The 57,671-nt window shown below is 41.9% G+C and carries 36 protein-coding genes (2 of these 36 cut by a window edge); 9 read left to right on the forward strand and 27 right to left on the reverse strand.

Features of this window, described 5'->3' with window-relative positions:
• From BMX50_RS31185 to BMX50_RS31215, 7 genes are all read right to left on the reverse strand, one after another.
• Nucleotides 1-899 carry the 5' portion of an alpha-L-fucosidase gene (locus tag BMX50_RS31185; RefSeq protein ID WP_091220606.1) on the reverse strand. The gene continues 550 nt to the left of window position 1, outside the view, so 899 of the gene's 1,449 nt are visible here — the first part of the coding sequence; the start codon lies at nucleotides 897-899; its stop codon lies beyond the left edge, outside the window.
• 86 nt (nucleotides 900-985) lie between these two features.
• Entirely contained in the window at nucleotides 986-2,554 is a 1,569-nt protein-coding gene (locus tag BMX50_RS31190) for a RagB/SusD family nutrient uptake outer membrane protein (RefSeq protein ID WP_091220607.1), read from the reverse strand.
• Between the two features lie 14 nt (nucleotides 2,555-2,568).
• Nucleotides 2,569-4,146, reverse strand: coding sequence for a SusC/RagA family TonB-linked outer membrane protein (locus tag BMX50_RS35095; RefSeq protein ID WP_091220609.1), 1,578 nt, complete (start codon nucleotides 4,144-4,146; stop codon nucleotides 2,569-2,571).
• Nucleotides 4,143-5,852: a SusC/RagA family TonB-linked outer membrane protein gene (locus tag BMX50_RS35100; RefSeq protein ID WP_091220613.1), complete on the reverse strand. Its 1,710-nt coding sequence runs from the start codon at nucleotides 5,850-5,852 to the stop codon at nucleotides 4,143-4,145. The genes BMX50_RS35095 and BMX50_RS35100 overlap by 4 nt, the downstream gene beginning before the upstream one ends.
• A 171-nt stretch (nucleotides 5,853-6,023) precedes the next feature.
• Complete coding sequence (locus BMX50_RS31205; protein ID WP_167668158.1) at nucleotides 6,024-7,157, reverse strand: FecR family protein; 1,134 nt, start codon at nucleotides 7,155-7,157, stop codon at nucleotides 6,024-6,026.
• A 96-nt stretch (nucleotides 7,158-7,253) separates the two neighbouring features.
• Entirely contained in the window at nucleotides 7,254-7,832 is a 579-nt protein-coding gene (locus BMX50_RS31210) for an RNA polymerase sigma factor (RefSeq protein ID WP_091220619.1), read from the reverse strand.
• A 572-nt stretch (nucleotides 7,833-8,404) separates the two neighbouring features.
• Nucleotides 8,405-9,589 carry a GAF domain-containing sensor histidine kinase gene (locus BMX50_RS31215; RefSeq protein ID WP_091220622.1) on the reverse strand — a complete coding sequence of 395 codons (1,185 nt, stop codon included), beginning with the start codon at nucleotides 9,587-9,589 and terminating at the stop codon, nucleotides 8,405-8,407.
• 347 nt (nucleotides 9,590-9,936) lie between these two features.
• Here BMX50_RS31215 and BMX50_RS31220 point away from each other — a divergent pair, with 347 nt between their 5' ends.
• The 4 genes from BMX50_RS31220 to BMX50_RS31235 all read left to right on the forward strand — a co-directional run bounded on the left by BMX50_RS31220 (nucleotide 9,937) and on the right by BMX50_RS31235 (nucleotide 16,106).
• Entirely contained in the window at nucleotides 9,937-10,275 is a 339-nt protein-coding gene (locus BMX50_RS31220; RefSeq protein WP_143065306.1) for a hypothetical protein, read from the forward strand.
• Nucleotides 10,276-10,380: 105 nt separating this feature from the next.
• Nucleotides 10,381-11,535 carry an efflux RND transporter periplasmic adaptor subunit gene (locus tag BMX50_RS31225; protein ID WP_091220629.1) on the forward strand — a complete coding sequence of 385 codons (1,155 nt, stop codon included), beginning with the start codon at nucleotides 10,381-10,383 and terminating at the stop codon, nucleotides 11,533-11,535.
• 26 nt (nucleotides 11,536-11,561) lie between these two features.
• Nucleotides 11,562-14,699 (forward strand): efflux RND transporter permease subunit, encoded by a 3,138-nt coding sequence (locus BMX50_RS31230; protein WP_091220632.1) that lies wholly within the window; start codon nucleotides 11,562-11,564, stop codon nucleotides 14,697-14,699.
• A 27-nt stretch (nucleotides 14,700-14,726) separates the two neighbouring features.
• Nucleotides 14,727-16,106, forward strand: a complete 1,380-nt coding sequence (locus tag BMX50_RS31235) for an efflux transporter outer membrane subunit (RefSeq protein ID WP_091220636.1) — start codon at nucleotides 14,727-14,729, stop codon at nucleotides 16,104-16,106.
• A gap of 154 nt (nucleotides 16,107-16,260) precedes the next feature.
• Here BMX50_RS31235 and BMX50_RS31240 read toward each other — a convergent pair whose 3' ends face one another.
• The 5 genes from BMX50_RS31240 to BMX50_RS31260 all read right to left on the reverse strand — a co-directional run bounded on the left by BMX50_RS31240 (nucleotide 16,261) and on the right by BMX50_RS31260 (nucleotide 24,076).
• Nucleotides 16,261-17,217, reverse strand: a complete 957-nt coding sequence (locus BMX50_RS31240; protein WP_091220855.1) for an AraC family transcriptional regulator — start codon at nucleotides 17,215-17,217, stop codon at nucleotides 16,261-16,263.
• A 413-nt stretch (nucleotides 17,218-17,630) separates the two neighbouring features.
• On the reverse strand, nucleotides 17,631-18,611 hold the full coding sequence (locus BMX50_RS31245; protein ID WP_091220639.1) for a hypothetical protein: 981 nt from the start codon (nucleotides 18,609-18,611) through the stop codon (nucleotides 17,631-17,633).
• Between the two features lie 27 nt (nucleotides 18,612-18,638).
• Entirely contained in the window at nucleotides 18,639-19,295 is a 657-nt protein-coding gene (locus tag BMX50_RS31250; protein WP_091220642.1) for a hypothetical protein, read from the reverse strand.
• A 22-nt stretch (nucleotides 19,296-19,317) separates the two neighbouring features.
• On the reverse strand, nucleotides 19,318-20,820 hold the full coding sequence (locus BMX50_RS31255) for a RagB/SusD family nutrient uptake outer membrane protein (protein WP_091220646.1): 1,503 nt from the start codon (nucleotides 20,818-20,820) through the stop codon (nucleotides 19,318-19,320).
• 70 nt (nucleotides 20,821-20,890) lie between these two features.
• On the reverse strand, nucleotides 20,891-24,076 hold the full coding sequence (locus BMX50_RS31260; protein WP_091220653.1) for a SusC/RagA family TonB-linked outer membrane protein: 3,186 nt from the start codon (nucleotides 24,074-24,076) through the stop codon (nucleotides 20,891-20,893).
• Nucleotides 24,077-25,146: 1,070 nt separating this feature from the next.
• Here BMX50_RS31260 and BMX50_RS31265 point away from each other — a divergent pair.
• Nucleotides 25,147-27,150, forward strand: a complete 2,004-nt coding sequence (locus BMX50_RS31265) for an alpha-L-arabinofuranosidase C-terminal domain-containing protein (RefSeq protein WP_244281155.1) — start codon at nucleotides 25,147-25,149, stop codon at nucleotides 27,148-27,150.
• 123 nt (nucleotides 27,151-27,273) lie between these two features.
• On the opposite strand, the gene BMX50_RS31270 is transcribed toward BMX50_RS31265, so the two are convergent.
• The 4 genes from BMX50_RS31270 to BMX50_RS31285 all read right to left on the reverse strand — a co-directional run bounded on the left by BMX50_RS31270 (nucleotide 27,274) and on the right by BMX50_RS31285 (nucleotide 36,457).
• Nucleotides 27,274-28,788 (reverse strand): alpha/beta hydrolase-fold protein, encoded by a 1,515-nt coding sequence (locus tag BMX50_RS31270; protein WP_167668159.1) that lies wholly within the window; start codon nucleotides 28,786-28,788, stop codon nucleotides 27,274-27,276.
• A 133-nt stretch (nucleotides 28,789-28,921) separates the two neighbouring features.
• The gene (locus tag BMX50_RS31275) at nucleotides 28,922-30,211 is read right to left on the reverse strand and encodes a glycoside hydrolase family 43 protein (RefSeq protein WP_091220660.1); all 1,290 of its coding nucleotides are present in this window, start codon (nucleotides 30,209-30,211) and stop codon (nucleotides 28,922-28,924) included.
• A gap of 24 nt (nucleotides 30,212-30,235) precedes the next feature.
• The gene (locus tag BMX50_RS31280) at nucleotides 30,236-32,059 is read right to left on the reverse strand and encodes a glycoside hydrolase family 35 protein (protein ID WP_091220667.1); all 1,824 of its coding nucleotides are present in this window, start codon (nucleotides 32,057-32,059) and stop codon (nucleotides 30,236-30,238) included.
• Between the two features lie 291 nt (nucleotides 32,060-32,350).
• Nucleotides 32,351-36,457, reverse strand: a complete 4,107-nt coding sequence (locus tag BMX50_RS31285; RefSeq protein ID WP_091220673.1) for a two-component regulator propeller domain-containing protein — start codon at nucleotides 36,455-36,457, stop codon at nucleotides 32,351-32,353.
• A gap of 867 nt (nucleotides 36,458-37,324) precedes the next feature.
• Between BMX50_RS31285 and BMX50_RS31290 the strand changes: the two genes are divergently transcribed.
• On the forward strand, nucleotides 37,325-38,797 hold the full coding sequence (locus tag BMX50_RS31290; RefSeq protein WP_091220676.1) for an RICIN domain-containing protein: 1,473 nt from the start codon (nucleotides 37,325-37,327) through the stop codon (nucleotides 38,795-38,797).
• Nucleotides 38,798-39,362: 565 nt separating this feature from the next.
• Here BMX50_RS31290 and BMX50_RS31295 read toward each other — a convergent pair.
• The 5 genes from BMX50_RS31295 to fbaA all read right to left on the reverse strand — a co-directional run bounded on the left by BMX50_RS31295 (nucleotide 39,363) and on the right by fbaA (nucleotide 46,733).
• On the reverse strand, nucleotides 39,363-40,916 hold the full coding sequence (locus tag BMX50_RS31295; protein ID WP_091220682.1) for a RagB/SusD family nutrient uptake outer membrane protein: 1,554 nt from the start codon (nucleotides 40,914-40,916) through the stop codon (nucleotides 39,363-39,365).
• Nucleotides 40,917-40,927: 11 nt separating this feature from the next.
• The gene (locus BMX50_RS31300) at nucleotides 40,928-44,080 is read right to left on the reverse strand and encodes a SusC/RagA family TonB-linked outer membrane protein (protein WP_091220689.1); all 3,153 of its coding nucleotides are present in this window, start codon (nucleotides 44,078-44,080) and stop codon (nucleotides 40,928-40,930) included.
• Nucleotides 44,081-44,647: 567 nt separating this feature from the next.
• A complete protein-coding gene (locus BMX50_RS31305; protein ID WP_091220693.1) occupies nucleotides 44,648-45,073 on the reverse strand; it encodes a GNAT family N-acetyltransferase in 426 nt (141 codons plus the stop codon).
• Complete coding sequence (locus BMX50_RS31310) at nucleotides 45,030-45,548, reverse strand: low affinity iron permease family protein (protein WP_091220698.1); 519 nt, start codon at nucleotides 45,546-45,548, stop codon at nucleotides 45,030-45,032. The genes BMX50_RS31305 and BMX50_RS31310 overlap by 44 nt, the downstream gene beginning before the upstream one ends.
• Before the next feature lie 105 nt (nucleotides 45,549-45,653).
• Nucleotides 45,654-46,733 carry a class II fructose-bisphosphate aldolase gene (gene fbaA, locus BMX50_RS31315; protein WP_091220701.1) on the reverse strand — a complete coding sequence of 360 codons (1,080 nt, stop codon included), beginning with the start codon at nucleotides 46,731-46,733 and terminating at the stop codon, nucleotides 45,654-45,656.
• A 268-nt stretch (nucleotides 46,734-47,001) separates the two neighbouring features.
• Between fbaA and accD the strand changes: the two genes are divergently transcribed.
• Together accD and htpG are read left to right on the forward strand one after the other, a co-directional pair.
• Nucleotides 47,002-47,847, forward strand: coding sequence for an acetyl-CoA carboxylase, carboxyltransferase subunit beta (gene accD / locus BMX50_RS31320; RefSeq protein WP_091220706.1), 846 nt, complete (start codon nucleotides 47,002-47,004; stop codon nucleotides 47,845-47,847).
• 393 nt (nucleotides 47,848-48,240) lie between these two features.
• On the forward strand, nucleotides 48,241-50,124 hold the full coding sequence (gene htpG, locus BMX50_RS31330) for a molecular chaperone HtpG (RefSeq protein WP_091220715.1): 1,884 nt from the start codon (nucleotides 48,241-48,243) through the stop codon (nucleotides 50,122-50,124).
• 66 nt (nucleotides 50,125-50,190) lie between these two features.
• Here htpG and BMX50_RS31335 read toward each other — a convergent pair whose 3' ends face one another.
• On the reverse strand, nucleotides 50,191-50,487 hold the full coding sequence (locus tag BMX50_RS31335; protein WP_091220718.1) for a hypothetical protein: 297 nt from the start codon (nucleotides 50,485-50,487) through the stop codon (nucleotides 50,191-50,193).
• A 485-nt stretch (nucleotides 50,488-50,972) separates the two neighbouring features.
• On the opposite strand from BMX50_RS31335, the gene BMX50_RS31340 reads away from it, so the two are divergent.
• Entirely contained in the window at nucleotides 50,973-51,488 is a 516-nt protein-coding gene (locus BMX50_RS31340; RefSeq protein ID WP_091220723.1) for a DUF4251 domain-containing protein, read from the forward strand.
• A 66-nt stretch (nucleotides 51,489-51,554) separates the two neighbouring features.
• Here the strand turns inward: BMX50_RS31340 and eutC are convergent, their stop codons facing one another.
• From eutC to BMX50_RS31365, 5 genes are all read right to left on the reverse strand, one after another.
• Nucleotides 51,555-52,313 carry an ethanolamine ammonia-lyase subunit EutC gene (eutC, locus tag BMX50_RS31345; RefSeq protein ID WP_091220727.1) on the reverse strand — a complete coding sequence of 253 codons (759 nt, stop codon included), beginning with the start codon at nucleotides 52,311-52,313 and terminating at the stop codon, nucleotides 51,555-51,557.
• A gap of 202 nt (nucleotides 52,314-52,515) precedes the next feature.
• Complete coding sequence (locus tag BMX50_RS31350) at nucleotides 52,516-53,883, reverse strand: ethanolamine ammonia-lyase subunit EutB (RefSeq protein WP_091220731.1); 1,368 nt, start codon at nucleotides 53,881-53,883, stop codon at nucleotides 52,516-52,518.
• Between the two features lie 121 nt (nucleotides 53,884-54,004).
• A complete protein-coding gene (eat, locus tag BMX50_RS31355) occupies nucleotides 54,005-55,354 on the reverse strand; it encodes an ethanolamine permease (RefSeq protein ID WP_091220735.1) in 1,350 nt (449 codons plus the stop codon).
• 265 nt (nucleotides 55,355-55,619) lie between these two features.
• Entirely contained in the window at nucleotides 55,620-56,549 is a 930-nt protein-coding gene (locus BMX50_RS31360) for a sugar phosphate isomerase/epimerase family protein (RefSeq protein ID WP_091220739.1), read from the reverse strand.
• A gap of 588 nt (nucleotides 56,550-57,137) precedes the next feature.
• A protein-coding gene (locus BMX50_RS31365; protein ID WP_143065307.1) for a Pycsar system effector family protein crosses the window boundary here: on the reverse strand, nucleotides 57,138-57,671 show its 3' portion. The gene runs 66 nt beyond the window's last position; 534 of the gene's 600 nt are visible here — the last part of the coding sequence; the start codon falls outside the window, past its right edge — the gene reads right to left on this strand; the stop codon is at nucleotides 57,138-57,140.

A 57,671-nucleotide genomic window follows, 5' to 3' on the forward strand; every position in this document is an offset into this window, starting at 1 on the left:
CAATCATTGCCGTGAACGTCCGTTATTTTTTCCGGAATTTTGCGTTCCCAGCCTTGCTCGTAATCACCCATCAGGTTGCCGTTCGAGTCGAAATGGCGTTTACCGTATTCATCGGCCCGAAAACGGCTACCTATGATCAGGCCCGGGTGTAGTTTTCGCATTTCTGTTTCCAAAGAGTCGGCAAAAGCGGCTTGTTTAACCCATGATTTATCCCAGGTACCATCAAACCAAAGCCCTTTAGCCGATGGATACTGCGTTAACAGTTCAAGCAGCTGGTTACGGGTAAATTGTTTAAAACGATTAAAGGCAATGCTATCATCACGGGTTTTGATATCATACCGCCAATCGGGATTGTGCCAGTCCATAACAGAAAAGTATAATATCACATCTATCCCCTGTTTATCGTAAGCCTTTACCAGCGGGCCGATAATATCTTTTTTATAAGGCGAATTAGCTACCGTAAAATCGGTGAATTTACTCGGCCATAAACAAAATCCATCGTGATGTTTGGTAGTAATAGTAACATACTTCACCCCCATTTGCTTAGCCACGGCGGCCCATGAATCCGGGTTGAATTTTGTTGGGTTAAAGCGGTAAATTAACGAGTCATAAGCCTGCGGCGATACTTCTTTCCAGGTCCTGATCCATTCGGCCGCGCCGTTATACATTTTGCCGTTCCATTCACCCGCAGGTATTGAATATAAGCCCCAATGAATAAATTGTCCCAAACCATAAGCCCTCCACCGGGCCATGTCTGCATCATTTCTGCGCCCCAGCCTATGGGCGCCATGTTGCAGTTGGATTATCTTTTTTTCCGGAGATGTTACCTCCTGGGCATATACACTTCCGCCCAAAAGAGAACAACATTCGGTAATTATAATCAATAATATCTTTTTCATCGTACCAGATCTCCTCGCTTCATCAATAATATCTCTTATGTTTAATTGAACAGGCGGTCTTAACTTCTGTTAAGACCGCCTGAATTTTAATATCCCGGGTTTTGTGTTAACGCTGCTCCTTTATTTACATCAATTTCTGATTGCGGGATAGGCAGCAGCATATTATAATCTTTGATAGAACCGGCGGAGGTTGGGTTGTATTTTTTCACCCTTTCCACCAAAGTCCCTGTCCGCATCAGCGTTATACGCCTGTCTTCCTCTCCTATAAGTTCGCGGGCGCGTTCGTCCAAAATAAAATCCATATCAATATCCGATGCCTGTACCTGCGGCGCATTAGCCCTTGTACGGAGCATATTAATAGCTGCAGCGGCACCGGCTGTGTTACCTTGCTTAAACTGAGCTTCGGCCAGTAAAAGGTAGGTTTCGCCAAGGCGCATATAAATACGGTCTTTATAGGTGATAGTGCCAAACGGATCGGCGCTGGTGTATGAGTTCCATTTTGTGGTATGTGCGTATATATTTTGAATGGTATCGGTGTTGGAAGTAACCACAACCGGCTTTCCGTAATTGGCTGATGCCGGGTCATTATAGTAATACTTACGCTGAATGTTGTAGCGGGAATTCCGCATATCGTTATTCAAATTCAAGCTATATGTCCACCAGTTGGTAGGCCTGATACGGCCAATGCCACGCCCTCCCAATGAATCGGCAACCAGCATACCCGGAATGTTTACGTAAAACGGCACCCAAACCCTTCGGTGCTGATCTGTCGGGCTGTAACCGCCGGGGATATTAGCTTCTTCAACTACCCAAATTGCTTCGCTATTTCCCTGGCTGCGGCGCATGTTACCATAAATAAACATATCAGAAAAAGCATCGCCTGGCAATAGCGAATTAATGCCATAACGATTGCTTACCAATTTGTAAGCACCGCCGGTAATTATTTTGCTTAACTGGGTTTCTGCAAGGGCCGGTTTATTTGCCCGCAGATAAGTGATAGCCAACAATTGTGCGGCTGCGGCGCTGTTAATGCGGCCTTCGGCAGTAACATGAGCGACATCGGGTAAATTTGCAGTAGCAAAATTGAGGTCATTGATCTGTAAATTGATGATGGTATCTAAAGGAGCCCTTACGTAATCTGTTTTAGGCGCAGTTATTGGCGCAGTTATTAAAGGCACGCCTCCAAATAATGTCGACAAAAAATTATAAGCATAAGCCCTAAAAAACTTTGCCTCGGCTACATAACCATTAGCCTGTGCCGTAGTTAAACTTGTATTGCCAGACTGTGCCGCCTGGATAATTACGTTTGAGGCATTGATAACCTGGTAGCCCCAACGCCAGAAGCTAAGCGAGGCCGCATCCTGCGAATTTAGCTGTGAATAAGTTTCGTACGGGGCCATGGCCGATGTTGTTTGACCGTTACGGGCAACATCCGTACCGGTTTGGAGCAGGGCTATAATGCCCTGATCGCCCTCGTACTGATCCCTCACTATTTTTTGCAGCCCGGTTACCGCTGCTTCAAAGCTTAAAACATCTTTTAGCGTTGATGGTGTGTACTGTGTCCGGATGTCTTCGTCCAAAAAACTTTTTTTACAGGAATTAAATGCAAGCATTCCTGTTATACCTATGAGAAGCAATGAAAATAATCTTTTCATGATTTAGTTTTTAATTATTGTAAAGTAATGTTGATACCTAAAACCGCCGTAGCTACCAGTGGATAGAACGAGCTGCCTTGATTGGCGGCGTAGCTATAAAAATCGGTTTCGGGATCCCAGCCTAACCATTTGGAGAAAGTGGCTATATTACGCCCGCTGGCATACACCTGAAGGTTCGCAATTTTTAATCCCTCAAGCATCTGTTTCGGAAAATTATAGCTTAAGGTAACATCCTTAATACGGGTATAAGAGCCCGAAACCGGGTAAGTATATTGCCTTGAATTGCTATAGCTTAATGACGGGCGGGTATTACTTTGGTTAGCCGCAGTCCAGTAACCTATACCTGCCGGAAGATTAATACGCCCTGCCTGATCCCTGTAATCATAAATAGGATTAGGCTTAAGTGCCCCCTGAAAAGTTTGTATAAATGCACTTAAAGTAAAGTTTTTATACCTGAATGTATTGGTCATACCGGCAATATATTTAGGCAGCCTCGAGCCCAGATAAGTACGATCAGCAGTATTGATCTTGCCGTCGCCATTTAAATCGGCAAACTTCAGGTCGCCGGGCTTGGCGCTGGGGTCAACAGTAAAATCGTCTCCTTTTTGCCATATACCTATCAATTTGTAATCATAAACCGCGTACAGTTGCTTGCCAAGGAAAAGATTATTAGTGATATCGTCCTTATTATCCCCGTATAACTGTACCAATTTGTTACGGTTGGCCGAAAAGTTGACATTGGTTTCCCATGAAAAATTAGTTCCTCTGATGTTCCTGCTGGTGATGGAAAGCTCGATACCCTTGTTAGCTGTTTTACCAATATTATCCAATATGGTAGTATAGCCGGTAATATAAGGGATTTTGCGGGATAGCAGCAGGTTATATGTTTTAGTATCATAAGCATCGATGGAACCAGTGATACGATCTCTGAGAATAGAAAAATCAAGGCCGATGTTGAGGCCCTTGGTGCTTTCCCATTTTAAATTACCGTTGCCTATAGCGCTTGGGACTAAGCCAACTGTGGTAGTACTGCCGTAAATATATTGAGTTGAGCCCAATGTGGTTAAGGTATTATAGGATGATACCCCCTGGTTGCCCGATATACCGTACGAAGCACGTAGCTTTAATTGTGATATAGATGATATTCCCTTCAGGAATGATTCTTCGTTTACGTTCCAGGCTAAGGCAACAGAGGGGAAAGTGCCATATTTATGGGCAGCGCTAAACCCCGAAAAACCATCACGACGGGCAGTAGCGGTCAATAAATATTTACCGGCGTAGCTGTAGTTGATACGCACCATTTGCGATAGTAAAGTGCTTTGTGTATAACTTGATGCAGTTTGCTGAATTTGCGCCGACCCAACATTATAAAAATTGGTTAAATCATTAATGAAGGTATTGGCATTTAACGTATTGGTAAAAGTATAGTCCTTTTGCGAACTGTACAGGCCGGTAAAGTCAATAGTGTGCTTGCCAAAACTCCGGTTATAACTAAAAATATTTTCAATGAGCCAGTGGTTTACTTCTGAATTAGATATGGTAGCATGGCCAATGGCATCGCCGGTGTTTCTACCTGTATAATCGCCGCTCATACCTGGGTTGAGGCATAACCCGTATTTAATCTGTATTTAAAGCCCTTAATAAAAGTCGGTTTAACCTCCGCATAAAAGTTACCGTTCCAGGTTCTGTTTCTGTTAATAGTGGGCTGATAAAGCCCCAATAACGGATTGGTATATAATGCCTCCGGATACATAGGGTAGATCTGGTAACCGCCTTGTGCATTATACTCCTGCCCGTACGGGCTCATGGTAGTAGCCATGTACAGGTTGGATTTACCACCATCGTAGTTGTTGTTATTGAAGAACATGTTGGCCCCCGCACTAAGCCATGATGTTATATTGGCATCAAGATTTGAGCGGATGTTGAAGCGATGAAACTGATAGCCCTTTAAAATGCCCTTTTCCTGGGTATAATCACCAGAAACATAATATTTAACATCGGCAGTACCACCGGATACGTTGAGGGAATGATTTTGAATAAACCCCTGCTGCGAAATTGCCTTAATCCAGTCGGTTTCCTTTCCATTCTTGTAATTATCCTGCTCATACAAATTAGGTACAGGTGCCGGGGTTTTGCCAGCCTGAGCGTCATAATCCAGGTTTTTCTGTACGTATTCGGCGCCTCCCATAGGCTTCACTTCATGAGCCATATACTCGGGCCCGGCCCATGCACTGTATTGCACAGCCGGTTTACCTGTTTTGCCTTTTTTAGTGGTTACTATGATCACACCATTTGAGCCCCTGGTACCGTAAATAGCTGTAGCCGAAGCATCCTTTAATACCTGCACCGATTCTACATCATTGGTATTGATATCGTTATACGAACCATTGTAAGGCACTCCATCCAAAACAACGAGCGGCGAATTACTTGCTGTAATAGAATGCAATCCACGTACATAAATAGAGCTTACAGAACCCGGCGCGGATGAACCTGAAGTTATGTTCATTCCGGGAACTGAGCCTTCAATAGATTGCAGGATATTGGTAACCGGTAAATTCTCCAGTCGTTGTTTTGATATAGAGGTGATTGAACCTGTAACATCACTTCTTTTTTGACTGCCATAACCTACCACAACCACCTGCGATAGCTCCTTTGAACTTTCCTTTAACGTGATGGTTAATGTATTTTGATTAGCAACAGGCACCTGCTGATCCTCATATCCTATTGATGAAATAACCAGCACACTGGTTGGCAGGATATTTTTCAGTTCAAACTTTCCTTCGGCATCAGTAACCGTGCCCCTGTTTCCGCCCTGTACCCTGATGGTAACACCCGGAAGTACCTGCCCCGCTGCATTAACCACAGTACCTTTTATATTGATATTGGCTACAACACTAATAACAGGAAAAGGCTGAACGCCCACGTTCTCATCCTGCTTTTCGGCGGCTTTGATCACTATCGTTTTTTCGAAGAATGTATAATCAAGCGCTGTGCCCAGCAAGCATTGTTTGATAACTTCATCCAAAGATGCGTTAACAAATCTGGCATCAATTTTTGACGAAGCGTTCAACTTACCTGCCTGATACAGTACGTCATAGCCGGTTTGTTTTTTTATTTGTTTAAAAACCTGTTTTAATGTCACATCTTTTTGTGTGAGATTAAGTTTTTGGCCAAAAGATGAAGCACTTACCTGCATCATCGTGACAAATAATAAAAGAATGGTAAGTTTCATCATCAACAGTAATTTGGGTACACGGCATTGCAGCCAACGTAAAAATTCAGGGTAAAATTTATACATTTGGGTATCTGTTTAAGTTAGAAATAGTATTCGACACACTTGTTCGGTTTAATCAGATGACTTTTCAGGGGTGCTTCCAACACCCCTGTTTTCATGACTGATCTCCCGTTTTTTTTTTACGTTTTTTATGGAGATTTCTGGTTCGTCTTCATTTGGTTATTGGTTTATATGTTAATTAGTTATAACTATCAGGTTATCCTGAACCTTGAAATGGGCCACATTAGTTAGCTCAAGCGTTTTAATAACCTGCGATACATTTTTATACTTTGATACTGTACCGCTAAAATTCAAAGCCCGCAGGGATCTGTCTTTAAATTCAACCTTAACATTATACCAGCGGGATACTTTTTTCATGATGCCTTCCAAATTTTCATCACTAAATTGGAAGTATCCGTTTTTCCAGGCAACGGCATCGTCGGTATCTACTTCCTCAACATTCAAAATACGGGTACTAACCGTCGACTGCTGCCCTGGTTTAATAACTATGTTTTGATGGTTTGCTGCTGCAGTAACCTTCACCGATCCTTCTATTAATGTGGTAGCGGTAGCTTTTTCGTCGGTGTAAGCGTTAACATTAAAGTGCGTGCCCAGTACTTCTACCAGTTGTTGCCGGGTTTTTACCCTAAACGGAACCGCTTTATTATGAAACACCTCAAAATAAGCCTCGCCAATTAGCTCCACCAGGCGTTCATTACCAGCAAATGTTACGGGATATTTAAGCGAAGAACCTGCATTTAGCCAAACGTGGGTACCATCGGGCAATACAACCTGGTATTGTTCGCCCATAGCAGTGCTTAGGGTGTTAAATTGCATTGTTGAGCCGGCGGGGTTAGCACTATGGCTTGTGGTATAAATAAGCTCGCCCTTGCTGTTTTTACTGATGGTAACCCCGGTTTCATTAGCAAGCTGACCATTAAGCGTTTGACTTAATATTATTTTTTTGCCATTTGCCAGCGTGAGGGTAGCTTGATTTTTTCCGGGTGCTACGTCATTATTGGCTAAGCGGCCAGGTGTTTCCGACCCTTTTTTATACGATAAAAGATAACCACCGACCAAAACAAATATGGCTAACGAGGCAGCAACAGCCATACCATACCATAAATATGACCGCTTATTAGATTCCGGATACTTTTTTATGAGCTTCCAAACCTCATCAACATCATTTTCACGTTCATGATCATCCATTAAAAATGGAGATTCGCCGTTATGTTCCAGGTACCAGCTTTCCAAAAACGCCTTGTCTTCAGGAGTTGCATTACCAGCTCTGTAGCGTGCTAACAATTTATTTAATTCACGTTCTTCCATCCTCATTAAAGGTTTTTAATACCTTAATTATTGGTAAGGAAATATTGCGGGATGGAACAGGTAGAAGAAATTGAGAAATATTTTTTTTGAAGAGAATTAACGGTATAACAACATAAGCAGGCAGGTCAGGATACCCAATTTCACTTTCAGGATCCGCAGAGCGTTGGTGATCTGTTTACTTACCGTTTGCTCTGATATATGCAGTTTCCAGGCAATTTCTTTATGGCTCAGATATTCTTTTCGGCTCAGTTCAAATACCTCTTTCATTTTAGGCGGCAGCATCGCTATCTCTCTTTCAATATGCGCCTTCAACTGATTTTCCCGCACCCTGTGATCGGTTACTACACTTTCATGCATTGAAAACGATTTCATAGAATTAAGATATTTCTCCTGTACCAGGCCGCGGGTTATTTTATTTAACACAGCATTGCGAACAGCACCATACAGGTAGCCCGATAAATTCCCTGTAAATTCAATATGCTGCCGCTTTGCCCATAAATAGGTAAAAACCTCCTGAATAATATCCATGGCTTCTTCCTTATCACGAAGTTTGTTTACTGCATGTGCGTGAAGGATATATTTATAACGGTCATAGATCTGCGCATAGGCCAGGTGATCGTCCTCTTTTAGCAGAACGATCAGATCATTGTCTGTTAAATTATGATAACCTGTCATTGCCCAATATTTTAAAAGACGATCCGTCTTTAACAAAAGTTCCTTCAATCAGCATTGACCGACGTAACGCCATACATGATCAAATCATTAACGGTTTATTATTAAATCTTAAAGAATATTGGAAGTTAGGTTATCGTATTTCCTTTCTGAAAACTAAAGGGGCACAAACACTTCGCAAACGTTTGTGTTCAGATGCGCTCTCACGCTTACGCTTACGGTAAAATCACTACAAATACTGCCATAATATATCAAGCAGGCATTTTAATAACATTATCACCCGCATTTAGCGAATATTATTTCAAAAAATAAAGCCAATAAGCTTATTCATGATACCAGATTGGATTTTTACTTCAAACAAACGTTTGCGTACATAAAAAAATGGCAGTCATGACGCTTTATCCTGGTACATTGGGTGAGGAATCGGCATTAGGGATTAACCTTGGGGAGATATTCATCTTCTGGGCTGTTCTGTATTAACTACGAAAACAATTAAGACCTATTATTACTTATTTATAATTATATTATAACACGAGGAATGGTAAATAGGGATTCCAATCAGACACTGCATTAGTTCAGGCTGTCATTGGTATTGTAAACCAGAAAGTGCTGCCCAGGCCCTGTTCACTTTCGACACCAATTTCACCGCCATGTTGTTTAACAATCTCAGCGCAGATATATAGCCCCAGCCCCAAACCAGCCTGCGGTGTGCCATTTTCAGAACGGAAATATCGCTTGAATATATGTGGTAATTGATCAGACCCAATGCCCGGGCCTTTATCTGTAACATAAATGCGTAAAACCTCTGCCAACCGGTGTACCCGGACCAAAATGACCAGAGAATCCGGAGCGTATTTCATGGCATTCTCTACCAGGTTAACCAATACCTGTTCTATTTTTTCCTTATCAGCGAATACCTGAACGGATAAATCGCCTTCAATATCCAGCTCATGTTTGCCGGAGACTTTTACAAAATCACAGCAGTTACTAATGAGCTCACCTATATCAAAAAACGTTTTTTCAAGATTATATTTTCGCGCAGCAAGCCTGCTTGTATCAAACAGGTCGTTCACCAGATATGTGAGTTTGTTCACACTCCTGTTGGCCTGTTCAATCATTGCTTTTTGCAAATCAGCGGGGCCATCCTGATAGGTATGTAAAACCTGAATTGCAGCCTTTAAAGCGGTAACGGGAGTGCGCATTTCGTGGCTGGCTATAGCAATAAATTCGTCCCGCTGCTGTAGCAGCGAAAGATTATCGAACCTTAACTGTGTTTGTTCCATTGCCACATCTGCAAGTTTTCTTAACAGCTTTTTTTCCTTTTCGGTAAGCGAGCGGGGCTCGGTATCAATAAGGCACAATGTACCGATAATATAACCGTCGGGCGAAATAATCGGTGCTCCGGCATAAAACCGGATACGCAATTTATCCGTGACATAGGGGTGATTAACAAAAAGTTCATGTTTATGTGTATCCTCAACCAGGAGCAGGTCTGGCTGAAGGATGGCCACCGAGCAAAAACCCACACTCCGGCTCACATATTGAAGCCCGTTCAGACCAACCTCCGCTTTAATAAATTCAGTATCAGCATTCAAAAAAGAAATATGGCTAATCGGGCATGAGAATAACTCACATGCAAGCTCGCATATGCTGTCGAAGGCTTTCTCCCGGTGTGAATTAAATATCTGATAACGTTCCAACGCCGCAATTCGCTCGGTATCGTTATCCGGTATCAGGTTAATTCCGTAAACGTTATTCATAAGGTGGTTATAGGTTTCACAAAAGCTAATATATAATATTTATTAATTAATTTTTATAAGCAATGCGCAAATACATTATTGCCGTCTAATAAGATTCGTTTCAATGTATAATTGTTTCCAAATTCGTTAATTATAAATACTACCTACCCGGTAAAATTCAACCTGCTGCTCAAATTGCAAAACTGTGTAAACAGCCCAAAGCATGCGTTTTGTAATTTTAATGAAATAATCCTGTAACATAACGGTGATAGTTGATGCAGAGGCATATAACTCATAAAAAATTCAGAATTGATAAACAGTTTTGTCAAAGAAACCATTTTCAAAGAGTTTTCACAAAACAGGCAAAATTGACCAGGTTGTTTAAACATATCGTCCGGCTAAGCTTAGTAGCCATCATTTTCTTCTCTTTACAAGGGGAAGTGATTGTGCGCTACGTACAAATATTCCGTACCGGAACTGAGCATGCAACGGATCTGATAAAAAAGAATAACGAACACCAGCGCCTGGTGAAACTGCAATGTTATACGCAAAAATTCCATGTAGTTGGGCTTCCACCGCAGTTAACTTTTGCATTTAGCCCATCAATACAATATCTGCCGGCAAAAATACATCCCGTTTCCGGAACCTTTATCTTCCCGGCAACTAAGTTTGCCACCAATACCTTACGAGGCCCTCCACGCAGTTAAAACACCCCTTTATTAGTATCGGGCCATCTGGCCTTTTTATCAATCGAAATGAATTGTAAATGCATTAGCGTGCTTTTACGGGCTATTTCCTAACTGCGTTTTTTTATGAAATCATATCAAAAAATCTTATCCATTTTTTTGCCGTTGCTTATTGTTTCAGCACTGTATTCATGCAGCAATTCGGGATCGGCAGCTTCAAATACAGCTCCAAAAGTATTCACTACAATAAAACTTGCTCCGCGCCAGGCGGAGGTCAATGACGACTACCCCGCATCGATATTAGGGATCCAAAATATCGAGATCAGACCTAAAATTGATGGCTATGTTGAAGACATTTATGTTGATGAGGGAGCGAGCGTGAAACGCGGTCAGCTTCTTTTCCGCATCAACGCCCCTCAGTACGAACAAAATGTAGCAACTGCAGAAGCCAATATCAAAATAGCTATTGCCGATGTAAACGCCGCAAAAATGCAGGTTGACAAAGTGCGGCCTATTGTTGAACAGGATATTGTAAGCCCCTATGAATTAAAAGCAGCCCAGTATACCTTAGACTCAAAACTGGCCGCCTTGGCCCAGGCCAAAGCGGCGCTTAATAACGCTAAAACCAACCTGAGCTATACTACCATTTATAGCCCCGCCGATGGGGTGATTGGGATACTTCCCTATAAAATAGGGAGCCTGGTTAGCAGTACCACCACAAATCCGCTTACTACCGTATCAAATATTGAAAGTGTGTACGCGTACTTCTCCATCAACGAAAAGCAAGGGCTTGATTTTTTTCAGGCAGCTAAAGGCGGAACAATGCAGCAGAAATTGAACACACTGCCGCCGGTTACGCTGGTACTTGCTAATGGCACACAACTGGCAGGCAAAGGCAAAATTGAAACTGCAAGCGGCCTTATCAATTCCAACACTGGCTCTATCAATATACGCGCAACTTTCAGCAATCCCGGAGGCCTGGTGCGAAGCGGTAGTAGCGCCATTGTCCGCATTCCTAAAACAATTCCTGATGCAATTATGATACCTCAAAAATCAACGTATCAAATCCAGGGAAAAATATTCGCTTATGTAGTGGATACAGATGGCAAAGTAAAATCGCAGGAACTGGAGATCAGCGCAAGCCCCGGTCAGCTTTACGTAGTTGATAAAGGATTGAAAGCCGGCCAGCAAATAGTAGTTGATGGCATTGCGTCCCTGAGGGAAGGATTGCAGATTAAGCCTCAGGTGCTTAACGCCGACGCAGTTTATAGCAACCCCTAACCTTTTAGTTCACTAAAGTTCAGATCATGTTAAAAAAATTCATCGAACGGCCGGTTTTGTCAACCGTCGTTTCCATCATAATCGTAACCATAGGTGTCGTAGGCTTGCTTACACTGCCTATATCTCAATATCCTGACATTGCCCCTCCTACGGTGCAGGTACAGGCCACCTATAATGGCGCCAACGCCGATGTAGTACTAAAAACCGTCATCATCCCGCTCGAACAGCAGATCAATGGCGTCGAAAACATGGACTACATTACATCAACCGCCGGTAACGACGGTTCGGCAAATATCACTGTAAGCTTTAAAGTTGGCAGTGATCCCAATCTGGCTGCGGTAAACGTCCAAAATGCAGTTTCACGGGCATCGGCCTTATTGCCGCAGGAGGTTACCAAAGCAGGTGTAACGGTACAGAAAAAACAAACCAGCAGCCTGCTTACCTATTCTGTTTACAGTGAAAGCCCAGCCTACGATCAAACGTTTTTGCAAAACTACGTTGATATCAACATTGTACCGGTTATTAAAAGGATCCAGGGTGTAGGCGACGCCTCATTGCCAAGCCAAATGGATTATTCCATGCGGATCTGGCTCAATACGCAAAAAATGGCCTCCTACGGCCTGGTGCCTGCCGATATTAACGCAGCCCTCGCCGATCAGAATATACAAGCCGCACCCGGACAGTTTGGGGAGCGCGGCGGGCAGGCGTTTCAATATGTTATCACTTATCCCGGTACGCTAACTGATACCACACAATTTGGCAATATCGTTGTCCGTGCCAACTCCAGGAGCAGAATATTACATTTGCGCGATGTGGCCAGGATAGAACTGGGTGCCCAAAACTATTTTACCACAACACGCATGAACGGGCATCCTGCCGTTTCTATAGATGTATCGCAGATAGCAGGCTCAAATGCACACCAGGTGATACAGGAAACCGTTAAAGCAATGGCCGATGCGGCAAAAAACTTCCCTCCCGGCATCAAATACGTTACGCTTCAAAACACGGATGATTTCCTCAACGCTTCTATAGATAAAGTGCTGCATACACTGTTTGAAGCATTTATATTGGTGTTTGTTGTGGTATTTATCTTTCTGCAGGATTTCCGGTCAACACTTATCCCGGCCATTTCTGTACCGGTTGCTATCATAGGCACTTTCTTCTTTTTAAAGCTATTCGGCTTTACGATCAACCTGCTTACTTTATTTGCCATCATTTTGGCGATAGGCATCGTAGTGGATGACGCGATTGTAGTGGTAGAGGCCGTTCACGCTAAGCTGGATTCCGGTTATCATTCGGCCCGCGAAGCCAGCATTGACGCCATCAGCGAAATATCCGGGGCGATAGTTTCCATAACGCTGGTCATGTCGGCAGTATTTATCCCGGTAAGCTTCATTGGCGGCTCCTCGGGTGTGTTTTATAAGCAATTCGGGCTCACGCTCGCTATCGCCATCGTTTTATCGGCCATAAATGCACTTACGTTAAGTCCGGCCTTGTGTGCGCTGTTTTTGAAAGGGCATGACGAAGAGGGCAAAAAAACAAGTTTTATCCAGCGATTTTACACCGCCTTTAATACAGGTTTCGATAATATCAGTAAAAAATACATCAGGGCGGTGAGTTTTTTCAGCAAAAAAACATGGATCCCCGTTTCTATCCTCGCCTTATTTGTTGTATTGCTTTATTTCGCCGCAAAGGCCACTCCTACAGGCTTTGTTCCTGCAGAGGATCTTGGCGCTATCAGCTGCAACATTTCTCTTCCACCAGGATCCTCGTTGGACCGTACCGACAAAGTTACCCGCAAAATTGAAGCCCTGGCCCGCTCTATCCCCGAGGTTAACAATATATTAGGGATAAACGGCCGGAACCAACTGGCCGGAAACGGCAATAACTATGGCCTCGTGATCATGCGCTTGATCCCCTGGACTCAACGAAAACGGGACATCCAGGTCATTATTAAAGAGCTGATTGCCAAATCATCAAATATAACAGAAGCCGAAGTAAAGTTTACTTCGCCGCCAACTATCCAGGGTTTTGGCGCTACAAGCGGGTTCGCGTTTCAATTACAGGATAAAACAGGCGGCGATATTGCCAAGTTTTACAAAGTAAGTAAGGATTTCTTATCCGCACTTTCTGAAAGGCCCGAAATACAGTTCGCAACCACCGCATTTAACCCTAACTTTCCGCAGTATTTAATGAATGTTAACGTGCCTAAAGTTAAAGAGGCAGGTTTAAACGTTACCGATATTACGGGTGCAATGCAAAGCTATTATGGTGGCCTGTATGCATCAAACATTACACAATTCGGGCAGCAATACCGCGTAATAGTACAGGCATCGCCTGAATACCGGATGACCCCGGAAAGCCTGAACTCCGTTTTTGTACGTAACACCACAGGCGATATGGTGCCGATTACCGAATTTGTAACCCTTACGCAGAATTACGGCCCGCAATCAATTACCCGCTTTAACCTTTTTACTTCCATCAGTATTAATGGCACGCCTAATCCGGGGTTCAGTTCAGGACAGGCGGTTGCTGCTGTTCAGCAAGCGGCGGCACAACAGCTACCACAAGGTTACAGCTACGAGTATTCGGGTATTACGCGTGAGGAACTTTCGGGCAACAGCCAAACCATATATATCTTTTTATTGTGCCTTGTATTCGTTTACCTGATATTGAGTGCCCAATATGAAAGCTATATACTTCCGTTATCCATCCTGCTCACTATCCCTATAGGTATAGCAGGAGCTTTCATATTTGCTTATCTTTTTGGGATTGCCAACAATATTTATCTGCAAATAACGCTGATCATGCTTATCGGCCTGCTTTCCAAAAACGCCATCCTGATTGTTGAATTTGCCATTGAGCGCAGGCGTGCAGGGATGAGCATAACAGAAGCTGCCGTGAGCGGGGCCCAGGCAAGGTTACGGCCAATCCTCATGACTTCATTTGCCTTTATTCTCGGCCTTATACCACTAATGGTAGCTACCGGAGCCGGTGCCAACGGCAACCGATCTATCGGTACTGGGGCCGTAGGCGGCATGCTCATAGGTACTGTATTTGGCGTATTCATTACACCAACACTGTTTGTAATTTTTCAAACACTACAGGAACGGCTCAGGAAAAAAGCCGCTATCAGCAGCCTGCCGGTTGAAGCGACTCACTAACCATCACTATTTTTATTTGTTAATGACATGAAACCAATCATCAAAAATATATTAATCGTCGGCGTATTATCTGCGCTTACAGCCTGCAAGGTTACCCAACCATATCAGGCTCCTCGCTTAAACAGTGCCGGCCTGTTCAGGGGGGATACATCGGCAGATACAAACTCCATTGCTAAACTGCACTGGGAGCAGGTTTTTACCGATACTATTTTACAGGGGCTTATTAAGCAGGGCATTCAGCATAACATCGACCTGCAGAAAGCCTATTCGGTAACCAGGCAAGCCCAGGCTTATCTTGATCAAAGCAAACTGGCTTTTTACCCTTCTGTAAATGCAGATGCCGGTTTATCCCTGGCAGGTGTAGCAAATCCGCGTAACCTGGCTACACAAACCAAGAGCCATGTTTATACCAGCGAGCTAACTGCAAGCTGGGAGGCGGACATATGGGGTAAATTAAAAAGTGCTAAAAAGGCTCAGCTCGCCTCAATGCTGCAGTCAACCGCTAACGCAAGGGCCGTTCAAACGGTATTAATAGCCGATATAGCCAATAACTACTACAACCTGATGGCGCTGGACCGGCAATTAGCCATCACCGAACAAAGCGTTAAAAACTGGCAAACTACCGTTAACACTATGAAATCGTTAAAAGCATCAGATGTGGTTACCGGCGCAGCCGTGGTACAAAGCGAAGCCAGTAAATATGCCGTTCAGGGAACCATTCCGGATCTGAAGCAATCGATCTGGCAAACGGAAAATACCATTAACCTGCTTTTAGGCCTGCCGCCGGGCCCTGTAAAGCGTTCAAGGCTTGATGTGCAGCAACCGCTAACCATGCTCAACACAGGTGTTCCGGCCCAAATGCTGGCCAACCGGCCTGATGTAATGGCTGCTGAGTACAGTTTCCGAAATACGTTTGAATTAACCAACGTAGCCCGCACCTACTTTTATCCGTCATTAACCCTTACCGGCTCGGGAGGTTATTCAAGCTACAGCTCGTTCTTTGGCGTAGGCTCACTGATAGGCAACCTGACGGCCGGTCTGGCACAGCCAATCTTCAATCAAGGAGTTAATAAAACCAGGTTAAGGGTAGCCAAAGAACAGCAGCAACAGGCACTTTTAAATTTCCAATACACTGTTTTAAGTGCGGGTCAGGATGTTTCAAACGCCATGATGTCGTACCAAACAGCAGGCGAAAAGGCTGTTAGCAGGGTAAGCGAGTTGGAAAACCTTGAAAAATCGGTAAACTATACACAGCAGTTAGTCAGATACGGATCTGCGAACTATACAGAAGTGTTAACTGCGGAGCAAAGTTACCTGACCGCGCAATTAAACAGTGTTAATGACCACTTGCAACAGCTACAGGCCGTAGTTTACTTATACAGATCTCTTGGTGGCGGTTGGGAATAAGCACCATAAAAAAGGCTCCGTTCTTTCATGAGGTTATATACAACAAAGCGCTTGCCCTGAGCAGGCAAGCGCTTATCATATCTTCAATAGGGAACACTTAATATCCATAATTGCCGTCGCAGGCTTTTACCATGTACTGCATAATAGTCTGTTTTCAAGATACTAATACACGGGATTTGCGTACATCTGTAAAATCGGGCAATCTTCTGAAGCTTGATTTCATGTTGACATTGAAAATATTGTTGTTATAGCTGTCAACATAATGTTTTGGGGTAATTCCCATTAAGCTTTTAAACACCCTGTTAAAATTAGTGATACTCAGAAAGCCACATTTATAAGCGATATTGTTGATACTCTCAAATTTATGCGCTATGAGTTTTTTACAGGCTTCATTGATCCTCACCTCGTTTAAAAACTCGACAAAAGTATGCCCGGTATGTTTTTTAAAATACCGGCAAAAAGATCCGGGTGTCATACAGGCAATTCCGGCTACATCTTCCAGCCCTATGGTTTGATGATAGTGCTGCATAACATAGTTATAAATCCTGCTTATCCTGATCCCTTCATTTTCTGTAATATCAGGAAGTTTGTTTTGGGTTGATAACATATTGAATTTACATTTTGCTGCTGTAAAGTGGCCTATCAAATTAAAAAACTGTATAATTTGGTCGGGGCCCGACGAATTATCGAGTTCAATCATCGTGTCAGTTACCTTATCAAGAATTGAATATGGCACTTTAAAGCCCGGCTTAAACTGCTGAAAAAAAGTTAAAGCCTGTTTCATTTCGGGCATGCTAAAAAGCGCGAGTAAAGTTTCGTCGAGGTTGAAGAATAAATTCAAAGCCTCTATTTGTCTGCCCGAATTACGTTCAAAGTATTCCGAACTGCTTTTAAAAACATGAGGTAAATTGGCCCCTATTAAAAACACATCTCCGGCACAAAAATCGTGAACATTATTTCCAACTATTAAGGTGCCTTCCCCGTTCCTGATCCAGGTTAACTGAATTTCTTTATGCCTGTGCAAATATGGGTAGTGATGTGGTAAACTAACCCTTTCAACTATCACACTTTTATTGTGTGGAACCGGTATTGTAAACTGTAAAACTTTCATGACATGGTTGCGATTTATCATGAATTTACAATAGCCTAAAGTAAAAAACTAACAAACAGCCATTAGCGGATAATATCCAGTTAGTATTTGTTAAATTACTGCAAAAGTAAAAAGTTAAAAACAAATTTAAGTGTACATTAAACACTAAATAACAAGTTCAAACATTCTATAGTTAACAAAACAACATAATATCGATTAATTATTGTATTATAAACAATAATTAAAATTGACAATTTTAAAAACAAAAAACTCGTTGATAAATCGATTTCCTCCACTAAATACAGCCCTATGAGCTAATTTAATGAGGTAAAAGAACGGGTAATAAAGTAGCCTGAAACAAACAGCCTTTTAAAGCAAAAAAGCTGTTTGACATTACTCAAACAGCTTTTTGATTATCACTTTCAGCTCAATGGTTAAGGAACCCTTACAATATCTTTTACCGTTATAACAACAACAAAGGTGCCCTTTGTTAAATTATAATTTATGGTAAATGTTGTATTTGCATTAGCACCCAAATCATTGTGTGTACCTGCAATGCTGTAATAAGTAATTGCTGTACCGAAGCCCGGGTAATTTTTCGCAGCGCTGAAAACCGGCATTTGAGGCACACCCGCCGGGTAACCGTATTCTAAAGACGTATCCGTTTTTAATTGAGGATAATAAGGATCCCAATCCGACCATATGGGACGTCCGGGCCTGCCAATCACCTCGCCTTTTGCCGGGTTAAAAGCATTTCCGTTTTTATCCTTCCATACATAAATGATCTTATTAGGACCAGAAGCATTATGGGTTATCTTAACATCCAACAACGAAGCAGATTTTGATACAAACGTGGTAAACTTACTATCCGATTGATTGTATGCCAGATAAGTAAGTGTATCCGGAGAAGCACCCTGAACTACTATTTTACAGGCATTATTAATGATTTTTGTACCCCTGATGTTCGAAACCTGGATATCAAAATTGTAATTACCCAACGGCACAAACTTAGTGGCCTGGGTAAACTGGAGCCTGCCCCCTATGCTGTTTACACTGAATGGCGCAAGGGTGCTATCCTTTAACTTAAGGTTTAACATAGCTTCGGTAGAGTCATTGTAATCAACAGTGCCCTTAAACACCCTTATGGTATCGAGCTTTAGCAAAATTCCGGCGGCATCCTTGCCAGTTGCCATGTCCCTTACCGCCAACAATTTAACATTGATAGGTGTTGTTGAGCCATCAATAACCAAACCGGTTGATACTGTTGTTATTCCCTGCGAAACTGTAAAAGGGTTAACGTTGTAAAAAATATTATCACTTATAAAGCCCTTTGGTACTTTTTGACAACCGTATATAGTTAACAAGGTTAATGCAGACAAAAGCGCAATAAACCCTAACTTTTTGTTTTTAAACATGATGTTATGATTTTAAATATATCAGTACTATAATTTATTGAGCGCCGCATTATTAACAAGCACATGCAGTGTTGTCCCCGAGCTTGTTTGCACGCCGGTTGTTTGACATTGCAACGCCAGATCAACCGGATCGTCATCAGGTGCTCCTGGCGAGCCATCTACCACGCCATTCACCTTTACATATTCAAGTGTGAAATAATTAAAAGTAGGCGCGCTGTTGGCAAGATAGACCGGAACGCCAGTGGTTATTTTTTTTATGGCAGATGGTGCAGTGGAGCCCACCTCATTGGTATAAAGCACAGAACTTAGCGTAGCATCATCAAGCGTAATGGTTTTATTGAACATGTACTGGGTAAAAAGCTTTGCGCTCACCGAATCTGTTAGCTGGTCAATAGAGGTAACTTTTAAAGTTTTCATAAGCCCGTTTACCGACATATCTGTAAATGCAAAGAAAGTTTTGGCGCTATTTAACGTGTTTTTAAGCTGATAATGATCTATCAGCATAATCACGGTATCAAACTGATGATACTGGTTATTTTTAAGGTAATCATAGGTAGAAAGCGAGGTGTATGCTTTGCTTACACCGCCATCTGTGAGATACCCGTTTTTTTTGCAAGCTCCCAGGCTAATGACCATAAAAAGGCCGAGTAGAAAAAGGCTGCTATTTTTTATCATGTGTTTCATGTCTTTTACTATTTAATTTAAATCAATTCATGACCTTGCCTAACCAAAACGACGTTTGAGTTAGCTGTGAATTATTAATAAATAATGTTGGATCAAGCGGCCAATAATACTTACCTGCTGCAAATTCGCCCGGTGAGATATTATCAAACTGCTGCAGGTGATTTAAGCGCTCAAGACGCACGAGGTCATAAAAGCGATGGCCTTCTAAAAACAACTCACGGCCGCGTTCGTCTTCAACGGTCTGCAAAACATCTGCCCCCGCTACACCTGTAATAGAGGCTGCGTTACGGGCCGCACGAACCTTGTTTACCAATGACAATGCAGTTCCGTAATCAGCAGCAGATTTAGCGCAAAGGGCCTCGGCTTTTAAAAGTTCAATATCGGCAAGTCTGAAAATAATGATATTATTTAGCGAAACCTGATAATTAGCATTACCATTTACATTTTGCACGTTAACGTATTTAATACATTCATAATAAGAAGTTGTACCGCTTGATACCTGTATAAAGCCTTTTTTCAAGCGCACATCGTTGGTATCGGTATATAATGAAACAACTTTGCTGCCATCAACAACCCAGGCCGGCACAGTACGTTTGATGTAAGGCGCGGTAAGGGTTGAGCCTGCCAATGTGTAATAAGCATTGGCATCACTGCTTTCAGAGATGTTATTCTGCGCAATTTCAAAAATGCTTTCCTGCGATTGTCCTTTATAAATATCCATAAAGCTTGCCGCACTCATTAAACTGTACGAGCCGGAATTAATCACTGCATCGCAGGCAGCATTACAGCTATCATAATCGCTCATCCATGCGTAGATATGTGCAAGTAAAGCGTATGCGGCACCTTTATCTGCACGTACAGCTCTATCGGTTGATGAATTGTCCCTTAAGTTTAAGTATTGGGTGGCCTTTGTTAAATCGGCAATTGCCTGTTTTAACACTGTAGCCTGCGATGTTCTTCCGTATTGCTGGGAAACAGTAGCTTCAGTGTTCTCTAAAACAAGCGGCACGTCTCCCCAAACGCGACACATGATAAAATAGGCAAATGCCCTGGTAAAATAAGCTTCGCCCAGGTACCTGTTCTTCGCGGCAGTTTGAGATGCTGCATTATCGCCGGTAAATGCACTCGCCGGCATGTTACCAATATAATTAAGGCAACGGTTGCTTTGCGCAACTGCAGTATAAAAAGGCGTATAGATCCTTAATTTTAAAAGCGGATCATAAGTAAAAGAGCTTTGCACCGCCGTTCCCCAGCGCATGTTAAGTACGTTGCTAAAGGATGGATCTTCTGCAGTTAAAAACTCGCCGGATGTAAGATCGCCATAGCTGTAGTACGCTATAGAGGCATTAAAAGCCGATCTGAGCAGCGAATAACTGGCAGCAACACCGGCATTGGCATCTCCCTCTGTTTTCCATGTTGTTTCATCGGTTGCTGTACTTACAGGTGTTTGATCAAGAAATTTCTTACAGGAACTGAACAACAGTACAATTGCTGTGATATATATAATTTGTTTTTTTGCTTTCATTTTCACGTTCGTTTAATTTTTTAATATTTTGATTGCAGGGATATGGCAGGCAAGCCGCGCTTTGAATGGCCTACAAATCAATATTTAAACCAAGTGTATATTTCGCTGCCGTTGGATAGATCACATTTGACGACCCGGTGGTAGAATCAACTAACTCAGGGTCGGCAATGTCTTTTGCTTTTTTCCAGATAGCAAGGTTGTCGCCCATCATGTAAACGTTAACACGTTTAAGTCCCAATGATTTAAGCCACCTATCGGGCAGATCATAACCAAGTGTTACGTTTTTTAATTTGATAAAACTGCCATCCCTTATGAAATAATCGGTGCCGATATTCCATGGGTCGGTTTGCGAACCGTTGGGATAAACCAGGCGGGCATAAGTAGTTTGGTCGCCGGGAACCTGCCAAAACTGGTTAAGCGTATTGGTATAAGTTGCCACACCCGCAACTGTACCCCAGCCACCAAGATTGCGGGTACCGTTAAGTGCATCTGACAGCGCGCCGTTCAAAATCTTTCTGCCTGCAACAAACGAAGCAAAAAAGCTTAGCGTAATTCGCTTGTAATTAAAAGTACTGCCAAAGCCCCCGGTATATTTAGGATTGGGGTTACCGGCTATATATTTATCATCATTAGTAATATTATAATCGCCGTTTACGTCAACATATTTGGGGTCGCCTGCCTGTAGCGGTACACCATAGTAGGTTTCCTTTTTACCTGTGGTTGGGTCGGTAGGCACATCGGCATTGGTGGCGTAAACGCCGTTGGTATGAAACACCCTGTAGCTAAACAATGGCTCGCCAAGGGTAAGCGTTTTGTAAAACCACGAATCGCCAAAAAGGAAGTCGCGGTTATTATTAGGCAATTTAGTTACCAGGTTTTTGTTTATAGAAACGTTAAAGTTAAAATTCCATTTAAACGCCGATTTTGGGCCCAGCACGTTAATATTTGTCGCAAACTCCAAACCCTCGTTACGGATATCTACATAGTTACCCGAATAATATTGATATCCGCTTGTGGCTTGCGCCGGTACGTTATAAAAAAACACGTCCTTAGCATCCTTCCTGTACCAGTCTACAGTGATATTAACCCGGCTGTTAAACAATTCCATATCGCCGCCAATATCAACCTGCCTGTCTTTTTCCCAGCGTACACTGTTGCTTGACTTAACCCCAAAGCTTGAATAGTTATTGTAATATGGGAAAGGCGAAACTATTGTTGTGCCGTTATAAGTACTTGGATAACCGCCTAAATAACCGTTAGGCGTAATGGTTCCGTTTGTGCCTACATAGCTGCTTGCATCGGTACTTAATGTTTGATATTTTGAATACCATTGTCCCGGATCTTTTCCATCCACACCGTAGCTTGCCCTCAGTTTAAAAAAGTTCACCACTTTTTTTATCGGATTAAAAAATGACTCATCAGATATTATCCAGCCGGCGGCCGCAGCGGGGAATGTACCCCAACGGTATTGCGGGCTATAAATGGATGTGGCATCACGGCGAAAACTGGCTGTAAACAGATATTTACCCGCATAATCATAGTTAAGCCTTCCGTAATATGACTCGGTAGTTTTACGGGAATAGCTTGTACTGGTGTTAAGATTGGTACCGGCAGGTACTGTTTGCACCGTGTTAATGCCCGAAATATTGATACCGGCGGCCGATGAATAGTTATAATTATTTTCATAACTGTACAATGATGCGCCCACGGCAAAAATGAACCGGTGTTTCCCAAAATCCTTATTGTATTGCAAAAAGTTTTCAAACGACCACGACGGGCTACTGCTAACAGTACTATAAGCGGTATTCAGTGTACCGTTAAGAATCTGCGGCGAGAAATAATCGTATTTATCCGTATAATTTGTTGATCCGTAAGTACTGTTAAATGTGAGGTTTTTAGCTAAAGTATCTGTTAAGTGAATAGAGCCAACAATAGTGAACGTCCTGTTATCATCATAATAGTGTTGCTTGCCGCTGTAAACCGCCTCCTGTTCGGGACTGAGCTGCAGGAATGAACTCGGAAAATTCCAGGCTGTAAACAAATAAGCTCCTGCGCCGCCCACGCCGTGGCTTTGCTTTTGGGAGCTCATTAACAGATCGACCGCGATGGACATTTTTTTGATCGGCTGAATGGTAAGGTTTAAATGCGGGGTTATTTTCTCTAAACCATAACCGTTCAATACGCCCTGCTCATTATAATGGTTCACAGACAAACGGTACGATGTTGTACCAGCATACCCGGCAACCGAAGCGCTTTGGCTATTTACAACAGTAGTTTTCCTGATCAGCAATCCCTGCCAGTCCACATCGTTATTGAACGCCGGATTTAAACTATCGGTGAGGGCCTTTGGAATTACACCCTGCTGAATGTTATTGTAACCAAGCTGACCTTCCAACAGTTTTAACTTCAATGCGCGCTCCGCAGCACCGGTAGTAACTTTAATTAAATTGGGAGATGTTGAAACACCGGCAAAGCCCGAAATTGATACTTGCGGCTTGCCTCTTTTAGCTTGCTTGGTTTTTACGATAATAACGCCGTTACCACCTCTCGCTCCATATATAGCTGCTGCAGAAGCATCTTTTAAAACATCTATCGACTCAATATCTGCCGGATTGATCAGCGCCAGGGGATTATTATTTCCGTAAGCTGTGCCGATTGCGTTAACATCAAAAATAACGCCATCTATGATGTATAACGGACCGGAGTTACCTCCGTTTGCATTGCCAAAATCCACATTTGTTGATCCGCGTATAACGATATTGGTTTTAGCACCAAGCTCGCCGGTACTGGAAAGCACGCTCACACCAGGTAAACGCCCTTGCAACATCTGGTCAAAACTGGCTTGCGGTATATTGGCAATGTCTTTACCCTTTATGGATGATACTGCGGCAGTTACTTCGCGCCGGTTTTGGCTTTGGTATCCCACTACTACTACATCGTTCAGGGATTGCTCATCCACCTGTAACGTATATACGTTTTTGCCGCCAATTTTAGCCTCAAGCCTTTTGTAACCTATAAGGCTAATAACTATTGTGTTTGAATTGCCTTTGAGCTTAAGTTCAAAATGGCCTTCCATATTGGTAATAGTGCCATTTGCAGGTATCCCTTTTTCAGACACTGTTGCGCTTGCCACTGCTTTTCCCTCGCTATCTTTTACATAGCCCTGTACCGTTGCGCCGGTAGTTTGCGCACATACAGGATCAAGTAAACTACAGCATATACAGCACAGTATGAAGTATAGTATAAGTTTTCTCATTTGTTTGGAATTAATGTTTTAGTGATTGTTTGTTAAGTTTTAAGTGCATGGGCACGGTTTAATTAAATGCAGCTTAGTACTGCCAGCCTGGGTTATTTCATATGTTGCGTTTTTATGTTTTATAATTCAAAAGCAGCACAGGCGTAAAAAACATCACACAAAAAGACATAGCTCAGCCAATCCGCGCCATCGGTTAAGTGTGCTAAAAAAATGTTTGTGAGTCTCTGTTTTATTAACAGTACATGTGCGATAAACGCCTGTAATTCATCTGCTCCACAAATTTAATCGCTAAGCCTTTCTTACTTTTTTATAAATTATCTTTGTATAAGCCAATTTTCACTAATATTTAAAAATCAAGGTATCCAACCTTTGATAACGAAAATTTCCCCTACGATATAAAACCAATTTCATACTGCGGCCAACTAACAACCATTACGCTTACAACGCAGATAATAAATACCCAAGCGTCAAAAAGCAGCGATAAGCAATCGACATTTAGTTGCTTGCAATAAACATCCCTGAACATCAATCAATTGACCGCTTATTGAGTTTAAAAAAGGAAGGCTAATGATACTTACAGGTAAATTTCCCTGAACAACTGTTGTATTAATTTAGTAGAATCTGGGTTTTCGGCAATTATCAGATAGCTATTTTCGCCACCAATCAAATTGTAAATAGCTAAGTTAAACTGCATCTACCGCAAAAAACCGGCATATTTTAATTAATGTTAAAACAACAATCATTATCCAGATAAATAAATAACAACTGAAAAGTAAATTCAAAATATTACTAAAAATCACAAAATTAGATTTATAATTGTATTTAAAACAATTATAAATCTAACTAAGACAGATAACAGAACCGGAACCGTGGTATCACCGGAAATAAAAATATTTGATCATGAGATTGGTCAGATTTAGTTGAATAATGAACGTTCCAAGGTGAGATTTGGAACGTTTTTTAAAACACTTATTGGCAAAACAGCATACCCGGATTGAAGTTTCCTACACCTGTTGATTCAACCGGGCATAGTCGTTTATATATTTCAAAATCCATTATAACCTATTACCATGTTAACTTTTAAAAAAATGCTCCCGCCGTTAGGCATCATGTTGAACGGCCTCCTGTTACCGTCATTGCTTTGCGGACAAACCAAACCAAAACTAACACTTGACCTAAGCCACGCCGCCGCTCAGGTTAGCCCACGCCTGTACGGGTTAATGACCGAAGAAATCAATTATTCATACGACGGAGGCATTTACGGGGAACTTGTTCGCAACAGGGCGTTCCGGGATCATGCCGACAAAGCTGATCATTGGTTCCTGATTAAGGCAGATGGCGACAGTTCGTCGATGAAACTGGACACAAAACATCCGGTAAATCAGGCTTTACCGGTTAGCCTTCATCTTAAAACAGCGTCGGCAAATGCGCCTGCGGGGATTGCAAATGATGGTTTCTGGGGCATCCCGGTAAAATCCTCAACAACTTACAAAGGAAGCTTTTATGCTTTTACTGAAAATGCTGCAGCAACAGCCATCACCGCCAGTATCGAATCAACCGATGGCAAAACAGTTTATGCCAGGGCCGAAATTACAGGTATCGGCAATTCATGGAAAAAATTCAGCTATACACTTACTACTACACAAACAGCAAAGCCGGCTGCAGATACAAGGCTTGTGCTCAGGCCTTCAACAGCCGGAAGTTATTTCTTCTCACTTGTATCCCTGTTCCCTCCTACCTTTAATAACAGGGCCAACGGCAACCGCCCTGATATCATGCAGCTGCTGGCTGATATGAAACCATCGTTTTTAAGGCTTCCGGGCGGAAACTATCTTGAAGGTGGGATGTTTTCAACCCGATTTGACTGGAAAAAAACTTTAGGCCCGATAGATCATCGTCCGGGGCATATGGGCACCTGGGGATATCGCTCATCTGACGGTATGGGATTGCTTGAGTACCTGGAATGGTGTGAGGACCTGCATATGGAGCCTTTGTTAGCTGTTTTTGCAGGCTATGCACTTAATGGCGACTACCTGGAAAAGGGACCGCTGTTAAAGCCTTTTGTTGATGAGGCGCTGGAAGAAATAGAGTATGTAACAGGTGATACCACTACCGTTTGGGGTAAAAAAAGGGCACAAGACGGGCATCCGGCCCCCTTCCCGCTTCATTATGTTGAAGTTGGCAATGAGGATGGTTTTGACAAATCTACAAGTTACAATGGCCGTTTTGAGCAATTTGCAGATGCCATTAAAGCAAAATACCCAAACCTGCAGGTGGTTGCAACCATGGGCGGTAAAGACTGGCTTGGCGCAAGATATCCGTTTGATGCCAGCAAAGCAGATGTAGTTGACGAGCATTATTACAGAAATGCATTTGAAATGGAGAGTGATGCAGCACATTATGACAACTATGACCGTAAAGGCCCTAAAATTTTTGTTGGAGAATGGGCAACAAGAGAGGGCTCTCCTACTCCAAATTTCAATTCGGCGTTAGGCGATGCAGCCTGGATGACCGGAATGGAACGTAACTCGGACATTGTTGTCATGTCATGCTCTGCGCCGCTATTTGTTAACGTAAATCCCGGCGGAATGCAATGGGAATCGGATCTTATCGGATATAATGCACTTAGCAGCTATGGGTCGCCATCATATTATGCACAGCAAATGTTTAACAATAACAAAGGTGACGAGGTAATAGCCATTCATGGTGATGGCATTCCCACACAGCTTCAAAAACTGAATCACAAAGATTCACTGGCTTCTGTAAATCCTAAAACTTATGCCGGATTGTTTTACGTAGCAACCCGCGATAGTAAAACCGGTACTGTGTATTTAAAAGTAGTGAACTGCCTGCCAACAGTACAAAACGTTAGTCTTGAATTAAACGGAGCAGCAAAAGTTAAACCGGCAGCCAAAGTAATTACCATGAAGGCAGATAAGCCCGAGGACACCAATACGATAACTGAGCCTAAAAAGATCGTACCTGTCAATTCGAAATTCAATGGAGTTAAAAATTTATTTAATTATGCGTTTGCGCCATACTCCATTACAATCCTGCAGTTGGAAACAAAGTAACGGTTGATCATCCGGACACAGCATCTACCCTTAACACAAAAACCCACGCTTCAACTAAAGTGCGGGTTTTTGTATAAATATATTAAATTGATAAAACGGCTAATTGATTTTGGGGCCCGTAACTCATCTCTGCCCGTACTGCAATGCGTAAGGAATAGGCGTTATTTTCTTCTTGGCGATATTATCAGGAGTTACGTATACCAGTTCAAGCTTACGGCCGCCTTCTTTTTGAAAATATTCTATTCGCAAAGGGTAAAATCCTTTTTTTAGAGGAACGATATATGACCGTTCGATATCTCCGTCGTGCAAACCATCAAGATCAATCACAACCTTGTTATCCAGGTATACTTTGCAGCCATCGTCCGATCCTAACCCAAATATGTAATAACCTTCTTGTTTAACTTCTATTTGTCCGTCCAAAACTAAGCCAAAATTGTTTTGGCGGGGTTGTTTATCAATACTGAAAGTACTATCGGCTACACCTTCTTTAACAGGTTTTAAACTCTTAAAATCGGGCAGTTTATCCCATTGTCCCTCATAATAAGCATAATGAAGCCCACCTGGTTGATAACCTTTTTTTAGCGATTTTGCAGGCAGGTAATTGCCCTCTTTAAATTCGCCCCTGGTGGTTTTGTCGAATTTTGAACGACCGGCAATCTGTCGTATGGTAACTTTAGCAGCGCCTGTTAATTCTAACTCAGGCTTTACCACCGGCGACGTTAACAATGGCTCCGAGCCATCAAAAGTATAATGCACTTTTGTTGTATCCTCGAAATACCAAATCTTTATTGGCTTGTTTTTTAGCACAATCCCGTTTGAAGGGTGAAACTCGAGGGGCTTCCCACCATAGTCGCTGTAAGCAAACCTTAAACCGTCGTACATATTTTTAAGCCGTACAGTACCGTGCGATTCTTTGGGATAAGCTTTTACTACCCATTCAAAACCTGCGGGCGCATCTTTTTTCAGAAGGCTATCCATCGCATTAATATTCATTTCCTTCATCCCCTGTCCCTCACGACCGCCAATATAAAGCGCCTTGCCCTTACCAGCCAGCGAAGGTAATTTTTCCTTGACCTGCTTTAGCATAACGCCATTGTCCCACCAATAGCTCGGGTCGCCGGCTATATAATTACTAAAAAGCTGCGGCTCGTTTAACAAGGCATAGGTTACAAACACACCGCCGAATGAGTGGCCAAACAGCGTGTTGTCGCCATCAGAAGGATAGGTTTTATCAATGTAGGGTATCAGCTCATCTTTAAAAAATTTCAGAAATTTATCAGCCCCGCCTGATGTTTTATTTCCTTCATTATGTGTAGGCAAAAAATCTTTGCTGCGGTCGGTGTTTAACACGCCAACAATGATCATTGGTGGCATCGTATGCTCATCTGCTATAAAGTGCTGAATATCGCGTCCCAATTTTATGTTCCAGTCGTCGGTTATGTATAATACATCATATTTGGTTGCTGACCCAGCTTTATAACCGTCGGGCAGTATAACCTGGATAACCCGTTTTTCATTTAAAATAACCGAATTGATAGAATCGCGTTTACCGGGCATGTCTTGTGCCACGGCACGGCCGAACTGATTAAATATTAATACAACAGCAACGGCAAAAAAAAGGTAAGGCTTGAAATTCATAATGGTGAGCATTTTGATTGCAAGTAAGACAACACATTTATCAAGATAGTTACAGCAAAGCTTCGTAAAAAAAAGAGGCTGAGCCTTTTAGTGGGCTCAACCTCTTTTAAATTATTGAAAAATCGAATTTCACTTACGATCCTTTATTTCCGGGAGTCTTTGACAATACCGTCTCAGTTGTTGATAGCTTATAAATCACCGGCTTATGCCCGAAGATTGTAATACGATATGGCACAGCACCTTTAGAGAAATCCACCTTTTTACACGGCTTTATGGATACTCCCGGCAAATCAACAAACAGGGGTTTAAAAAGTCTGGGGTTTGAGCCTGACGTCAACGGCATATGAACTTCCTTTTTAAGCGTATCAATTACTAATTGGTCAACAGCCAATCCCTCCCCCTTAATGCTTTGAAGAACTGCATCCACCGGCATGAACCGGCTAACGAGTTTTTTCATTTCATCTGCAGTAACAGGCATAACTGTACCGTGCCTCGGTTTAAAATTCATAGATACTTCTTCATCAATAACCTTAAAGTTTTTCAGATCAGTAGATTTTGTAAATTGGTAAAGGCCACTGGTATACATGTCATACATCAAAATAAATCCGGTACCATCGTTTAACTTAAATGTGCCCGCCCCTTCAACCGGCCGGGTAGTTTGCTGAACATATTCGTCACTTTGAAGCGTGTAACCCTTGGTTAAGCTTTTGGAAACAGCAATCTTGATTCCCGGCACCCGGTCTTCTGTTTTGAAAAACAAATAATACGTGTCATCTTTTTTCTCTATATCACCATCAATACAAGCTGCATTATCGGGGCTGAAGAATAGTTGCTTAGGTTCGCCCTCAAAATCCGTAAACTCACTATTGGCATATATATAGTGTATCTTATCCGGTTGGTTACCGTATTTTAAAGAAAAGTAAACCATGTATTTTTTAGCAACATCATCGTAAATGGTTTGTGGCGCCCACACCCGCAAAAGACTATCCTGACCCGAAAAACGTTTTTGAAAGTTAATATGAGATGATGACCAGTGGATCAAATCAGTTGATTTAAGCAGCACCAGTCCGCGATTGGAGCTCCACCCGTTAGCAGAAACCATGTCTGTTGCTACCATGTAAAATGTCTTTCCATCGGCGCATCGCAATATATGAGGGTCCCTGACACCACCGGTTTCGCTGATCACCGAGCTATTTACAACCGGCTCATTATGGTTTAACGCCCAATAATGATATCCATCTGTGCTGATCGCGAAGCGGATGGCTTCCTCGCTTTTTTGATTGCCGGTAAAGTATGCAAACAGGTAACCTTTGTAGTCTGAATTAGGTTTCCGATTACTTTTTTGCGCCAAAACTGTCAATTGACTACTAAACGAGAAGAAAATAATTAAGGCAATGTTTATGGTAATTCTTGCGTATTTCATATCAAAATAAAAATCGAATCGTGTTTATTGCAACTGGTCTAAAATTGGTTTATTTAATGCAGAAAGCTCTTTATTTTCAGGTTTGAGCTGTTCAAAAACCAGGATTTCATTCTTCCCGTTGTGCAGCCACTCGCGGGGCACATATAAGGTTTGCTGAGGGCCGGTTCTCCAATACCTGCCTAAGTTGTGCCCGTTAATCCACACCACTCCTTTACCCCAATCGGTCATATCTAGATAGGTATCCCCTATTGCCGACAAGGAAAAAGTCCCCTTCTTCATAACAGGTGCATTTAAATCAACTAAATCAGGCTTTGCGGCGTAATGCCCTAAGGACTTCAATGGCAAAGGGAAATTTTGCCAATTTTTCACTTCGCTATTCTGAAAAATCACCTTGCCCACAATGCCCTTTTTATTCTGTAATAAATATTTACCAAAATTGATACGACCAAGATTTTCAACCAGGATATCCAATGTTACATTTCCGTCGGGTAGCTTGAGGTTGATACTATCCACCCCTGTACGGCGATCCAGGTTACCAATAGTTTTCCCGTTAATCATCACTACAGCGAAGTCTCTAAGATCTTTTACCTTTAATATACCTGATTTTCCTCCTTCAATTTTTGTGCGATATAACATAAAACCATAATCAAGCTTCATATCCTCAAAAGTCAGCGGACTTTCGCTGCTCTTGCCTTCAGGCTTTAAGTCGTTAAGGCCGGCCACATTTTCAAGCTCAATTTTGGGTATCGAAATAGTTGGTTTTGCCGGTGGAACAGGCGGCAAATTAGTACCGGCCGATAAATGTTTTTGAATTACATTTCTGAAGGCCACAAATTTGGGCGTGGGATTTCCGGCTTCGTCAAGTGGTGCATCATAATCATAACTGCTGATTTGAGGCTCATACGGGGCCTGATCATTATAATTAGCCCCATTCATAAACCCTCTTGTCGTACCGCCATGAAACATGTACATATTTATAGAGATCCCGGCTGCAAGCACCGAATCCAGTTTGCCGGTATATTGATCTGCCGGTACCGTATGATGCTTTGTGCCCCACCAGTCAAACCAGGCCGGATACCATTCGGCAATATAGTAAGGTCCTTTGCCATCGTGGTTTTGATTGATGAGTTCCTTTACTTTAGCCGGATCATCTAAACCATTAACTGCCGGCAGTAAACCAGGTAAATGCCCTTTTACCAGATCCGCAGCCGGATCACAGGTATATAACAACCCATCAAACCCGGCATCCTTGAACATTTTTTGATTAATGGCCAGATACTCCTTATCAGCACCATATGATCCATATTCATTTTCAATTTGCACCATCAGGATGTTACCACCATGATTTACCTGGTATGGCGACAATATTTTGCCCAACTCTTTGATGTAACTTTCGTATTCGCTTAAATACTGTGCGTTTTTACTTCTGACAATTAATCCATCTTCATTCTCCAGCCAATAGGGATAGCCACCAAACTCCCATTCGGCACATACATAAGGACTTGGGCGCAAAATCACCCATAAACCTTCCTCCCGGGCTATTTTAATAAACTCAACGATATCATTGTTTCCCGAAAAGTCAAATTGCCCTTTCTGAGGTTCGTGCAAGTTCCAAAAAACATAGGTGCCTATGGTATTAAGCCCCATAGCTTTTGCCATTTTCATTCTGTCGCGCCATGCCTCCCTCGGGATCCGGGGATAATGCAATTCGCCGGAAATCATCTGGAAAGGCTTCCCATCTAAAAGAAAGTCCTTATCTCCTAATGTAAATTGATGTTTAGATTGGGCACTGACCAGGCTGCCAGCCAACAAAATAGCGGCAATAAAAAAAAGACGAAATGATCTCATTAAAAATATATAAGGGTTACTGATTAAATAATTGGCACATCCTCAAAAACCGCATCGAGGCTGCTTTATGTTTAGCTGATGCGCTAAAATGAATGTAAAATCAATTAATAAAAAGGGGGCTAATCAGCAAAATTGAAGGGGCAAACCTCTTAAAACACATTAAAAAGGCTATTTTCATAACGCTTCAAGCCCGAGCAAAAGAAGATACAGGTATACAACAGGCAATAAATTACCGGCTAAAGAATAAGTTTAACTTTTTAAAAAGCGACAAACAAGAGAGTGATACGGGGTTTATTTTCTTTCGGCCCCCTGGTTAACCATAGCGTTCTTAAAATTCTTTCTGTATTTTTTGATGTATTCAGAAGGTTTTAAATCAAACACCTTCTTAAACTGCTCGCGAAAATATTTAATATCTTTTATTCCTACGGCGTAAGCTGTTTCCAATATATTTAAGTCGCTGTGAACAAATAACTGCGCGGCTTTTCGCAACCTGATAGCCCTTATGAAGCTATTGGCCGGCTGCCCCGAGATCATTTTGATTTTTTTGTAGATCCCCGAATAAGACATATTTAATTCGGAGGCCAGGGATTGCAGATTAAAATCAGGATCAGTTATATGCTCTTCCACAATCCGGATACAGGAATCCAGGAATCGTTTGTATTCTATAGAGATAGTGTGCGGATTATTGTTCAGCGTAATTTCGTTATAGAAATATTGCTGAAGTGTATTTCTGCTTTTAAGCAGCCCGCTAACCCGTGCTTTCAGGATATCTTTGTCAAAAGGCTTTCCAATATAATCATCAGCGCCCCCTTCAATACCCTTCAATTTAATCTCATTTGATGCACTGGCAGTTAAAAGGATAACGGGCACATGAGAGGTTGTCATATTCTCTTTAATAGCGGCGCAAACTTCTATCCCGGTCATGCCCTGCATCATTACATCACTTATAACAATATCCGGCCACTGCTCATTAATAATTTTGATTCCATCCTCACCATTAGGCGCTACAAGAACATTGTATTCAAGTTTGAATATCTGGCGAAGGTATTCTCTCATATCCTCGTGATCATCGATAATTAACAAGGTTTTGAGTTCAGACACCGATATCTCCTCACCCGGATCTGCTGCAGATACTATATCATTGGCTGTGGTTTCAGAATCTATCAGCTCCTGTAAAAACTCGGAAGTAGTTGTTGGCTGTTCTGAGATGATCTGGTCTTTCAGATGCGCCTTTCCTTTTTTCAACGTGATTGTAAAGGTTGTCCCCTTTCCTGCCTCACTATGATACGCAACAGTTCCGGCCTGACGCTCTACAAAATTTTTAACAAGATAAAGTCCGAGCCCAAATCCACCGTTTGATGTACTGGCCAAATCAGATACCTGGTAAAACCGGCTAAAAAGCCTGTCGCTCACTTCAGGCGGAATTCCACAGCCCGTATCCTCAACAATTATTGAAACCACCTGTTCGGATTCTTCTGCATAAATGCGAATTTTTCCAAGTTTTGGTGTGAACTTCATGGCGTTCGACAGCAAATTAAACAGCACGATCTCTGTTTTTTCTCTATCAATGTAAACATTCAAACAATCGGTTGAGGATGTGAACTCAAGCTGGATATGTTTTCTTTTTGCTTCATGTACAAAGCATAAATAAACCTCCTTACACAAATCAATTATATTAACATTACTTATCTTCAGCTGGTCTGACTCAGATTCGGCCTTTTTGAAAAGAAGCAACTGATCTACCAGGCCTAATAGCCGGCGCGCGTTTCTGTAAACAATGGTTAAATTGGAGGTATCCATCGCCTTCTTTTCATTATACAAAAGTTCCTTAATAGGATTAATGATTAATGTTAACGGTGTCCTGAATTCATGCGAAATATTGGTAAAAAAGGCCAGCTTTCGTTCGCTGAGCTCCTTTTCCTTTTCGCTTTCATAATGCGCTATCTGAATTTCATATTTTAATTTGGCCTGGCGGTCCCGGTATAAAAGATACAGATAAACTATCCCGCCAATAAAGATAGCATAAACGGTATAAGCCCACCAGGTACGGTACCATGGGGGCGAAATAATGATGATCAGAGATTTAGGCATGCTGTTCCACACCCCGTCATTGTTACTTGCAATAACTTTAAATGTATAAGTTCCGGGATTAAGGTTGGTATAAGTAACCCTTCGCTGGTTACCGTTAAAATTCCATTTTTCATCAAAACCTTCCAGCTTATACTTGTAACTGTTTTTCTCGGAATGGGTGTAGTTAAGCGAAACAAATTCAATAGAAAACACATTTTGGTCATAATTAAGAAAAGCAGTATCTGCTGTTCCGACCGGCCTTTTCAATGGCGAATCTGCACCTGGTTTTACAGATTTGTTAAACACCTGAAAATCGGTAAAGTAAACCTGCGGAATTTTATCATTCAATTTAATTTTTGACGGATCGAAAACCACTACGCCTGAATTTCCCCCTAAATAAATCTGCCCATCTGCCGACCTGTAAATAAGCGAATGCGAAAAAACGCCGTCGCCCTCATCAAAATTAGTGACGGCTAATGTTTGGGGTGTAAACTTTGATACCCCGGTGGCAGAATTGATCCAAAGATTTCCCTGGTCATCTTCAACCACATTACTAAACACATTGCTCGCAAATCCATTTTTACGTGAATAAGTAATAAAAGAATCGCTACCCTGAACGTATTTATTTAGGCCATCGGCCGTACAGATCCAAATATTCTTTTTGCTATCTTCAAATACACAATGCACAATATTATTGCTCAGGCTACTTGCAATTTTATCATTATAGGTATAGTGGTGAAAAACCGCTGTTTTAGGATCAAAGCGATCAACGCCGTTTCCGCTTGTGCCAACCCATACATTGCCTTTGCTATCTTTTAAAAGATTGTAAATATGGTTACTGGCAATTGAGTTAGGATTTTTGTCGTCATTGTAATAATGTTTAAATTGCTGTGTTTCTTCATTATAGATCTTTAACCCGGCATCGGTGGCAAGCCAATATTCATGAGGGCTTACTTCAAGAATATCCCTAAAAACATCTTCATTAAAGAAATTACTCAGGGCCGAATGGTGAAAATGGTGTATAAACCTATTGCTGCTGCTATCAAACTTATCAAATCCATTTTCCGTTGCTGCCCACAACACTCCCTCATTGTCTAAATATATTTTGCCAACCTGGTTACTGCTGATACTTGACGGATCATTTGTATGTTGAAATAACTTTGTCGTCTTCTTCTGTAAATCAAAGCTATAAAGCCCTTCGTTGGTAGCCAGCCACAGCATATTACCCTGCAATAACATACTTTTTGCTTCGCGCGGCGCAATTGATAAGGGAATGAAGCGAAATTTATATTGTGTAAAATCAACTTTTGTTAAAGCGTCTTTACCGCAAAGCCACATGATCCCGGCTCCATCATTATAAATGTAGCCATCGGCCGTACTATTAACATTGCCAATTTTTCGCCACTGGCCATTAGCCTTATTTATAAAATAGAACCCACCGTTACTTCCAACAACTAAGGTAGAGTCATTAGCCTTATCAATGCTAAAGGCCCCTACATTGATATTATCATGGCTTGAAAACCGGGTGTATTGCTGGCTTTGAGGATTAAAACAAAAAAGACCGCTCCAATAGGTACCTACCCAAATGCAGCCGTTTTTTCGATCGTAAAACAGGCTCCAAATATCATTAGGGCTCTTTTTAAGCTTAGATTCAGTTTGCGGATAATTGCTGAAATGCCTGCTAACCTTGTCGAATTTATTTAGCCCGCCGTTCCAGTTTCCTAACCACAGGTTTTTCTTATCATCCTCAACAATCGCATTTACCGACTTTCCCTTTATTGAAAACCGGTCATTGGGATTGGGTTTATAGCTAACAAAGAATCGTTTATTGGCCACGTATTGATTAAACCCATCATCTGTTCCTATCCATATCGTTCCTTCCTTGTCGCAGAAGATCGAAAAAATCTTATTGTTACTTAGTGACTGTTTGATTTTATCGTTATGATAAAATCGTTCAAACTTCTCTGTATTGGGGTCTAAAACATTTAAGCCGTCCATTGTCCCCACCCATATCTTGCCATTTTTATCTTCTGCCAGGGCAGTGATAAAATTTGAACTTATACTCGCAGTGTTTCCGGGAATATTCACTAAACTTTCAAAGGCGTAGCCGTCAAACTTACAAAGCCCATTATCCGTTCCTATCCACATATACCCGCGCTTGTCTTTTAACGCCACTGTTACATTTTCGGATGGCAGACCATCATGAGTGGTATATGATTTCAACGCAAAGTTCCTTACATCATTGGTTGAAAAGGTTTCCGGAACCTGGGCGTTCACAACAATTACACACAGGAGATTAATCAGGAAAAACAAGACAGCTTTATACATAAATCCGTTATCACTTTTTAATTAGATAAATACAACACATCGTATTATCACTAATAATTTTTACAGTATAAGTTAGGCATCACAACCTTTGCATCGTCAGGTCATTCACTAAATATTGTACTTAATACACTTATAATCTTCAGAATTGCGATAGTCCGTCAATGTAAGAACAGAACTTGCTTGCTGCGGTACAAGTACCGACAAATGGTCTTTTAATGTCGAAGTATTAAATGATAGGTTAACGCATTTTTCCTCTTAGTCCAAATAGCCATCAAACCTGGTTTATTCTTCATTAAATGATTCATTAATCCTCTTGAATTTTGGCACATCCGCCCATGTAATCCTGAAGTATTAAGTTTATAAGGCATCCAAATGTAAATAATTATTAATTGTATTTATAACAATAATTTTAAACAAACAGCATTGATGCGCAATTTAAATCAGGTAAGAAAAAAGCGATAAAAAAGCTGAGCTATTGTGTTAAAAACCAATAAAATGCCACTTTATCCCCGCAATATTGAGGCTTTACCCCCTTTTCAATTTCTGCTTTTTAAAAGAAATTTAGGTCAACCATATAAACACGGATTTTCCATTTCCATTATTAGTTACAGCCATTTTTATTGGCTAATTAAATTACCGGCGGTCACATCCCGCGGTGATTGACGCTTAATTATGGGCAGGGAGAATCTGATTTTTTCAACACATCTGCCATGAGAATATTTGAACTGTGTCTGAATATGCATTCGGTTAGTTTACAACTAACTGATATAATCCCCTTCGTGTTAAAGCAGGGAAGAGCTCCGCCGTATTCAATGCCAAAACCGATTGACCAAGAAGAAATAATTATTTAACACCTAATATAAACATATGAGAAAAAATTTAACTGCCGGGGCATTAAGCTGCCTGTTAGTCCTTGCTATGGGCTGTTCTAAAAATTCTATTCAAAAAGGCGCCGACCTGTCAGGCCAAAAGTTTGGAAAACAATCATTTGCCCTTTCCACTACCAACACAAACGGTTTCAGGGGTATTAACTGGGCCGACCCCAATGGAAACGAGGGCGATGGAAGGGTTGTATTGCCAAGTGGTATGACAACATCCCTCACTGCAACACAGGCCGCTACTTTGGCAACCAATATATCCAGCGCTGTTAAAACAAGTGGCGGAACCACTATCAGGATGCCAATAAATCCCTGGACGGCATCAAGCTCAACCTATTGGCCGGTTTACCAGGCTGCAATTAACGCGGTTGTGGCCAATGGCTGTAAAGTAATACTTTGTTATTGGCCGGTTGGCGTTCACCACGTGCCTGATACCGCACAGTGGCATACCATGTGGACAACGGTAAACAATGTATATAAAAACAACACATCCGTATTATATGAGCCAATCAACGAGCCGGTTGATTATTCAAGTACCGATTTGAATAACCTGTATGCAGGCTTTTTAACCACTTACAGTCCGGCCGATGGGAAATGTATTTTCGACGGTACCGGTTATGCTGCCGACGTAACTACTGTTGGTGCCGATTCAAGGTTAGCCAATCAATATCTTGGGTTGCATTGCTATTGGTGGTTCTGGGGCTCATACAACGTTTGGTCGAGCTATTACAATATCATGTCGGCCCGTACAGGCTCATACGCCTCACGTACCATAGTTACCGAGGTTGGTATCGAAACATTCCGCAACATGAGTTTCTGGTGGCAATGGGATACTGGTGTATATGTTGACCAGGCATTCCTAACCGGATCACTCGCTTACGCCAAGGATAATTCAATGGGAACAATAGCATGGTCGGGTGTTAATGATATTGATACTTACCGCTGGTACACGGCAAACAATAACCTTACAGAAGTTAGCCCCGGTACTGCAAATATGTTCAGGTGGTCATGGCAACTTTCTGCTTCGCCGGTTTGGATAGGCCCTGTTGCCGACGGCAGGTATAAGCTTCAAAACCGCGCATCGGGCCTTATGCTTGATAACTTAGGTAGCACTACTGATGGCGCGGCCGTAGCTCAATGGGCATCAGGAACAAGCAACAACCAAAAATGGAATATAAGCTACACAGCCGGCTACTACACCTTAAGTTGCGTAACAGGGAAAGAGTGTCTTGATGTGGGTACCAATACTACCGACGGATCAAATGTTTTACAGTACGTGGTTAGCTCAAGCACCAACCAGCGCTGGTCGCTCGTTTCAACCGGTGATGGCTATTACAGGGTAATTAACCTTACCACTGGTAAATGCCTTGATACAGGAGGTTTAACTGCTAATGGATCAGCTGTACAGCAATGGTACCAGGGCTCAAGTTACAACCAGCAATGGAAGCTTATTGCTCAATAAAATAGAAGTTAACAGGTACTTTAATTTAATCCCCTAAAAACAACAAAAAATGCTGTCTCAAAAGGACAGCATTTTTTGTTGTTGATTTACTGTATAAGTAATTGTCTTTATTCAAATAGGATTGATTTGCTTCAATTCATAACATCACCAAAAGGATAATTTGCAGCCTTTGAACACCCTTAAGATCAATTAATATATAAAGTCAGTTTAAAATAAAAGAAGCTATACCTTTCAGACCCGTTTAAATTTGATTTAAAAACATTTTCACGTAGAGACGCATCACATGCGTCTCCAATAAGACAAGCCGCTTCGTGATCATAAACCCCAGGAATTTGTGTACGGGAGACGCATGTGATGCGTCCCTACATTCGAAAATCATTCCTTTTAAACAGCATACATTCTCGTATCTTTCACTAACAAACAACAAAATTTCAATCAGATAATTCACAAAAGCATTTATAAAACGAAACCCTCGGTAGACTACCGCAACCGGCAGTTCTATCGAGGGTTATACTGTTAAAGGTGTTGGCGATTACATCAATTAATTATGTAACGCCAAAGCACATTAATATCCCGGGTTGTTAGGCAACAATTTATTATTAATATCAATATCAGCCTGAGGTATTGGCCATAACCATCCTTTAGCTGCGTTAAAAGTCCTGGTTTCTAACTTAACCTGGCTAAATTTCCAGGTAGATGCACTTGCAGGATTACTAAGTAATGATTTGTCATAACCATATGCATCATGAACCAGTGACTGATCTTTCCAGCGTAGTATATCAGCATACCTGGTGCCTTCCATGAAAAACTCAACCCTGCGCTCATGGCGTAAAACGGCGCGCAATTGTGTCTGGCTTAAACCAGAGCCTTCTACACTTTCAACAGTTGGCATGTTTACGCGTGCCCGCACCTGGTCAATAAGTGTATAGATTTCTGCAGCAGTACTTCCTGATTCAATCAAAGCTTCGGCACGGATCAGCAACACATCCGCATAGCGCATCAGGATGGTATTTAAAGAGCAGTTATTTGGGTCGGCAATGCCAATTGCTGCGTATTTACGCGGGCGTGCACCAGATGGTACCACATCATTAGCAGGGATATAAGTGGTAGATCCCCATTGAGAGCCAGGTAACACTACCGATGCGGCCAACCTCGGATCGCGGTTAACGTATGGGTTTTGCGAATCGTACCCTGAAGCCGAATTAGTAATTGGCAATCCATTGGTCATATAATATGAATCAATCAAATCGGCAGTTACATTTGGCGTTGGCCAAACACTTAAAGACAAGGCAGATGATGGCCAGGGCTGCGGCTGGGTTGTAGGTATATATTGAATATCAAAAATAACTTCGCTGTTGTTTTCATGCGTTTCATCAAACAATAAACTGTAATTTGAATATAAACTGTAAGCTTTAAGATCAATTACATCCTGTGCCGCTTTCGCAGCATCGGCCCATTTTTCATTATACAAAAGAACTTTTGCTTTGTAGGCCAGGGCAGCCCCCTTTGTTGCACGGCCCACATCAGAACCCGAATAAGAAGTTGGCAATACGGCGGCGGCGTCCGTAAGATCGGTTACAATCTGGGTCAGGACGGTGGCTTTTGCCGTTCTGGAAACATAAGCATCCGCAAGTGATTGAACTTCCGTGATTAAAGGCACATCACCAAAATAAGAGATCAGATCAGCATAGGCATAACCACGTAAAAACTTCGCCTCTCCCGCCATCTGGCTTTTTACGGTAGCATCAATGCTTGCAGCAGCAACATCCTTTAAAAACTCATTAGCCCTGGAAATAATAGTGTAATCTTGTGTCCATTTAGCATAGGGGGCCCAACTATTGGTTGTTGTTTGCCATTCTCCTACTTCCTTTGAGCCTTGCCATGCATCCTGGCAATAGGCGTTATCCGATTCAAAATCAAATTGAAAAAAATGCGCCGGCGTTGCATTGGGCTGTATTGCATTGTAAATGCCAACCAAAGCCATTTTTACCTGGGTTTCATTCTGGTAAAATGTAGAGGGTGACAAACGGTCATTGGGTGTCTTGTCCAAAAGGCCCTTCTTGCAGCTTGCAAGATTAATAACAGATAATACGATTAAGACTTTATATATATTTTTCATGATTTTATCATTTAGAAATTAACATTTACGCCTGCGGTCATCACACGAACCTGCGGATACGCTTCGGCCCTTGTTTGATCTGTGGTTTGTTCCGGATCAAAGCCTTTGAATTTGGTAAACGTGAAAGCATTTTGCACGTTGGCATAGATCCTTAGTGAGCTTAACCCAATTTTCCTAATTGCAGCAGGGCTCAGGGTATATCCCAGTTCAATGTTTTTAATCCTCAGATACGATGCATTTTCTACATAGAAGGAAGAGTGAATATTGTTTCTTACACCATCCAATGTAAGGCGCGGATAGGTATTAGATGGATTTTGCGGTGTCCACCTGTTTAACCACCAGGTGCCCAAGTTGGCAAAGCCGCTGAAAGGTGAAGCAATTTCATAGTAGGTATAACCTTGCATACCTTGTACACCTTGTAAGAATGCACCCAAATCAAAACCTTTCCAGGCTACATTAAAGTTGAAAGCATATGTTACGCTTGGAAACTGCTTGCCAATGATTTTGCGATCATGATTTTGGTCAACCACGCCGTCACCATTAAGGTCAGCATATTTAATATCCCCAGGTTGTGCATTGTAATCACTTACTTTAACAACACCCGGTTTAAGCGTATAAGTGCGGCTGGCATAAGGGATAGACGCATCGCTGTTGTTTTGCCATGTAAAGTCAGAAATTTGGTAGATTCCGGTCATCTGATAACCGTAGAATGAATTTATAGCAGAACCAACAACTATGGCTTTTGGAGAAGTAAACTGCTGAGGCACATTCATGGCGAGGATCTTGTTGACAATGTGTGAAACATTTAAAGAAGTCCTTAGCTTAATACCATTATCAAATGCTTTTCTATAAGAAATCCCCAGTTCGAAGCCCTTGTTTTGCACCTCACCAGCGTTAGCCGTTGGCGCCGATTGGGCAATTGTTAGCGGAATCGGCTGGGTTAACAGCAGGTTTTTAGTCCTTTTATCAAAATAATCTGCAGTAATTTCGATGTTGTTATGCAAAGAGATGTCGAGACCCAAATCAAGCTGCTGAGCTGTTTCCCATGTCAAATCTTTGTTAGTCATTGCAGTAATGGCAACGCCCGAGTAAAGCGTTCCGCCGAAAGAATAGTTTTGGCCCGAACTCAGGATATCGCTGCCATTGTAGTAGTTGCTGATATTTTGATTACCCAAACGCCCCCAGGAAGCACGAACTTTCGCAAAGTCCAGCCAGGTCAGGCCTTTCATGAAATTCTCTTTCGATAACACCCAGGCGGCTGAGAATGAAGGAAAGGTACCCCATTGCTTCCCTTGTGCAAACCTGGAAGAACCGTCTCTTCTGATATTGGCTTCAAATAAATATTTTTCATCAAAAGCATAACTGAAACGGCCAAAAAGCGAACGAAGGCCAAGAGCATAACTCCCTGCGTTATTGGTCTGCGTGGCTGCATCACCAAGGTTCAATACGCGTTGTGAATTGTTCACAAAATTTGCACGATAGCCGCTTTGCCAGTCATAGGTAAACTCCTCTTCGCTATAACCACCTAATAAATTGAATGAATGATGATTGATTGTCTTATTGTATTTCAACAAACCGGTAAGCAAGGAATGTCCATCAATTTCGCTCGTTGTAGTCAGATTGGAAGCTAATTGCGTAGCCGTTCCGTTTTGATTTTGCAGGGTTACATTGGCATGAAAAGCATTGCCGTTAGTGGAGGTAACATTATAACCGTAAGTAAGCTGCGCACTTAAACCCGGCAGGATTTTATATTCAGCTTCGGCCTGGCCGCTAAAATTATAGCGTTTTGTAAGGTTAGTGCTCCCTTCTTTAATTTCGCCGTAATAGTTACGTTCGCCGTTAACAGAAACCCAGTTACCGTTAGCATCCTTAAGCGGATGTATTGGTGCAAGGGTTGCATACCATTCAGCATTCCAAAGATCGGTCGGCTCATTTTTTATCCCTACGTTACCAGATATGTTGCCGGAAACACGAAGTTTTTTATCTTTCAGGTGATAGCTGTCAAGATTAAGACGAAAGTCTGTTTTCTTATAATTGGTGGCAACCAAAATACCGTCCTGATCCAAATGGCCCAGCATAAAGGAATAATTGACATTGTCGCTTCCCCCGGTTGCGCTTACGCGGTGATTTTGCATGTAAGCATTACCATAGTATACATCAAAATAATTGATATCCGGGTACATGGGGTTGTTGTGGGCAGCGTACTTTTGAATAGTCGAATCGGCATATAACGGAGCCGAACCTGTATTTAACGCCGCCTCGTTGTAAAGCGTTGTATATTGAACAGAATTTAACACTTTGGGCAATCTTGTCGGACTCTGGATACCTGCATATCCGCTATAGTTAACCTTAACTTTGCCTGCTGATCCCCGTTTGGTGGTAATTAATATAACACCATTTGCCGCCCGGCTACCGTAGATAGCAGATGAAGCAGCATCCTTCAGTACTGAAATTGACTGAACATCGTTTGGATTTACGTCTCCAATAGTTCCGGGAAAACCGTCAACCAAAACTAAAGGGGAATTATCTCCAAAAGTTCCTACGCCGCGGATGTCTATGACAGTATTGTCATCTCCTGGCTTACCCGAGCTTTGCAGCGCAAACACACCGGAAACGGTGCCCTGCAATGCCTGGCTGGTGTTTGTTAAGGGCCGGCTTTCCAGATCCTGCGTATTTACGATACCTACAGATCCTGTCAGATTTTCTTTCTTCTGCGTTCCGTAACCCACTACCACCACATCGTTCAGAGTTTTCATTGATGGTTTAAGTTTTATCGCAATATCAGTTTTACCGTTAACTGCAATTTCAACTTTCTCGTAGGAGATATAAGTTACAACGAGGACGGCGTTTTCGGGCACATTGCTAAGCTGAAAGTTGCCTTTTATGTCGGTTAGTGCACCTTTATTGGTTCCCTTTACACTAATAGACACCCCTACAAGCGGCAGATCATTAGTGGCATCTACAACAGAACCTTTTATAGTAATTGCAGCCTTATCTGCAGCAGTGTGAGCAATTATCAGCTTGTTGTTGTTGTTGTTGTGAGTTACTAAATTGGGGCTTGACGCATTGGCACCAATTGGCAGTATCAACAATGCCAAAGCTTTAAATGTGGTGCGGAAACCCCTGGAATACAAATAATTTGAAATAAGTAATTTTCGTTTCATAATTGGGTTATAAATAATTTAAATTGTTGGGTTGGATTGGCCGGACAATAAGTGTGTCAACGCGACCGGCAATAGGTCGCCAACAACCGAAAAGCATAGCTTTTACAGTTGTCAAAATCAACGATAACATGCAATTGACCGGAACCAGGAAATTGCCCTGGCATTTCGTGGAATGTTTTTAATTTAAGATGCCCGCGGTTTCCCTTTCTCTGGAGCATACTCTACTTTCAGAATTTGTCTCATGTTGGTTTTATTAAAAGAATAATTGGTTAACACGACAGCCCTTTCGACATGACTAATCGTGAAGGCAAAGTGTTTTAAAAACGCAGAAAACAAAAGGGGCTAAACAGCAAAAAAGGGGGGACAAAGAGGCAATATCAGCCCAGGAAACCATTATCAATGATTTCGAACTGAAAGAGCAAGCAAAAAAAGAGTTGTATTTCTAAATCAGAATAGTAGTAATGCGTACGGCTTGGTACCGTCCTCCCGTGTGGGATTTCCAGATAATATAAGAAGTTAAAACATTTTCAAGCCGGTATTCCGCAGAGAAAAGTCGGCTAAAGCTATTTATTTCCTGACCATTTTATAGTGTTTAATCCCGGCTTCCTCAAACTCCGGCCCGGATACTTCAAAACCCAGTTTTGAATAAAATGGTACGGCGTGAGTTTGCGAATTGAGATAAACATAATTGGCATCAGCCGGCAAATCAGCCAATACAACTTTCACCAGCTCGCCTCCTATACCAAACCCTCTGAATGCTTTTAAAACAGCAAAGCGTTCAAGCTTATAGCCATTTTCGGTTTTACGCCAACGACATGCACCGGCTGGTTCGCCATCAACAGTAGCTAAAAAATGATGAGATACATCTTCATGTTCATACTCTAACTCGGGCGGGCAGTTTTGTTCAATAACAAATACCTCGTGCCTTATGGCATGTACTGTGTCAAGATCAGCTTGTTCCGTTGCTTTTTTTACTATGATTTTTGCGGGCATTGATGTAATGAGGTTTTGTTTTGAAATTATTAAGCTTGGTAGTATGGTTCTCCCTTGCTGCGTCTATGGAGTGTGTGCAAGTGATATCGTCTTCCTCTTCGGCAAGCCCGGCCAGTTCTACATAAAATTTGTGTAACTGATCAAGTTCCTTTTCAGTAATATCCTCAATATCAACCATGCGGTTACTTGCTCCCTGGTGCGATGCAAGCAGCTCATTCAGTTTCAAATGTATAGCTTTTGAATCTTTATTTTGCGATTTCTGAATCAAAAAAACCATCAGAAAGGTAACTATAGTGGTGCCGGTGTTAATAACCAACTGCCATGTATCCGAATAATGGAATAAAGGCCCTGTAACTCCCCAAACAATGATAACGCCGAACGCAGTGATAAACGCGCCAGAACTGCCGGTAGCTATGGTAGCCCAGTTAGCAAAACGTTCAAATAAATTCTTTTTCTTACTGTTAGTTTTAACCATCGATAGCAGATTTTTATCTCTTTGTTATAGATTGTGCGCTGCCTGTAAACAACAAAGCGCCTGTACAACAAATGTACAGGCGCTTTTGTTAGTTTTTGATGAATATTATAATTTGCTGTAAACGTCGATACAATTAAGATCTTCAAACGCAGCAGACAGCCTTTTTACAAAGCTTTCTTCACCTTTGCGTAACCAAACGCGTGGGTCATAATATTTTTTGTTTGGAGAATCCTCGCCATCCGGGCTGCCGATCTGGCTTTGCAGGTATCCTTCTTTTGATTTGTAGTAATCTTTAATGCCTTCCCAGTAAGCCCATTGCATATCGGTATCAATGTTCATTTTGATAGCGCCATATGAAATAGCCTCGCGGATTTCTTCCTGGCTTGAACCAGAACCACCGTGGAATACAAAGTTGATAGGTTTTTCGGCAGTTAAACCAAATTTCTGTTTAACATACTCCTGTGAGTTATGCAAAATAACCGGTTGTAACTTAACGTTACCTGGTTTGTAAACACCATGTACGTTACCAAAAGCAGCAGCTACGGTAAAACGAGGACTTACTTTTGAAAGGTGCTCGTATGAGTAAGAAACCTCTTCTGGCTGAGTATATAAACGTGAGCTGTCAACGTCAGAGTTGTCAACACCATCTTCTTCGCCACCGGTAACACCTAATTCGATTTCAAGTGTCATACCCATTTTAGCCATACGCTCAAGGTATTTGGCCGAAATTTCGATATTCTCTTCAATAGGCTCTTCCGAAAGGTCAAGCATGTGTGATGAGAATAAAGGTTTGCCTGTTTCAGCAAAAAACTTCTCGCCATGATCTAACAAGCCATCAATCCAGGGTAATAATTTTTTAGCGGCATGATCTGTATGCAAAATAACTGCTACACCATAATGTTCTGCCAAAAGGTGAACGTGCTTTGCAGCAGATACACCACCTAAAATACAGGCCTGAAGTTTTGAATTATCCAATGATTTGCCGGCGTAAAACTGTGCACCGCCATTTGACAGCTGAATAATAACCGGTGAGTTAACAGCCTTAGCTGTTTCCATAACTGCATTGATAGTATTAGTACCAATAACGTTTACTGCCGGTAAAGCAAACTGATGCTTTTTTGCTGCTTCAAATAGTTCCTGCACCTGATCGCCGTGCAGAACACCTCTATAATTTTTTAAATCCATTAGCGTTTATTTGGGGCTCGAAGTTATAAAATTTATTGAAATCGGTTAAGTAATCTTAAAAGTATATCAAAACGATAGTAAAAATAGGCTTAATTTGAAAATATGATATAATTCATTAATAATCCAATCCTTTTATTACGAAAATAGCATTAAAAAAGTATTTTAAATTTCGGCAAACAATTTACCTTACCATAACTTTTTATATCCGGCACTACATGTTTAATATTTTTTGTTTCTTTGTACCCAATTGAAAGAGTTAGACACAGATATGGCATGGTTTAAACGAGAGTTGAAAGGGATAATTACGACCACTGAGGAAAAGAAAGAAGCCCCCGATGGCATCTGGAATAAATGCCCTAATTGTAAGAAACCTTTACACTATTCAGAACAGGTAGAAAATCAATATGTGTGCCATTACTGTGGCTTCCACCTGCGCATAGGTTCAAAAGAATATTTTTCGGTACTATTTGATAATAACGAGTTTACAGAACTTTTCCCTGCTCTTACATCAGGCGATCCGCTACATTTTGAGGATACCAAAAAGTACACCGACAGGCTTAAAGAAACTCAAAAGAAAACAGGTTTAAGTGATGCGATCAGAGCAGGCGTAGGTAAAATTGACGGCCAGGACATCGTTATCGCCTGTATGGATTTTAATTTCATTGGCGGTTCAATGGGATCTGTTGTTGGTGAAAAGATAGCCCGCTCCATCGATTACAGTATTGAGCATAAAGTTCCGTTCCTGATGATCTCAAAATCAGGCGGTGCACGTATGATGGAAGCTGCGTTTTCACTGATGCAGATGGCTAAAACATCGGCTAAGCTGGCTTTATTGGCACAGGCAAAAGTTCCGTACATTTCTTTACTTACCGACCCAACTACAGGTGGTGTAACAGCGTCATACGCTATGTTAGGTGATATCAATATTGCCGAACCGGGAGCGCTGATAGGCTTTGCAGGCCCAAGGGTAATTAAAGAAACCATCAAAAAAGATCTTCCTAAAGGTTTCCAGACTGCCGAATTTGTGCAGGAACACGGTTTCCTTGATTTCATTGTAGACAGAAGAGAAATGAAAGAAAAATTGGCTTCATTTATTAAGATGATGGCCAATTAAGATATAATCAATCTTTATATGTGAGGGATAAGCTTAAATGTTTATCCCTTATTTTTTGTCTCAGTTTTTTTTAAAATTGATATCATTTCGATTGAGCGTGGAATGGCCAGGGCGGGGTGAGGAGAAATCTTATACGCTATGTAAATACGCTTTAATGTCCCATCAGGGTCTCTCGCAGAGGACCCTGATGTATATGCCATGCATATTCGCTGTTCTAAATATTCTGACAGGTATGAACGCGGCGCGGGGAGCCTCAGGGTCCTCTGCGAGAGACCCTGAGGAGACGTGAGGCATTTCACCTCCCCTGCCAATTTGACAATAGTATAACAATTGGAACATACATTGATGGTACAGTTCCGACAAACATTAAATCAACCATATTAAAATATAGTTATGCAAGAAAAAGGCAGCATTTCGATCCACACCGAAAACATTTTCCCGATCATTAAGAAGTTCTTATACTCTGATAACGAGATATTTTTGCGTGAGCTGGTATCAAACGCGGTAGATGCTACCCAAAAAATTAAACGTTTGGCTTCATTAGGCCAATACAATGGCGAGCTTGGTGACCTCCGTGTTGAGGTTGCTTTTGATGCCGACAAAAAGACCATCACCATTAGTGATAATGGTATAGGTATGACCGCCGAAGAGATCAAAAAATATATCAACCAGATCGCTTTCTCGGGTGCTACCGAATTCATGGAGAAATTCAAGGAAGCTAAAGATGCCAATGAGATCATTGGTCGCTTTGGTTTAGGTTTTTATTCGGCATTTATGGTTGCCGATAAGGTAGAGATCCAAACTTTATCATACCAGGAAGGTGCAGAGCCTGCATTCTGGGTTTGCGATGGCAGCACGGAATTTGAAATTGGCGAAGGTATTTTAGAAGAACGCGGTACCGAAATTACCTTGTTCATTAACGATGAATCTGCAGAGTTTTTAAGTCAATACAAACTACAGGAGATCCTTGATAAGTATTGCAAGTTTTTACCTGTACCTATTAAATTCGGTACTAAAACCGAATCTGTTGAAGATGGTGTTGACGAGGAAGGCAAACCAAAATACACTTCAGTTGAAGTTGATAATATTATCAACACCACCAACCCTATCTGGACAAAAGCGCCATCTGAGTTAAAAGATGAAGATTACCTGGACTTTTACAAACAGCTTTATCCTTTCAGCGAAGACCCGTTGTTCTGGATCCACCTTAATGTTGATTATCCTTTCAATCTTACAGGTGTGTTGTACTTCCCTAAGCTGAAAAACGATTTTGAGTTCCAGAAAAACAAGATCAAATTATTCAGCCGCCAGGTATTTATAACCGACGAAGTAAAAGACATTGTTCCTGAATTTTTGATGTTGTTACATGGTGTTATCGATTCACCAGATATCCCGCTTAACGTATCACGCAGCTTTTTACAGGCTGATAGCAACGTTAAAAAAATCAACAGCTACATTACTAAAAAAGTAGCTGATAAATTGTCAGAACTTTTCAAAGCTGATCGTAAAGCCTACGAAGAAAAATGGACAGACATTGGCCTGTTTGTTAAATACGGTATGGTGAGCGAAGACAAGTTTTATGACAAAGCCAAAGACTTTGTTTTGGTTACCAATACCGACAAACAAAACTTCACCCTGCCCGAGTACAAAGACAAAGTTGAAGCCAATCAAACCGACAAAGACGGTCAGCTGGTTTACATTTACACCAACGATCCGGCAAAACAGGATTCATTTATCCAGTCGGCCAATAAAAAAGGTTATGATGTATTGGTAATGAACTCGCCTATCGACAACCACTTTATCAGCCAATTAGAGCAGAAATTAGAAAAAACATCGTTAAAACGTGTTGACGCTGATGTTGCCGACAAACTGATCAAAAAAGATGATGCCCTTGAAACTGTACTTACCGAAGAGCAAAGTACCCAGGTAAAAAGCATTTTTGACAAAGCTATCAACAGACCTGCTTACAATGTACAAATTGAAAGCCTAAACCCGGACGAGTTACCGGTTACCGTAACTATGGATGAGTTCATGCGCCGTATGAAAGACATGGCAGCTATGGGCGGCGGTATGAGTTTCTACGGCAACATGCCTGATAACTACAAAGTTATTGTAAATGGCAACCACAAATTGGTAAGCCGCATTTTACAGGAAGAAGACGAAGCCGTACAAGCCCAGCTTTCAAAACAAGCATTTGACTTAGCATTGTTATCACAAGGTTTATTAACCGGTGCCGAACTGACTGAGTTTGTTAAACGCAGCGTAAGCCTGATATAATATTTTGTTTTATAAATAGCTATTCCATTATTGTTAAGGCCATCTGAAAAACAGATGGCCTTTCTTTTATCTTGAAAGTATTTCCGCCAAACTTTCTTTGAGCGGAATAATTTCAAAAGAGTCATGTGTTATTTTACAGATCTGACCATTGCTTTCAATTCCGATAAAATCGCCATCTTCCAGGTCACGAACATGATAAAAAATCCTTTCCTTTAGATTAACCTCGTAAATATCATCCGGGTTTATTAGCTTAATTTCGTCCTCATCTAATATTTCCTTAAGATTTTGATAATCTCTTCGATAATCATCAGGATCATATCGCCTGACGTAAGAAGCTACATCGGCACTGGTTACATCAATCATATTGCCAGCCAATCCTTTTATACTATAACCTGTAATAACCTCTTCGCTAACAAATATTGTATAATCAAACCAGTTGTCCCCATCTATATCCTGTACCTTTATCTTTGAGATTTCATAATCTCTTTCGCCCCTACGCCTAAATTCATTGTACTCATCTGAATAAGAGAACGAAACGAAATCACGATAAGAATCGCTATAGCCAACAAGCGCTGACGTAAATAGATCTGCCTCTATCTAATCATTAAGTTGCCCAAAGTCTGCAGGTAGCTTTTCAATCGTTTTATACATAAGCACCAATTCCCAATCCTGCACGGGCCGCTTTATTCGCTTTTTATTGAATAGTCTGAACATGATTTTCCAATATCTTTTTAGTGCTTAAATCTACAGAATTGCCAGTGAGCTTTTTTGTTTAAAAGATTCATTAAATTTGAGTGTACTTAAACCTAAATAACTCTTTACCGTCTAACCACTTAAACATTTATATCATGAAAATATTAAATAAAATAGCCCTTTTGGCTGCTTTCATATTTATTGGGGTTAACGTAAGCTTTGCTCAAACCAAGGCCGAGAAAAAAGCGGCAAAGCAAGCTGAAATTAAAAAGATGATTGATGATCAAAACTTTGTATTTAAAGCAAACTATGCTTTGCCGATGCGGGGCGGCACCAGGCCGCTTACTTCTGATTATGATATCACGATAAGTAAAGATACCATCGTATCGTTCTTACCTTATTTTGGCAGGGCTTATGTAGCGCCACCTCCGGGAACAACAGATGGCGGTATCAAAGTTAATACTACAAAGTTTACATACTCGTCCACCCCGAAAGGTAAGGGTTGGAATATCACTATTAAACCCAAGGAAAAAAACATAGCCGACTGGCGCGATGTGCAAACATTTAACCTGAGTATTTCACAGGATGGCTACGGCTCTCTGCAAGTGATCAGCAGCAACCGCGACCCAATATCGTTTAACGGTTACGTTGAAGCCAGAAAAACTAAATAGGAAAGGCTTAAAGCAAAGAAAAATCAGCCCGGAGCGCAAAGCTTTGGGCTGTTTGCTTTTAGTTCATTAACCTTCGGATATCAATCCCGCGTTATCTTTCAACTCCACTCCCGATAGTTTCCGTTTAAACGCTTCATTAATTAAATAAAAAATCTTCTTTGCTGCCTTTTTATAGGTTAAACCTTTGGGGCGGATATTGGAAACACAGTTTCGTGATTCGTCGGTTAAGCCGGGCTTGGGATTGTATGTAAGATATGCGCCAAGGCTATCTGCCGAACTAAGTCCCGGGCGCTCACCGATAAGGATCAACGAAAGTTTAGCCTTTAGACCGTATCCAATATCGTCACCAATAGCTACCCTACCCTGTTCAACCAGGCTTATTGGCGCAAGCTTTAAACCATTGGCAACTAACAAAGGAATCAGCGCGTCGAGCAAGCCGATAGTATTTTCATTTACTGCTGTTGCTGATAGCCCATCAACTATCATAATAGCTATATCACTTCCATTACTGTAGCCTTTTAGCTCATTTAATGAATTCTCATCAAGCTTACGTCCAAGGTCGGGCCGTTGCAGATATTGTCTCCGGTCTGTTACCTGGCTATGCAGATGCAGAATAGGTTGCTCAAAGTGTTTTAGCGAACCGGTTAGTTTGACTGAATTTAACTCAGAGTACACAGCATCCCGGGCGTGCGCGTGGGCCAGTTTAAACTCAAGCGACTGCTTTAATGGTATACTCGTCCCCACCCGGCCAATAGCTATCCGCGCAGAAGTAAACTCCTGCAATGCTTTCAACGGTTCAATTTCGTGTGGGATATTTCGTTTCATTTAAGAGTTTTCTTATGTCCTTGCGGAGCGGCAACCTGGTCACTCTGCCGTCGCCCGGCTCCAGCCGAGTGACCATTATTCACAGGCGTCTGGCCTGCGTGTCATACGAGCTTACGCCGGCCGGAGGCCGTGAGATAGCTGACACTCGCCTGGAGCCGAGCGACGGCGTGTGGGGCGCGAACCTTTTACCTTTCGCCTTCAATCAAAATCCTCCCAACAACCCATGCTCATTCACCGGCAGCATACTCCCTTTGTCATCAACAATCCCCTGCTTTATCAGCCATTGCTCAAACTCTGGGGCAGGCTTCAACCCCAATACTTTGCGCAGGTAAAGGGCATCATGAAACGATGTTGACTGGTAATTAAGCATAATATCATCCGAGCCCGGGATACCCATCACGAAGTTGCAGCCTGCTACACCGAGCAGCGTAAGCAGGTTATCCATATCGTCCTGATCGGCTTCAGCATGATTGGTGTAGCAAACGTCGACGCCCATGGGCAAGCCAAGCAGTTTTCCGCAAAAATGATCTTCAAGGGCAGCACGAATAATCTGCTTACCATCGTACAAATATTCCGGACCGATAAAGCCTACCACAGTATTGACCAGCAAAGGATTAAACTTCCTGGCAACAGCGTAAGCCCGTACCTCGCAGGTTTGCTGATCAACACCGAAATTGGCATTGGCTGAGAGCGCGCTACCCTGCCCTGTTTCAAAATACATGACGTTATTGCCCACTGTGCCGCGTTTCAAAGACAGCGTTGCCAGGTAAGCTTCTTCTATCAAACTCAAGTTAACTCCAAAGCTGGCATTGGCCTTTTCGGTTCCTGCTATAGATTGAAAACACAGATCTACAGGGGCGCCTTCATTAACCAATTGCAATGTAGTTGTAATATGGCTTAGCACGCAGGTTTGTGTAGGGATGTCAAACCTGTGCCGTAACTCGTCCATTAACGTCAATAAATTGCTTACCGCGGCCGGGCTATCAGTTGCCGGGTTAATACCAATAACAGCGTCGCCACTACTAAATAACAAACCATCGATAATACTGGCCGCCACTCCCCGCGGATCATCAGTTGGGTGATTGGGCTGTAAACGGGTACTGAAACGCCCTCTTAAACCAATGGTATTTCGAAAGCGCGTAACAACCTGGCATTTGTTGGCCATTGCAATCAGGTCCTGGTTCCGCATCAACTTAGATACTGCCGCCACCATTTCAGGTGTTAAGCCAGGGGCTATAGTTGTTAACGTGGCGCAGTCGGTTTCATCGCTTAATAGCCAGTCGCGTAGTTCGCCAACGGTTAAATGACTGATATGACTAAAGGCTATCTCATTATGATCATCAATAATAAGCCGGGTAATTTCATCATCCTCGTACGGAACTACCGCCTCGTTCAAAAAGTTTTTAAGCGGAACATCCGCCAGCGTGATTTGTGCAGCCACACGTTCCTCGTACCCACCGGCGCAAAGCCCCGCCAGTTCATCGCCCGAGCGATAAGGCGAAGCCTTCCCCAGCAACGTTTTAAGGTTGGGGAATTTGTAAACCCTATGATGTATATTGTGGCGGTACATTCTTTTTATATCGTTATCCCGCTGATCATTATGTCATTGAGTCATTATATGATTTTTATATGGCGGCTATTCACATATCATTAATTATTGGTCACTACTCACAAAGCGCACGGCAAATGACCTAATGATTAATGACCTCTTCCATCGGCGCGCTCATCATATCTTCTGTTAAAGCAATTTTATGCTTACCCAAAGCCGTAAAAATAAGTAATACGATTACCAAGCCTCCGGCAAAAATGAGGCTCATATCAGGGTTAAAATATATGGTTGCTATTAAACAAACCACACAAATCACTAAAGCAACTGCCGGAAATACCGGGAACGCCGGGGCCAAAAACGGCCGGCTTAAGCGGGGTTCCTTTTTTCGCAGTATAAACAAGCTCAGCATACTCATGATGTACATTACTACAGCTCCAAGCACCGACAGCATAATAATCTGATCTGTTTTAAATTTATAGATGAATACAGAGCTTACTACACCGCTTATCACAAGCGCCCAATGCGGTGTTTTAAATCTGTGGTTAATATCGGATAGCATTCGGGGCAGATAACCGCTGCGTGCCATGGCAAACACCTGCCGTGATGAAGCAAGGATAATACCATGCAATGATGCTATCAACCCAAACAAACCTATACTGGCAAATACTTTGGTTAAACCATTACCTTTACCTAATACGATACCAATGGCCTCTGGCAGCGGATAATCTAAATGACTTAACTTGCGCCAATCGGTTAGTCCGCCGGTTATGATCATTACGCCTAAAGCCAGTACTACCAATGTTATAATAGCCGAAATATAACCGCGGGGGATATTCCTTTTGGGGTTCTCCACTTCTTCGGCCACCATGGCCACACCTTCTATAGCCAGGTAAAACCAAACGGCAAAAGGCAAAGCAGCAAAAACACCAGCCCAACCAAAAGGCATAGGATTGGTCAAATAATTATCCATTTTAAAATGAGGCGATACAATGCCGAGGTAAAGCATCAGCTCAACCACTGCGAGTATGGTGATGAATACCGAAAAAGTAGCCGACTCTTTCACCCCAAGCATATTTAAAAGGATAAAAAAGATATTAAATCCCATGGCTGCCTCAGTTATGGGGATAGCCGGGTATAAAAAATGAAGATAACTGCCTAAAGAAACGGCAACCGCGGGGGTAGCCACCAGGAAATCAACAAGCGTAGCGTAACCCGCAATTAAACCTCCAAATGGCCCCATTGCCCGGTAAGCGTAAGCAAAAGCACCACCAGCATGAGGAATGGAGGCTGTAAGTTCGGTATAGCTAAAAATGAATGTGATGTACATTAATGTGATAACCAAAGTGGCTATCAACAAACCTATCGTACCCGATACAGCCCATCCTAAATTCCACCCAAAGTATTCGCCCGAAATAACCAGACCTACTGCTATGGCCCATAAATGGACAGGTTTTAAAACTTTTTTTAAATGTTCTGTAGATGTTCCTGCCATACACCGCCGTTATAAATAATATTTTATCGCCTTAAATTACTCAACCGGCACATTAAATCAAAATTACGGCACATTATGTAATTGTTAAGCCCCGCTTTCTCAAAAACACAATAATCTACAACGCAATCTCCCATAAAAAACTCACCAATTAAGAAAAAATCAAAAACCAGAGAGAACGGCAAACAAAACAGCCGATAAATTTCTATTTACCGGCTGTTTTAGTATTATAAAAAATAATAGTTAGCGAATTAGCTATAGTACATTGTTATACCATCAGCTTCTCTTTCAAATACCCCATACTGGCTGTAATACTTGCAAATGCATCTTTTGGCATATCATGTTCTACAAAAAAGTGTTTCATTCCCGCTGATTTTGCAGCCGCAAAAATCGGCTTAAAGTCAATAGTACCGCCGCCTACAGGTTGTATATTTTGCCTGCTGGCATCTAAATCTTTCACATGCCAAAGCGGGAAACGCCCCGGATGCTCCTTAAACATCTCCACGGGATTTTTACCTGCTTTAACAGCCCAGGCCAAATCAAGCTCCATTTTTACATTGTTGGCGTCAGTTTCGCTTAATAACAAGTCGTACGGCACCTTACCATCAACCGCATGAAACTCCATATCATGATTGTGGTATGCAAACTGGATGCCTGCTTTTTTAGCCGCCTCTCCTGTTTTGTTCAACACCTCTATGGTCGATTTTATTTCCTCAAGCGTAGCCGTAGGCGAATTAGCGCAAACCAGGTATTTAACACCGCCTTCCGCAACTTCATCCACTACCTGCTGCATATTATCACGCAGATTGAGTACCGGAGGCAGTACCATTGGCTTACCATCGGCACCTGCAGGCATTTTTGCTCCCGGAGGCAGTTTAAATGGCGCACCCAATACGTGGTGCGAAGTCCAGCTCATGCCCAAATCGTTTACTGTAGCTTTAAACTCTTTAGGTTTCATGCCATAGTAGCCTCCTTTTTTACTAAAGGCCGATTCCAATTCTTTGTAGCCTATGCCGGCTATTTTACCAAGCGTACCCTTAACGTCTTCGTCAATAATGCCAAAAAAAGTAAATAATTGTAATCCAACAGGATGATGCTCCATATTACTCAAAAAACTCGCCGCTTTACCCGATAAAGCCATGCCGCCAAGCACCAGCGCGCCGGTGCCTTTAATAAAATTTCTTCTGCTGTAATTCATGCTTTGATAATGGTTAATAATTAACTGGTACAGTAAAGCTAATTAATTAAAAATGAGCAAAGAAATTTTATTGTGTCTTTTTTACACAATAATTTTATTTAAGAATTTGAGATATGTAGGGTGTTTTACAGTAAAGGCTGTGATAAATATCGTCATGTCATTGCTGAACAACCACCAGGGCGTCCCTGGAAAAAATAGAGATGACGTGTAAAATACATTTTAGCGATGTTGTGGGGGAGGCCGCGTTAGTGATAGTAGCCGATACCGGCCTTGTGGCTAATGCCTGCGCAGTATGAGCGGATAGCACGGGCCGCAGGCAACGCCCACATTTAGCAAATAATCAAAAAAAAACTAATAATCAACAACTTACAACTACGTCATTATAAGCGATAGTGTGGCAATCACATGCTTTACAGAGCGAACGATAAGTGGCAAATACTAACATAAAGACTTAAATATGGGCGTTGCCTACGGCCGGGCTATCCGCTCATACGCCTGCAGGCATTACGCTCATTGGCCGGTATCCGCTTCTATCCCTAACGCAAAACATGGATCAAAATAATAAACTATCTATTGTAAAAAAATGCATCAAACAATCTCAGGCAGGCTGTTGTGCACCATTGATGATATAATGAAAGTAATAATAGCGATGATGAGCCCAAACATAAAAACATTATAAGCAGCCCTGAGCAGGCGATATTTACGCCCCAGAACCACGCCCTGGGTATGAATATCTTTAATCAGGCTATCGTACAGGTATTCTTTATCATGCAATACATTCTTCATACCGGCCGCAAAATCGTCCAGCTTCATTCGATAAAAGTTACCAAAAAACAGCAGGTTGGCTTTTTTATCCGCAAGATCTTTTGTACTGAATCTCCCTTTTGGTATCGACGGCCGGGTTGATAATATAGCCAGGATCATGGTAGCCAGGCTAACCGTAAGTAGCAAATACGATGGCAATATCAAAAACGAATTATCCTTAAGCTTGCGCAACACCAAACTGATGATAGCCGAAATAATGATTGAATTAACCGTAATCAGGATCTGCGCCTTATTATCAGCCATGTCGCTCAGGCGCTGGTCAGTACTGGCAGTAACCTTAAGCAGGGTTTCAATACC

Origin of the sequence: Mucilaginibacter gossypiicola (assembly GCF_900110105.1) — a bacterium.
GTDB classification, from domain to species: domain Bacteria; phylum Bacteroidota; class Bacteroidia; order Sphingobacteriales; family Sphingobacteriaceae; genus Mucilaginibacter; species Mucilaginibacter gossypiicola.

What these genes read in the sequence shown, in the direction of transcription:
- BMX50_RS31190 (WP_091220607.1), bottom strand. Translation starts at nt 2,554, where the DNA reads ATGAAAAGATTATTTTCATTGCTTCTCATAGGTATAACAGGAATGCTT.
- BMX50_RS35095 (WP_091220609.1), bottom strand. Translation starts at nt 4,146, where the DNA reads ATGAGCGGCGATTATACAGGTAGAAACACCGGCGATGCCATTGGCCAT.
- BMX50_RS35100 (WP_091220613.1), bottom strand. Translation starts at nt 5,852, where the DNA reads ATGTATAAATTTTACCCTGAATTTTTACGTTGGCTGCAATGCCGTGTA.
- BMX50_RS31205 (WP_167668158.1), bottom strand. Translation starts at nt 7,157, where the DNA reads ATGGAAGAACGTGAATTAAATAAATTGTTAGCACGCTACAGAGCTGGT.
- BMX50_RS31210 (WP_091220619.1), bottom strand. Translation starts at nt 7,832, where the DNA reads ATGACAGGTTATCATAATTTAACAGACAATGATCTGATCGTTCTGCTA.
- BMX50_RS31215 (WP_091220622.1), bottom strand. Translation starts at nt 9,589, where the DNA reads ATGAATAACGTTTACGGAATTAACCTGATACCGGATAACGATACCGAG.
- BMX50_RS31225 (WP_091220629.1), top strand. Translation starts at nt 10,381, where the DNA reads ATGAAATCATATCAAAAAATCTTATCCATTTTTTTGCCGTTGCTTATT.
- BMX50_RS31230 (WP_091220632.1), top strand. Translation starts at nt 11,562, where the DNA reads ATGTTAAAAAAATTCATCGAACGGCCGGTTTTGTCAACCGTCGTTTCC.
- BMX50_RS31235 (WP_091220636.1), top strand. Translation starts at nt 14,727, where the DNA reads ATGAAACCAATCATCAAAAATATATTAATCGTCGGCGTATTATCTGCG.
- BMX50_RS31240 (WP_091220855.1), bottom strand. Translation starts at nt 17,217, where the DNA reads ATGAAAGTTTTACAGTTTACAATACCGGTTCCACACAATAAAAGTGTG.
- BMX50_RS31245 (WP_091220639.1), bottom strand. Translation starts at nt 18,611, where the DNA reads ATGTTTAAAAACAAAAAGTTAGGGTTTATTGCGCTTTTGTCTGCATTA.
- BMX50_RS31250 (WP_091220642.1), bottom strand. Translation starts at nt 19,295, where the DNA reads ATGAAACACATGATAAAAAATAGCAGCCTTTTTCTACTCGGCCTTTTT.
- BMX50_RS31255 (WP_091220646.1), bottom strand. Translation starts at nt 20,820, where the DNA reads ATGAAAGCAAAAAAACAAATTATATATATCACAGCAATTGTACTGTTG.
- BMX50_RS31260 (WP_091220653.1), bottom strand. Translation starts at nt 24,076, where the DNA reads ATGAGAAAACTTATACTATACTTCATACTGTGCTGTATATGCTGTAGT.
- BMX50_RS31265 (WP_244281155.1), top strand. Translation starts at nt 25,147, where the DNA reads ATGTTAACTTTTAAAAAAATGCTCCCGCCGTTAGGCATCATGTTGAAC.
- BMX50_RS31270 (WP_167668159.1), bottom strand. Translation starts at nt 28,788, where the DNA reads ATGAATTTCAAGCCTTACCTTTTTTTTGCCGTTGCTGTTGTATTAATA.
- BMX50_RS31275 (WP_091220660.1), bottom strand. Translation starts at nt 30,211, where the DNA reads ATGAAATACGCAAGAATTACCATAAACATTGCCTTAATTATTTTCTTC.
- BMX50_RS31280 (WP_091220667.1), bottom strand. Translation starts at nt 32,059, where the DNA reads ATGAGATCATTTCGTCTTTTTTTTATTGCCGCTATTTTGTTGGCTGGC.
- BMX50_RS31285 (WP_091220673.1), bottom strand. Translation starts at nt 36,457, where the DNA reads ATGTATAAAGCTGTCTTGTTTTTCCTGATTAATCTCCTGTGTGTAATT.
- BMX50_RS31290 (WP_091220676.1), top strand. Translation starts at nt 37,325, where the DNA reads ATGAGAAAAAATTTAACTGCCGGGGCATTAAGCTGCCTGTTAGTCCTT.
- BMX50_RS31295 (WP_091220682.1), bottom strand. Translation starts at nt 40,916, where the DNA reads ATGAAAAATATATATAAAGTCTTAATCGTATTATCTGTTATTAATCTT.
- BMX50_RS31300 (WP_091220689.1), bottom strand. Translation starts at nt 44,080, where the DNA reads ATGAAACGAAAATTACTTATTTCAAATTATTTGTATTCCAGGGGTTTC.
- BMX50_RS31305 (WP_091220693.1), bottom strand. Translation starts at nt 45,073, where the DNA reads ATGCCCGCAAAAATCATAGTAAAAAAAGCAACGGAACAAGCTGATCTT.
- BMX50_RS31310 (WP_091220698.1), bottom strand. Translation starts at nt 45,548, where the DNA reads ATGGTTAAAACTAACAGTAAGAAAAAGAATTTATTTGAACGTTTTGCT.
- fbaA (WP_091220701.1), bottom strand. Translation starts at nt 46,733, where the DNA reads ATGGATTTAAAAAATTATAGAGGTGTTCTGCACGGCGATCAGGTGCAG.
- accD (WP_091220706.1), top strand. Translation starts at nt 47,002, where the DNA reads ATGGCATGGTTTAAACGAGAGTTGAAAGGGATAATTACGACCACTGAG.
- htpG (WP_091220715.1), top strand. Translation starts at nt 48,241, where the DNA reads ATGCAAGAAAAAGGCAGCATTTCGATCCACACCGAAAACATTTTCCCG.
- BMX50_RS31335 (WP_091220718.1), bottom strand. Translation starts at nt 50,487, where the DNA reads ATGATTGATGTAACCAGTGCCGATGTAGCTTCTTACGTCAGGCGATAT.
- BMX50_RS31340 (WP_091220723.1), top strand. Translation starts at nt 50,973, where the DNA reads ATGAAAATATTAAATAAAATAGCCCTTTTGGCTGCTTTCATATTTATT.
- eutC (WP_091220727.1), bottom strand. Translation starts at nt 52,313, where the DNA reads ATGAAACGAAATATCCCACACGAAATTGAACCGTTGAAAGCATTGCAG.
- BMX50_RS31350 (WP_091220731.1), bottom strand. Translation starts at nt 53,883, where the DNA reads ATGTACCGCCACAATATACATCATAGGGTTTACAAATTCCCCAACCTT.
- eat (WP_091220735.1), bottom strand. Translation starts at nt 55,354, where the DNA reads ATGGCAGGAACATCTACAGAACATTTAAAAAAAGTTTTAAAACCTGTC.
- BMX50_RS31360 (WP_091220739.1), bottom strand. Translation starts at nt 56,549, where the DNA reads ATGAATTACAGCAGAAGAAATTTTATTAAAGGCACCGGCGCGCTGGTG.